Origin of the sequence: Streptomyces lancefieldiae, assembly GCF_031845825.1 — a bacterium.
GTDB classification, from domain to species: Bacteria; Actinomycetota; Actinomycetes; order Streptomycetales; family Streptomycetaceae; genus Streptomyces; species Streptomyces lancefieldiae.
Genome location: NZ_JAVRFH010000004.1, coordinates 228,615 through 285,679 on the forward strand (window position 1 = coordinate 228,615; position 57,065 = coordinate 285,679).

Below are 57,065 nucleotides of genomic sequence, written 5' to 3' on the forward strand. Positions count from 1 at the left end.
GGCTGGGGCTGCGGGCGCGTCCTCGGCTGCGTCGCGGGGGACGGCTGCTCGGCCGAGGGGTGCGGACGGGCCGTCTGCTCCGGGTGCGCGGAGGCCGGGTCGGGCGGCGTGCCGAGCTTGCGGCGCCGACCGGAGCCGCCCGGCTGGTGCGGGGCGGGGGTGGCCGACTGCTGAGGGGGCGGCGCGGGCAGGGTCGACGGCTGCTGCACCTGGAGCGCCTGCCGATTGAACGGCACGCCCTGGCCCAGCGTCCGCACGCTGATCGACCGGCCCTGCGTCGAGTTCGGGTCCCCCGGAGCGGAGGCCTCGGCGGGCAGGGGCTGCGCCGCGCGCGGCGCCGGGGCGTTCTCCGGCGGCAACGGGGTGCCGCGGCTCGGCGTGGCGGCGGGGACGTTGTGCGGGGGTGCCGGGGCGGGGGGCGCGGGCGGCACCTCACGGGCGACGACGCCCGGCGGCACGGGGGTGCCGGCACCCGTGGTGTCCGCGGCGGCGGGCCACGGCGTCGGGGCGGGGGCGGCCTGACCCGCGGTCGCGGGCCGCGCGGTGCCGGCGACGGGTCCGGCGGCCTCGGCGGTCTCGGCGGACCGGGGCGCCCCGTCGCGAGCGGGGTGCTGCGCGGGTGCGGCTTCCGGGGCGGGTGCGCCCTGGTGGGCGGTGGGGTGCGCGGACAAGGGTGCGCTGTGGCCTGTGGGGGGCTGCGCGGGCATCGGTACGCCGTGGCCGGCGGTGCTCTGCGCAGGCACAGGCGCGCCCGGCGTCGGAGCGCCCGGCATCGGGCCCCCCAGCACCGGAACCCCCTGTCCCGGTGCGGGCGCGGGGCCCGGCACCGTTTCGGCCGGCCGGGTCGACCCGGCCCGGCGGCGGCGTCCCGTGGGCGCCTCCACCGGGTGCGGCTGCGGCGGGGTGTGGTCGTCGGCCTGGTCGTGCGGCACGGCGTCGTGCCGGCCGTCGTCGAGCAGGGCGTCACCGGAAACCGTCGGTCCGGGCACCCGGGCCTGATCCGCGGGAGCCACGGGAGCGGTAGGAGCCGCGGGGGCCACGGCCCCGGCGGTCCCGTGCGGCGGCTGCGGCGCCCCGTCGGACGGCCGGTCCGCGTCGGCGGGCGGCAGCGCGAACACCTGACGCGGCGCCGCCTCCTGCGCCGCGGCACGCTCGTTCGCGGAGGCCAGGGCACGCCGGCGGCGCCCGGTGGGCAGGGACGCGTCGGACGGGTCCGCCTCGCCGGCCTGCGCGGGCAGCGCCGCGGGCAGCGCGTGCTGCTCGCCACCGTCCCGCCGGGCACGGCGCCCGGTCGGCGCGGGCACGCCCTGCGGCGGCACGGTCCCGCCCAGACCGGTGTTGGAGGCCGCGGCCCCGCCGGTGTTCTCGCCGGCCATGACGACGGCGCCCTCGGACACCCCGGCGGCCGTTCCCTGCGGCACACCCTCGACGGCGCCCTCCGCGGCCCCCGCGTCGTCCCCGGGCCGCCCGCGTCGGCGCCCGGTGCCGCCGGACCCCTCACCCGGTGCCGCCTGCGCGGGAACCGGAAGCGGGCCCGCCCCCTGCGTCTCTTCCCGGGCTGCCCCTGCCTGGCCCGGTGCGCCCTGCACCTGAGCCGTACGCCGCCTGCGCCGGCCGGTCGGTACGGCGTCGTCGCCCTCGGGACCGACGGCCCCGTCGGCACCCGTACCCGCCGCGCCGGACGCGCCCGCGACCTCGCTCTCCAGGAACGCGTCGACCGACGCCCGCCGGGCACGCCGCCGTCCGCCACCGGGGGGCGACTCCTGAACGGCGAGCGCGTTGCCCACGCCTGCCACGGCCTCCGTGCCCGCGCCGTCGTCGGCCTCGGCGGCCGGAGCGAGGGCGGCAGCCGGGACCGGCGCTTGGGCCGCGACGGCCCCCGCCCCACCGCCGATCGGCACCTCCAGCACGTACGCGCTGCCACTCATGCCCGGCACCTCGTGCGTCTGCAGCACGCCACCGTGCGCCCGCACGATCCCGCGCACGATCGGCTCGTGCACCGGGTCTCCCCCGGCGTACGGCCCGCGCACCTCGATGCGTACGACCTCGCCGCGCTGCGCCGCCGCCACCACGACGGTGTTGTCCAGGTACCCGCCCGTCGCCGACACGGGCGAGTTGCCGGTGGCGTCGACGCCCGCCACGTCCGCGACGAGGTGCGCGAGCGCGGTGGCCAGCAGCCGGGGATCCACCTCGGCCTCGATGGGCGGCGCGTGCACGGCGAACTGCACCCGTCCCGGCCCGATCAGCTCGACGGCCCCGTCGACACCGGCGGCGACGACGGCGTCGAGCATCACCTTCGTACGGGCGATGTTCTCGTTGCCGACGTCGAGGCGCTGGTAGCCGAGGACGTTGTCGATGAGCGTGGTGATGCGGGAGTAACCGGCCGAGAGATGGTGCAGCACCTGGTTGGCCTCGGGCCACAGCTGCCCGGCGTCGTCCGCGGCCAGCGCGGCCAGTTCCTGGCGCAGCTCCTCCAGGGGCCCGCGCAGGGAGTCGCCGAGGAGGGTGAGCAGCTGTTCGTGCCGGGCGGCGATCGCCTCGTACCGGTCCTTCTCCCGCTCACCGAGCGCGGCATAGCGGTCCGCGTCCGCGGCGGTCTCCTCCGCGTGCTTCTCCCGCAGCTCCTCCAGCTCGGTGACGTGCTGCTGGCGCAACGCCGTGAGCTCGGAGGCGTGTTCCTCGGCGAGCCGCTCCAATTCCTCGGCGTGCCGCTGCTCCGCGTCCTCCCGCTCCTTCACAAGTGCGTCGAACGGCCGCCGGTCGGTGAAGGTCAGCACGGCGCCGACGAGCTGGTCGCCGTCGCGCACGGGCGCGGTCGTCAGGTCGACCGGGACCTGGTCGCCGCTCTTGGTGAACACCACCTGCCCGCGCACCCGGTGCTTGCGGCCGGAGCGGAGCGTGTCGGCGAGCGGGGACTCGTCGTACGGGAAGGGCGAGCCGTCGGCCCGCGAGTGCAGGACGAGGGTGTGCAGCTCACGGCCGCCGAGGTCGCTGGCCCGGTAGCCCAGGATCTGGGCGGCGGCCGGGTTGACGAGGACGATCCGCCCGTCGGTGTCGGTGCCCACGACGCCCTCGGAGGCGGCCCGCAGGATCATCTCGGTCTGCCGCTGCGAACGGGCCAGTTCGGCCTCGGTGTCGACGGTGCCGGAGAGATCGCGGACGACGAGCATCAGCAGTTCGTCGCCGGTGTAGCCGTAGCTGTCGTAGGCCTGCTGGCCGTTCTCCAGGTTGGCGCTGGCGACCTCGACCGGGAACTCGGTGCCGTCGGTGCGCCGGGCGACCATCCGCGTCGGCTTGGTGCGCGCCCGCGGGTCGACGTGGTCCGGCCGCCGCATGGACCCGGGGATGAGCCGCGAGTCGAACTGCGGCAGCAGATCCAGCAGCCCGCGTCCGACCAGCGCGGTGCCCGGGGCCTCGAAGGCCTCCAGCGCGATGGTGTTCGCGTTGACGACGGTGCCGTTGGCGTTGACCAGGACCAACGCGTCGGGCAGGGCGTCCAGTATGGCTGCGAGGCGAGCAGCGCCTCGGGATGGCCTGCTGCTCACGAGACGCTTCCCTCCTGTTACCGCACTTGCCGACCGCCTGGGCCATCTTGCCAATCGGCCCGCAGCAGTGTCACGCGAGGGAGTCTAAGGGTTGGACCCCGGCCGGAGGTGAAGGATGGGACGGAGGTCGTCCGAGGAAGTGACGTAGAACATGTGACCGGGTGCTCGTGCGCCGCCCCCGGCAGGCGCACGAGACCCGCTACGACCGTCCCGGCGCCCCCAGCGCGGGCAGCAGCGGCACCATGCGGTCCCAGCGGGAGATGGCGCAGCCGTTACGGCGGTCGTACGTGGCGTCGACGGGGCGTCCGGCCCAGATGCCGGTGACGTGTGCGGTGGCGGGTCCGCCGTGCTGCATGGTGCAGAGGCTGCCCTCCGGGACCGGTGCGAAGGGGTCCTGTCCCCACCGCGTGTCGCGTTCGGCGGCGGCGCAGGCGCCGGCCGGGTCGGGATGGCTGCCGCCGGCGGGGTTGCAGTACAGCTCGTAGGTGCCGTCCGCGTCCGCGCCGGCGTCCCGGACGGTGACCGTGAGGTGGTCACCGTCCGGCACGGCTGCCGCGGGGTGTGCGGCGGACAGGGGGGCGAGGGCGGCGAGGGACAGGGCGGCGGCGCCGAGGAGGCGGGCGGCGCCGGGGAGACGGTTGATCTTCGACATGCCCTGACTAACGTTCCGGCCCGCCGGACGTTGCGCGACCGGCCGCGCCACAAGGTCTTTGCCCTGCGGCCCGCCTGCCTAGTACCGTAGGGGTCGATTGGTGACAGCGCGCTCGACTGTGTCATCATCGGCACGCGCCACTCGCGCTCGCACGCGAGGGGTGATGTTGTCTGGAGGCGTCGCCTAGTCCGGTCTATGGCGCCGCACTGCTAATGCGGTTTGGGTTTTAAAGCCCATCGAGGGTTCAAATCCCTCCGCCTCCGCACCGATCACCGAAGCCCCGGCCCCACGGCCGGGGCTTCGGTGTTGTCCGGGGTGGTGCTCCTGCGTGACCCTGAGCGCCCTGGGTGATGTTTCCGCAGGTCACAAGGGGTGTGGCCAATGGATTTCACATGACGGCGGCAGTCATGTAATGTTCTTCCTGTCGCCGCGAGCGGGCCGGAAGGGCCGGGAGCGGCGGGAAAACTGAAAAACACAAGCACTCGTAGCTTAACGGATAGAGCATCTGACTACGGATCAGAAGGTTGCAGGTTCGAATCCTGCCGAGTGCACAGCAGACCGGAAGCCCCGTGGATATCCACGGGGCTTCCGGCTTTTGCCTTGACGGCAGTCTTCGGCGGCAACCGTCCCGGAGAACGGGTAGGGAGTCGTTGTCGCTGAGTAGTCGTACTCATGCGCCGGCCTCGCCCGCGCGGGCAGGGTGGCGAGCATGAGCCTGCCCGCTGCCCCGCCGGCCTTCGACGCCACCCCTGGCCCCGGACGGCGGCGCCGTGCAGACCGTGGTGCCGACATCGGAGCCGGGTGCGGTCTCGTGTTCGTGGAGTCGAGCGTCCTGGTGGTGATCTTCGGGCTCTGGTTCCTGTCCGGGTTCCGCCTCGACCCGGCGAAGAGCGTCACGACCGATTCCTTGTGGAACTACCTGGCCGCCGCCGGTGGAGTCGGAGTCCTCGCCGTGGTGGCGGCCGCGACAGCCGCATGGGCCGGGGCTGTGGCGACGGTTGTCAGCCAAGCCGTCATGGCCGCTCTGATCTGCGGCCTCGTCTTCGGCGGCGTGGAAGTCCAGTCCCACCAGGACCAGCGGTGTCGTGACACTCCGTCAGCGGTGGGCTGCCGGCTGCCTCAGGACCGGACCACGCCGAGTGCACAGGGCCCGGATGCCCGTCGACTGATGGGCGGCGCCCGCGGCCTTCAGGCGCCGGGGTGATCGCCGTGGGCCACTGTGTCTAGGGTGTGCGCATGTTGGGACGACGCATCTCCATATCCATCCGGCCGAGCCTCGACGGAGGCATCCGGTGAACAAGCCACTGAGGGCCGTGGCGATCTTCTGCGGGCTGCTCGTGCTCGGCCTGTTGATCCGCGCGAACTGGCTGCAGTACGTCCGGGCCCCGGAGCTCGCCTCCGACACCAAGAACCGGCGCGTCCAGATCGAGCAGTTCGCCACCCCGCGCGGAGACATCGTCGTCGGTGGCCGGGCCATCACCGGCTCCACCGAGGTGAAGGGCACCGACCTCAAGTACAAGCGCACCTATGCCGACGGTCCGATGTACGCGCCGGTGACGGGATACGCGTCGCAGGCGCAGGGCATGACGCTGCTGGAGAAGACGTACGACGGCATCCTGACCGGCAAGGACGACCGGCTGGCCTTCCAGCGCTTCGCCGACGTCATCAGCGGTGAGGGCCGGCGGGCCGGCTCGGTCGTCACCACCATCGACCCGAAGGCGCAGAAGGCCGCCTGGGACGGGCTGACCGACCTGAAGGGCGCGCGGGGGGCCGTGGTCGCCCTGGATCCCCGGACGGGGAAGGTGCTGGCGCTGGTCTCGGCGCCCTCCTACGACCCGTCGACGTTCGCGGGGAGCACCTTCAAGGAGTCCGACCGGTTCGTGGCGCTCGACAAGGAGAAGAACAAGCCGCTGGCCAACCGCGCGCTGCGCGAGACCTACCCGCCGGGCTCCACCTTCAAGATCCTCACCGCGGCCGCCGCCCTGGAGAACGGGATCGTCACCGACATCGACGCCCGCACGGACGCCCCCTCTCCGTACAAGCTGCCGCAGGCCAGCAACAGGATCGGCAGCGAGGCCGGTGACGCGGTGTGCGGCAACGCCTCGATGAAGGTCGCGATGCAGCACTCGTGCAACAACGTCTTCCTCGACGCCGCGTCCAAGCTCGGCGCGGAGAAGATGCGCGAGACGGCCGAGAAGTTCGGCTTCAACGAGGACGTCTACTCCGAGGACTTCGGCGACCTGCTCGCCACCAAGAGCCTCTACCCCGAGAACCTCGACAAGCCGGGCACGGCGCTCACCGGCATGGGGCAGGGCAGCCTCACCAGCACGCCGATGCAGATGGCCATGGTCACCGCCGCCCTGGCCAACGACGGCAAGCTGATGCAGCCCTACATCGTCGACGAGGTCAAGGGCCCCGACCTCGGCACCCTGGAGAAGGCCGAACCCAAGGTGATGAGCGAGGCGGTCTCCGCGGAGACCGCGCAGAAGGTCCAGCAGATGATGGAGTTCACCGCCAAGGAGGGCAGCGCCCGCCGCGCGCAGATCGACGGCATCACGGTCGGCGGCAAGACCGGTACCGCGCAGCGCGGTGTCAACGTGGCCGACGAGGTGCCGTACGGCTGGTTCGTCTCCTACGGCAAGAAGGACGACGGGTCCTCCGTCGCCGTGGCCGTGTTCATCGACCCGACCGACATGGACATCTCCCGTGAGGACATCTCCGGTGGCGGTCTCGGCGCGCCGATCGCCAAGAGCGTCATGAAGGCGGTCCTGAAGCAGTGACGCCGCCGCGGATGGCGGTGCGTCACGCCCTCGTCGCGTCGTACGCCGCGCGGGCCCGCTCGACCGCCGCCATCCGCCGCTCCGTCCACCGCGCGAGGTCCCGGACCTGTTCCGCGGCCTCGCGGCCGAGGTCGGTCAGGGAGTAGTCCACGCGGGGCGGGATCACGGGCTTGGCGTCGCGGTGGACCAGGCCGTCGCGTTCCAGGGTCTGCAGGGTCTGGGCGAGCATCTTCTCGCTGACCCGGCCGATCTCCCGGCGCAGTTCGCTGAAGCGGTACGAGCGCTCCAGCAGCGCGATCAGGGCCAGGGTGCCCCAGCGGCTGGTGACGTGCTCCATGACCAGGCGCTCGGGGCACATCGGTTCACTTTCTGCCATGTTCATACCGTACTTCCGGGCGGGCACTGACTTCGGGTGAGTGCCCGCCCGGTCGTTGTCAGTGGTGCCCTCTACTCTCGACAGAGATGGCACAGGCATGGAAGTGCTCGGGGCTGCGGTGGGCGGCGGGCGGTCCCGTGCTGACATGGGTCGGGGGGCGGCGCAGTGCGCTGACCCGGGGGAAACGGGTGGCCTTCGGGGTCGCCGAGGGGGGTGTACGGACGTGCGGGGGAGCGCGGGGGCACGCGTGCCCGGCCGGGGCGGCCGTGCCGGGGCGGAGTACGGGGGCGCGGTGCGAGGAGTGCGCGCGGCTGGACCGGGCGCACTCCGTGGCCGCCGACACGCTGGCGGACGATCCCCGGCCGTACCGCGTGTACCTGGCCTGGTTCGGGCCGGGCCTCGTCAAGGTGGGGATCACCGCGTACGAACGGGGAGATGCCCGGCTGCTCGAGCAGGGGGCCGTCTGCTTCAGCTGGCTGGGCCGGGGGCCGCTGATGGCCGCGCGGCGCACCGAGGAGCTGCTGCGGGCCGCGCTGCGGGTGCCCGACCGGATTCCGTACAGCCACAAGCGCGCGGTGCGGGCGGGGCTGCCGGGGACGGAGGCGGAGCGGGCGGCCGAGATCGCGGAGCTGCACGCGCGGGCGGTGGGGCTCGGCGGCTGGCCGGAGTCGCTGACGCCGGAGCCGTTCCGGGGAGTGGATCACGCGCGCGTCTTCGGGATCGAGCAGTCGGATCGTGGGCCGGCCGCCGTGGGCGAGGTGGTCCAGTTGGTGGCGGGCGGGGCGATCGGTGGTGAGCTGGTGGCGGTCGCCGGGCCGGATCTGCATCTGGCGACGGAGCGCGGCGTCGTCGTCCTCGACACGCGGCTGATGACGGGGTGGGAGCTGGTGCCCACCGCGGGTGAGCCGTGTGCCGTGCCCGTGCGGGAGCTCAAAGGAGCGGCCGGAGTACAGGACGGGCTGTTCTGACCTCGCCTGTCCTGCCCACTCGCCTGTCCTGCCCACCCGCCCGTCCTGCCCGGCCTCGGCCGCCCTGCCCGAGCCCGCCTCTTGTCCGTGCACCGGCCGAGGTCCTGGGCGGAGAACCGAGTGCTGGAGGGCTGCCCAGGGGGTTCCTGAGAGGCCCCTGTGGGTTTCTCAGAGAAATCACAGCTCGGGGAAAGGGTGCTCTCAGAGCGTCCCGACATGGTGTCCGGTATGACCACGACCTCGCCCCAGGGGCGCACCGAACTGCTGAGGCCGGACGGGAGCCCCGTCCGGGTGCTTGTAGTGGACGACGAGCTGTCCATCACCGAGTTGCTGTCCATGGCCCTGCGCTACGAGGGCTGGCAGATCCGCAGCGCGGGGGACGGGCACGGTGCCGTCCAGGCCGCGAGGGAGTTCCGGCCCGACGCCGTCGTACTGGACATGATGCTCCCCGACATGGACGGGCTGAGCGTGCTCGGGCGGCTGCGCCGTGACCTGCCCGACGTGCCGGTGCTGTTCCTGACCGCCAAGGACGCGGTCGAGGACCGGATCGCCGGGCTGACCGCCGGCGGGGACGACTACGTCACCAAGCCGTTCAGCCTGGAGGAGGTCGTGGCCCGGCTGCGCGGACTGATCCGGCGCTCGGGGGCCGCCGACCGGCGGTCCGACTCCGTACTCGTCGTCGGCGACCTCACCCTCGACGAGGACAGCCACGAGGTCACCCGGGGCGGCGACGGCATCCACCTCACCGCCACGGAGTTCGAGCTGCTGCGCTTCCTCATGCGCAACCCGCGGCGCGTGCTGAGCAAGGCGCAGATCCTGGACCGCGTGTGGTCCTACGACTTCGGCGGGCAGGCCAACGTCGTCGAGCTGTACATCTCCTATCTGCGCCGGAAGATCGACGCCGGTCGCGAGCCGATGATCCACACCCGGCGTGGCGCCGGATACCTGATCAAGCCCGCGACCTCGTGAGCGGGCGGCGACGACCGCGGCCGCGGACCCTGCGGACGCGGCTCGTCGTCGCGTCGGTGGCGCTGATCGCCGTGGTGTGCGCGGTGATCGGGACGGTGACGACGGTGGCGTTGCGGTCGCATCTGTACGAGCAGTTGGACGGGCAGGTGCACGAGGTCGCGATGCGGGTGTCCGGCTTCGGGCCGCCGGGCGACTTCAAGGCGGGCGGCGGAGGACCGCAGCAGCGGATGGACCTGGACGAGTTCGTCAGGCACGGACCGCAGCCGCGCGACACGATCGTCGCCGAGGTGCGGGGCGGCGAGGTCGTCGACGCCAAGTACGGCAAGGAGGACGACGAGAGCACCGACCTCAGCCGTACGACGGCGGTCTCCCTCGACGAGGCGGGACGCGCCGCGCTGGCCTCCGTCCCCCGGGACGACGGCGCGCACAGCGTCGGGATCCCCGGCCTCGGCGACTACCGCGTGCAGTACCAGGACGGCTACTACGCCGCCCTCCCCACCTCGGACGTCACCGGCACCATCAACACCCTGATCCTCGTGGAGGCCAGCGTCACCGCCGCCGGTCTCATCGCGGCCTCCCTCGCCGGGACCGTCATCGTCGGTGTCGCCACCCGCCCCCTGCGCAGGGTCGCCGCCACCGCCACGCGGGTCTCCGAACTGCCCCTGCACGCGGGCGAGGTGAACCTCGACGAACGCGTCCCGGAGTCCGAGTGCGACCCGCACACCGAGGTCGGCCGGGTCGGAGCCGCGCTCAACCGGATGCTCAACCACGTGCACGGAGCGCTGCACGCCCGGCAGGAGAGCGAGACCCGGGTACGGCAGTTCGTCGCGGACGCCAGCCACGAGCTGCGCACGCCGCTCGCCTCCATCCGCGGGTACGCCGAACTCACCCGCAGGGGAAGGGAACGGATCGGCCCCGACACCCGGCACGCGCTGGGCCGGATCGAGTCCGAGGCCGGGCGGATGACCCTGCTGGTCGAGGACCTGCTCCTGCTCGCCCGCCTGGACGCGGGGCGGCCGTTGCAGTTCGAAAAGACCGACCTCGTACCGCTCGTCGTGGACACCGTCAGCGACGCCCGAGCGGCCGGCCTCGACCACGTCTGGCGGCTCGACCTGCCCGACGAACCGGCGCTGGTGTCGGCGGACGCCGCCCGGCTCCAGCAGGTGCTGGTCAACCTGCTGGGCAACGCCCGCAACCACACCCCGCCCGGTACGACCGTCACCGCGCGCGTGCGGTCCGGCGGTGCGTGGCTGTGCGTGGACGTCGAGGACAACGGGCCCGGCATCCCGGCCGGGTTGCTGCCGCACGTCTTCGAGCGTTTCGCGCGCGGCGACTCCGCGCGCTCCCGGGCGACCGGCTCGACGGGCCTCGGGCTCGCCATCGTGCAGGCCGTGACGGCCGCGCACGGCGGTGGAGTGACGGTCGACAGCGTGCCGGGGCGGACGGTCTTCACCGTGTACCTGCCCGCGCGACCCGCCCGGGGGAGCGCCGGCACGCACTCACAGGCACACCACAGCGTCACCACACGGGTGCGACAGGGGACGTGAGAAGAGTCGGTCCCATGCGAACCGACTCTTCTCCCGGCTCCCTGCCGGCGCGGGAGCACCTCCCGGCCGCAGGAGCCGGTGCGCCCGTCCTGGACGTAGTGATCCCCGTCTACAACGAGGAGAAGGACCTGAGGCCGTGCGTCCTGAGGCTGCACGAGCACCTCACCCGCACGTTCCCGTACGCGTTCCGCATCACGGTCGCGGACAACGCCTCCACGGACGCCACCCCGCACGTGGCGGCGCGCTTGGCGGCGGAGCTCGCCGAGGTCAGGTCCTCCCGGCTGGAGCAGAAGGGACGGGGCCGGGCCCTCAGGACCGTCTGGTCGGCCTCCGACGCCCCGGTCCTCGCCTACATGGACGTCGACCTGTCGACCGACCTGAACGCGCTGCTGCCGCTGGTGGCCCCGCTGATATCCGGTCACTCGGACCTCGCGATCGGCTCCCGGCTCGCCCGCAGCTCGCGGGTGGTGCGCGGCGCCAAGCGGGAGTTCATCTCCCGCTCCTACAACCTCATCCTGCGCGGCTCCCTCCAGGCCCGCTTCTCCGACGCGCAGTGCGGTTTCAAGGCGATCCGCCGGGACGTGGCGCGGGTGCTGCTGCCGTTGGTGGAGGACACCGGCTGGTTCTTCGACACCGAGATGCTGGTGCTCGCCGAGCGCGCGGGGCTGCGCATCCACGAGGTGCCGGTCGACTGGGTCGACGACCCGGACTCCACCGTGCACATCGTGAAGACCGCGACCGAGGACCTCAAGGGCGTGTGGCGGGTCGGCAAGGCCCTGGCCACCGGTTCGCTGCCGCTGGACCGGCTGGCCCGGCCGTTCGGTGACGATCCGCGCGACCGGGACCTGAAGGACGTACCGCAGGGGCTGGCCCGGCAGCTCGTCGGCTTCTGTGTCGTCGGCGCCCTGTCCACCCTCTTCTACCTGCTGCTCTACAGCGGCTTCCGCCTCTTCGCCGGCTCCCAGCCCGCCAACGCGCTCGCCCTGCTGGTCTCGGCGGTCGCCAACACGGCCGCCAACCGGCGGCTGACGTTCGGGGTGCGGGGCCGGGGCGGAGCCGTGCGGCACCAGGCGCAGGGGCTGGTCGTCTTCGGCATCGGCCTCGTCCTGACCAGCGGATCGCTTGCGGCGCTGAACGCGGCGACGGCCGACCCGGACCACTCCACCGAGCTGGCGGTGCTGATCGCCGCCAACCTCGCGGCCACCGTGCTGCGCTTCCTGCTCTTCCGCGCCTGGGTGTTCCCGGACACGCCGCCCACCCCCGACACGCCCCGCACGCCGGACGCGCCCCGCTCGCCGGACGCGCCTCAACAGCTGCGGCCGCACGGGGCGGCCCCGCACGAGACGGCCCCGTTCCGCGCCGATGACGTCGCGGACCGCGCCTGGGGGGACGCGACCGCACGGCTGCGCCCGGTGCGCCCCGCCGACACCGACCCGAGGGACGGACGATGACGACGCACGACGACCGGACGACGTACGCGGGGGACACACGCCCCTCGGACGGCCAGGAGTGGGGGCCGCCGTCGGCGGCGCCGCCCGCGTCCGGGCAGCCCCGGCCGCGCAGACCGTGGCGGGGCCGCCCCGAGGACCCCGGCTGGGTGCGCCCCGCCCTCCTCGGCCTGCTGCTGGCCACCGCCCTGCTCTACCTCTGCAACCTGAGCGCCTCCGGCTACGCCAACTCCTTCTACTCGGCGGCCGTGCAGGCGGGCAGCCAGTCCTGGAAGGCGTTCTTCTTCGGCTCGCTCGACGCGGGCAACGCCATCACCGTCGACAAGCCTCCGGCCGCCCTGTGGCCGATGGCGCTGGCGGTCAGGGTCTTCGGGCTGAGCTCGTGGTCGATCCTGGCCCCCGAGGTGCTGATGGGCGTCGCGACGGTCGCCGTCGTGTACGCGGCCGTGCGCCGCCGGTTCAGTCCGGCGGCCGGGCTGATCGCCGGTGCCGTGCTGGCGCTCACGCCCGTCGCGGCGCTGATGTTCCGGTTCAACAACCCGGACGCGCTGCTGGCGCTGCTGATGTCCGTCGCCTGCTACCTCGTCGTCCGGGCACTGGAGGACGGGCGGACCAGGTGGCTGGTGTGGGCGGGCGTCGCGATCGGCTTCGCGTTCCTGGCGAAGACCCTCCAGGCCTTCCTGATCCTGCCTCCCCTGGCACTCGTCCACGGCTTCTGCGCGCCGGTGCGGCTGAAGAAGCGGCTGGGACAGCTCGCGCTGGCGACCCTCGCGATCGTCGTCGCCGGCGGCTGGTGGGTCGCGGTCGTGGAGCTGTGGCCGGCGTCGTCCCGCCCGTACATCGGCGGCTCGCAGAACAACAGCTTCCTGGAGCTGACCTTCGGCTACAACGGCCTCGGCCGGCTCAACGGCGAAGAGACCGGCAGCGTCGGCGGCGGTGGCGGCGGCATGGGCGGCGCGGGCGGCGGGCAGTGGGGCGAGACCGGCTGGGACCGGATGTTCAACTCCGAGATCGGCGGCCAGATCTCCTGGCTGCTCCCGGCCGCCCTGATCCTGCTCGTCGGGGGACTGATCGCCACGCGCCGCGCCGGCCGTACCGATGTCGCCCGTGCGTCCTTCCTGGTCTGGGGCGGCTCGCTGCTGATGACCACGGCCGTCTTCAGCTACATGGCGGGCATCTTCCACCAGTACTACACGGTGGCCCTCGCGCCCTGTCTGGCGGCCGTGATCGGCATGGGCGCGGCGACGCTGTGGGAGCGGCGGGAGCGGGCCTGGGCGTCGCTCGCCCTCGCCGTCGCCGCCACGGCGACCGCGGCCTGGGGATACGTACTCCTCAACCGCACACCCGACTACCTGCCCTGGCTGAAGTGGCTGGTCCTGGTCGGCGGCCTGAGCGCCGCGCTCGGGCTCGTGTTCGTCGGGCGGCTGGGGCGGCGGAACGCGCTCGGGGTGGCGGGGCTGGCCGTGGTGGCGGCGCTGGCCGCGCCCACCGCGTACACGCTGAGCACCGTGCGGGAAGGGCACAGCGGCTCCATCGTCACGGCCGGACCGGCCGGTGCGAGCATGATGGGCGGCCCGGGCGGTGGCGGCGGCCGGGGCGGTGGCCGCGGAGGCGGCGGCTTCCCCGGCGGCGCAAACGCACCCGGCCAGGGCCAGGGCCGGGGCGGCCCCGGGGGCGGCGGCTTCCCCGGCGGCGCGCCCGGCGGGAACCAGCAGGGCAACGGCACCCCCGGAACCGGCCAGAACGGCCGGACGGCCCCGAACGGCGGGACCGGCGAGGGCGGCCCGATGGGTGGTGGCGGCGGTGGTGGCGGCATGGGCGGCCTGCTCAACGGCGCCCAGGTCGGCTCCGAGGCCAAGAAGCTGCTGGAGACCGACGCCGACCGGTACACCTGGGTCGCCGCGGCGATCGGCTCCCAGAACGCCGCGAGCTACCAGCTCGGCACCGGCGACCCGGTGATGGCGATCGGCGGCTTCAACGGCACGGACCCGTCGCCCACACTGGCCCAGTTCAAGGAGTACGTGGCGGACGGCAGGATCCACTACTTCATCGGCGGCGGGATGGGCGGCGGCATGGGCGGCGACTCCGGCGCCTCGTCGCAGATCACCTCGTGGGTCGAGGCCAACTTCAAGGAGGTCACGGCCGGTTCGGCCACCTTCTACGACCTCACACGACCGACCGACGGCAGCTGACGCCTCGGCAGCGAGAGACAGTACCGGGACAACGGGCGGTGGCTTCGGCCGCCGCCCTCCGCCCGTGGCACCGCGCTAGGCCGCGGCCCCGTTCTCCGGCCGCAGCGCCTCCGTGAGGTCGTCGTACACCGGCACGTCCCGGCGCAGGCCGGACAGTTCCAGGACGCGGCTCGGCACGCCCGTCGGCGCGGCCACCACCCGCAGCCGGACGCGGCCGGGCAGACGCCGGCGCACGTCCTCGAGGAGGCGGACGCCCTGGGAGTCCATGAAGCGGGTCCCGGCCAGGTCCAGGACGAGGAGGCGCAGCCCGTCGGACCGTTGGTCCACCGCGGCCATGATCAGGGGCAGCAGCCCCGCGGCGTTGCAGAAGTCGATCTCGCGGGGCAGGGCGAGCACGACGCGGCCGGGTGGGTCGCACGGCTCGCACGTCTCGCTGGGATGGGGAAGGAAGGTCACGGCACTCACCTGACAGACGTCCGTCCGGCTTCCGACAAGGCCGCTTCCTGACCCGGCCCCATTGCACCACGCGGGCGAGGGGCGCGGAAGGGCGCCCGCCCGGTCCGTCGGCCGGGCGTCACCGGCGCGCAACCAAGCGGCTAAAGTGCTGTTCGTCCTGTGCTCGCAGTCAGGAATGTGCTGCGGAGCTCTCCTGCGCACGGCCGTTGGGCCGCGCATGCCGAAGAGGTTCGTGGTGACTGCGTCCGAATTTACCGATGTGCCGCGTTTTCCGGCGGGTTTCGAGCTCGCCGAGGCCCTGACGGCGGCGGCCCGGCACCTGCACGGGACGGGCACCCCGGACCACACCCTGAGCACCGCCGTCGAGCTGGCGGTGCGGCTGCTGCCCGGCGCGGAGCACGCGGACATCTCGGAGATCCAGCGGGGCAGCCGCCCGCGCACGCTCGCCCGGACGGACGAGGCCGTGCGGTTCGCGGACGAGCCCCGGTACGGCGGCAGCCGCGGGCCGCATCCGGACTGGGAGAACCTGTGGACCACGTCCGTGGTGCGGATAGAGGACAGCGAGGCCGACGGCGGCGGCAACGCCCTGTCCGACCTCGGCCTCCGCTCGGCGCTGTCGCTGCGGCTGCGCGCCGACCGGCGCCGCCTGACCGTCCTGACGGCGTACGCCCGCAAGCCGCGCGCCTTCGACGAGGACGCCACCCGCATCGGCCGGCTGTTCACCGCGCACGTCAGCCTCGCCCTGGACTCGGCGACCGTGCGCGAGCAGCTCACCGAGGCCATGCGCACCCGGGACCTGATCGGCCAGGCCACCGGCATCCTCATGGAGCGGCTGGGCATCGACGCGGCGGGGGCCTTCGACTCCCTGGTGAAGGCCTCGCAGCGGGAGAACGTGAAGCTGCGCGACCTCGCCCGCCGCATCGTCGACGCGAACACCGGCGCCGGGGGGCGAGGCGTGGTCGAGCGGTGACGGGACATCCGTAGGGACATGACCTCGCAGACCCAAGACACGTTCGAGAAGGCCATCGCGCGCAGCCAGGGGCTCGACACCCTGCTGCGCGACCTGACCGACCGTGCGGTCGCGCAGGTGTCCTGGGCCGTCGCCTGCTCGGTCACGGTGCGCCGTGCCGACCGCCTGATGACCCTGGCGGGCAGCTCCGGCCTGCCCAGCGGCCTGGGCCTGCGGCAGTACGAGAACGGCTCGGGCCCCTGTGTGGACGCCGCGGAGACGGGGTGCACGCAGTACGCCCCCGACCTCGCCACGGAGACCCGCTGGCCCGCGTACACGCGGTACGCGCTGGCCACCGGCGTGCGCCGGGTGCTGGCGCTGCCGCTGCCCGTCGAGGGCGAGACGGGCGCCGCGCTCAATCTCTACGGGCGCGAACCCGGCTCGCCCGCCGACTCGCACCAAGCGGCCCGCACCTTCGTGGCGCGGGCCGCGGACGCCGTGAACGAGGCCCTGCGTGTCGAGCGGCAGCAGGCCTCGGCGGCCGACGTGCGCACCGCCCTGCTCTCCCGCAGCGTCATCGACCAGGCGGTCGGCATTCTCATGGCCCGGGAGCGGATCGACGCCCACCACGCCCTGGAGCGGCTGCGGCGGGCCTCGCAGCACACGAACGTCAAGCTCCGGGACCTGTGCGACGAACTGGTGGCCCGGGCGTCCCGCCGTGCCTCACGCGGCCGGCAGTGAGTCCCCCTGGACCGCCTGGATGTCCAGCTCGACGCGGAGCGTGGTGCCGATGGCGGCGATGCCGGCCTGGAGGACCTGGTTGTAGTTCATGGCGAAGTCCTCGCGGCGCAGCTCGGTGGTCGCGCGGAACGCCGCCCGGGTGCCGCCCCAGGGGTCGGCGCCGGTGCCGAGGTAGGCCAGGTCCAGGTCGACGGGGCGGACGACGCCGTGCAGGCCCAGTTCGCCCTGGACGGTCCAGCGGTCGGAACCGGCCTGGGACACACCGGTGGAGCGGTAGGTGATCTCCGGGTACCGCTCGACGTCCAGGAAGTCGGCGGAGCGCAGGTGGGTGTCGCGCATGCCGTTGCCGGTGTCGATGGACGCGGCCTTGATCACGGCCTCCACCCGGGACTTGGTGATGTCGTCCGGGGCGATCTCGACGGTGCCGGCGAAGTCCGTGAACCGGCCGTGCACGCTGGAGATGCCCAGGTGCTGGGCGACTGCGGCCACGCTGGAGTGCGCCGGGTCGACGGTCCAGGGCCCGGGCGGCGGCAGCTCGGTGCCGCCCTGGCGGGTCAGCGTCACGGTGCCCACCTCGGCGCGTCCGCTCGCGGTGACGATCGCGCTGGAGGCGGCGGGCGCGTAGCCGACGGCGGTGACGATGACGGTGTACGGCCCGGGCGCGAGCGGGGTCGTGTCCCGCACGGTGCCCTCGGTGTCCGCCTCGGCGCGCAGTACCTGCGTGCCGGTCATGTCGGTCACCGTGACGACCGCGTGCGACACGGCCCATCCGTCCCGCGTGCGAATCCTCGCGGTCAGTCCCATCCCGTTTTCTCCCTGCAAAGGCTCAGAAATTGGTCGTAGAGGTCGTAGATGTCGATGAGGTCGTTGAGAAGTCGTAAGAGAACCGGCCCGTGGCGGCGGGCGCGCCTCCGCTCAGAGCGCACACGCCGCCACGGGCCGGGGTTCGGCTACTCGCCGGGGTGGGCGAGTTCGATGTCGTGGCCGTCGGCACCCTGGCCGGTGACCGTCAGGGCCGTCGCCACCGGCGGGTAGCCGGTCGCGATGACGGTGTACTCACCGGCGTCCAGGTCGGTGAAGGCGTACGCCCCGTCAGCCCCGGTGGTCGCGGTGCCGACCACGTTGCCCGCCGCGTCGACCAGCGTGACGCGGGCGTCGGCCAGCGGGCCGTGCGGAGCCCGCACGACACCCTGGACCTCGGCGCCGGCCTGCAGGTCGACCTCGACGCGGGTGACCCCGGTGCCGCCCACCTCGACGGGCAGGGCGCGCGGCCGGTAGCCGGAGGCGTTGACGGCGACGGTCACCGTGCCCGGCACCAGCTCGGCGAAGGAGAAGTCGCCCTGGTCACCGGTGGCGGCGGTGGCCAGCAGGTCACCGCGCACATCGGTCACGATCACCATGGCGTCCTTGACCGGCAGCCCGTTCTCGGCGGCCCGGACCAGGCCGGTCAGTCCGCTGGTGCCGCTGAGCAGGACGTCGTAGGCGACCGGCTCGTCGTTCACCACGATCGTGGAGGCCTGCGGCTGGAAGCCGTCGGCGGAGGCGATCAGGACGTACGACCCCGCGCTCGGCGCGTCGACGGCGTAGGAGCCGTCGGCCTGGGCGACCGAGCGGCCCAGCTGTCGGCCCGCCAGGGATATCAGCGTGACGGCGGCCTGCGGGACCGGCGCGGACTCGGCGCCGCGGACGAAGCCGCGGACCGGGATGCCACCGGAGACAGGCGCCCCCGGCCCACCGGAGCCGGCCACCGTGGCGACCGCGGCGAGCGGCTGCGGGGCGGTCTGCGCGCCGGAGTCGGCGACGGACGTGGCCGCGAGAGCACCGGCCGGGACCGGCTCGGGGGCGGTCCGGGTGGCCTCGGCCGGAACCGGGGCCGCCGGGGAGGCGGTCTCGGCGGCGGACTCCGCAGCCTGGGCCAGGGCACCGGTGGTGCGCAGCGGGACCTCCTTGATGAACAGGGTCACCAGGAAGGCGAGCAGGGCGATCGGCGCGACGTACAGGAAGATGTCGGCGATGCCGTGCCCGTAGGCGCTCTCGAGCCAGTTGCGGATGCCCGGGGGCAGCAGGTCCATGTCGGGGATCGCACCGCTGCCGGAGGCCTTGGCGGCCGCCGCCTGCTCCTGCGGGCTGAGCGAGCCGATGGTGTCCGAGGCGTAGTGGCTGATCCGGGAGGACATCACGGAGCCGAGCACCGAGACGCCCACCGCACCACCGAGGGACCGGAAGAAGGTCACCGTGGAGGACGCGGCACCCAGGTCGCTCGGGGCCACCTGGTTCTGCGTGCAGAGCACCAGGTTCTGCATCATCATGCCGACGCCGAGACCCATCAGCGCCATGAAGATGGCGATGTGCCAGTACGCGGTGTCGTAGCGCATGGTGCCGAGCAGGCCCAGGCCCGCGGTCAGCAGCACGCCGCCGGCCAGCAGCCAGCCCTTCCACTTACCGGTCTTGGTGATGATCTGACCGGAGACCGTGGACGAGACGAACAGACCGCCGATCATCGGGATGGTCATGACGCCCGACATGGTCGGGGACTTGTCCCGGGCCAGCTGGAAGTACTGGCTGAAGTAGACGGTGCCCGCGAACATCGCGATACCGACGAACAGCGAGGCCAGCGAGGCCAGGGTGATGGTGCGGTTCTTGAACAGGCGCAGCGGGATGATCGGCTCGCTGGCCTTGGTCTCGACGAAGCAGAAGATCAGCGTCAGGACGATCGCGCCGCCGACCATGACGCCCGTCTGCCACGACATCCAGGAGTACTTGTCGTCGGCGAAGGTGACCCAGATCAGGAGCAGGCAGACGGCCGCGGTGACGAAGAAGGCACCGGCCCAGTCGACCTTGACCTTGCGCTTGACCACCGGCAGGTGGAGCGTCTTCTGGAGCACGATCAGCGCGATGATCGCGAAGGGCACACCGACGTAGAGGCACCAGCGCCAGCCGAGCCAGCTGGTGTCGGTGATGACGCCGCCGAGGAGCGGGCCGCCGACGGTGGCGACGGCGAAGGTCGCGCCGAGGTAGCCGGAGTACCGGCCGCGCTCGCGCGGGGAGATCATCGCGGCCATGATGATCTGGGCCAGGGCGGACAGACCGCCGGCGCCCAGACCCTGGATGACACGCGCGCCGATCAGCATCGCCGGGTTCTGCGCCAGGCCGGCCACGACGGAGCCGAGGACGTAGACGCAGAGGGCTATCTGGACCAGGGCCTTCTTGCTGACCAGGTCCGCGAGCTTGCCCCACAGGGGGGTGGAGGCGGTCATCGCCAGCAGCGAGGCGGTGACGACCCAGGTGTAGGCGCTCTGGCCGCCGCCGAGGTCACCGATGATCTCGGGCAGGGCGTTGGTGACGATGGTCGAGGACAGGATGGCGGCGAACATGCCGAGCAGCAGCCCGGACAGCGCCTCCATGATCTGCCGGTGCGTCATCGGAGCGTCTCCGGAGGAGCCTCCCCCGTGCTTGGCATGAGCCCGCACACCGGCTGGTGTGGTCGTTGCCATGGACTTCCTTTACTTACGTGGTGATCGCGGGTGTACGGGGTGTACGAGTGGACTGTTCGTCCCCGGTCGGTGCGGGGGGCCGGGCCGCGGGGGCCCGGCAGTCGTCGAAGCTGGCCCTGAGGCGGGCCATGAGCCGGGAGAGCTGGCCGACCTCGTCGTCGGACCAGTCGCTCAGCCGGTGGGCGAGCATGTGGGTGGTCCGCTCGGCGATCTCGTCGAGCTGGTCCTGGCCCAGCGGCGTCAGGCGCAGGATGCGCGAGCGCTTGTCCGCGGGGTCGGGGGAGCGTTCGATCCACCCTCGCTCGGCGACGTGGGCGACATGGCGGCTGGTCACCGACATGTCCACGGCGAGGAGCTCCGCGAGCTTGCTGATGCGCATGTCCCCATGGCGGCCGAGCAGCGTCAGTACGGCGGCGGACCCGCCGGGACAGTCGGACGGCAGCAGCCGTCCCATCTCACGCTTCACGGCACCGAAGGCGCTGAACTGACGGATCAGCTCCTCGTACTGCGCCCTCTCGGCCATGCGCACCTCCCGTTTTCGTTGCTTAGGGCAACGATAGGATCGGTTGGTTGCTACAGGCAAATAAAGACGGCCATCGGGGGATAAAAAGTTGGCAAAGGCAAGTATTGCAAAAGTAAACGCACAGGTGGCGGGTGGCGGGTGGGGGCAAAGGGGCTCGGGAGCCCCGCACTTGGGCCGCACCCGCGGATTCGCTAGTGTCTCGGCCCATGGCTAACAACCAGGGCCCCCAGGGCAATTACGACCCCGCAGGCAGCACCCAGATGTTCCGCGCGTTCGTCGACGAGGGCGCCCCCCAGTCCCGGCAGGCGGCCCCCGCGGCCTCCTCCGGACCCCGTATCGGCCTGATCGTCGGCGTCGTGGCCGCCGTGGTGATCGTCGCCGCCGTGGCCTGGCTGGCGCTGAAGTAGGACCGGCGCCGGCCCGGAGCGGCCGGCACCGGCACGAACCCCGTACGACGGCGACCGCCGCGGCACCCCCGGAGGGGCCGCGGCGGTCGCAGGGCTGTCCTGGGCGCGGGGCTCAGTCGGAGATGAGGCCCTCGCGCAGCTGCGACAGGGTACGGGTCAGCAGCCGGGAGACGTGCATCTGCGAGATGCCGACCTCCTCGCCGATCTGCGACTGGGTCATGTTGGCGAAGAAGCGCAGCATGATGATCCGCCGCTCCCTGGGCGGCAGCTTGGCCAGCAGCGGCTTGAGGGACTCGCGGTACTCCACGCCCTCCAGCGCCGTGTCCTCATATCCCAGGCGGTCCGCGAGCGAACCCTCGCCGCCGTCGTCCTCCGGGGCCGGGGAGTCCAGCGAGGAGGCGGTGTAGGCGTTGCCGACCGCGAGGCCGTCGACGACGTCCTCCTCGGACACGCCCAGCACGGCGGCCAGCTCGCCGACCGTCGGGGAGCGGTCCAGCTTCTGGGAGAGCTCGTCGCTGGCCTTCGTCAGGGCCAGGCGCAGCTCCTGGAGCCGGCGCGGGACGCGCACCGACCACGAGGTGTCCCGGAAGAACCGCTTGATCTCGCCGACGACGGTCGGCATGGCGAACGTCGGGAACTCCACGCCCCGTTCGCAGTCGAAGCGGTCGATCGCCTTGATCAGGCCGATGGTGCCGACCTGGACGATGTCCTCCATCGGCTCGTTGCGCGAGCGGAAGCGGGCGGCGGCGTAGCGCACCAGCGGGAGGTTGAGCTCGATCAGGGTGTCCCGGACGTAGGCACGCTCCGGGCTGTCCTCGTCGAGGGCGGCGAGCCGCAGGAACAGGGAGCGGGACAGGGTGCGGGTGTCGATGGCCTCCGTTGCCGGAAGGGCCGGGGCCGGCACGGCGTCGAGGGTCGGAACGGCGTCGAGGGCCGGAACGGCTTCGGCGGCCGGGACGTCGTCGATGGGGCCGAGTGCCTCGAGCGTGTCGGGCGCGGTCTCGCTCTCCGCGAGCGCGAGCACCTTCGAGCTGCCCTGGTCTGCGGACATGCCACCCCCTTTGGGTCGCGGGACGGTCGCGGCGCGCTCCCACGGCGGGAACGCAGCCTTCACCTGAATACCGGAGCCGGGGCTCCGGCAAACGCGCTTCCGGCAGAATGTCACATGTCGGCAACGCGCTGTAGTGACATGTCGACATGCGAGATGCGAATACCCCCTGGAAACAGGGGGTCTGACGCCCTTTCGGCCCCATTCCGCCCGCAACGGCCCTGGTGAGCGATTCGCTCGTCCCGGTGACATCTCGATCGCGCTTTCGGGTCTGCGTCGAGTCGGTTTCGAGGTTACGCGTCGATCCGGTTGGCGGACCTCAAACGCTGGAAGCTACGCGCCAGCAGCCGCGAGACGTGCATCTGGGAGACGCCGAGTTCCGCGCTGATCTGCGACTGGGTGAGGTTGCTGTAGTAGCGCAGCAGCAGAATGCGCTGCTCCCGTTCCGGGAGCTGGACGAGCAGGTGCCGGACCAGGTCGCGGTGCTCGACCCCGTCGAGGGCGGGGTCCTCGTAGCCGAGCCGGTCGAGTAGCCCGGGCAGCCCGTCGCCCTCCTGGGCGGCCTCCAGCGAGGTGGCGTGGTACGACCGTCCCGCCTCGATGCAGGACAGCACCTCGTCCTCGGTGATGCGCAGTCGCTCGGCGATCTCGGCGGTCGTGGGGGAGCGACCGAAGGCGGTCGTCAGGTCCTCGGTCGCGCTGTTGACCTGCACCCACAGCTCGTGCAGCCGACGCGGTACGTGCACCGTGCGGACGTTGTCCCGGAAGTACCGCTTGATCTCGCCGACGACGGTCGGCATCGCGAAGGTCGGGAACTGCACGCCCCGCTCCGGGTCGAAGCGGTCGATGGCGTTGATGAGTCCGATGGTGCCGACCTGGACGACGTCCTCCATCGGCTCGTTGCGGGAGCGGAAGCGGGCGGCGGCGTAGCGCACCAGGGGGAGGTTGGCCTCGATGAGGGTCGCGCGTACCCGGTCGTGCTCCGGTGTGCCCGGCGTCAGTCCCTTCAGTTCACCGAAGAGCACCTGGGTCAGGGCCCGGGTGTCGGCGCCCCGGCTGCGCTGCGGCGCGGGTTCCGAGGCGGGCACCGAGGCGGGTACCGAAGCGGGTTCCGGCGCGGGTGACTCCTTGGCCTGGGCGGGCGGTGCGGGCGGTGCTTGAGGCGCAGTACTGGCCGGCACGGTCAACTCCACCTCGTGATCCGTCACTCTTCTGTCAACTCATCCGTCAAAAGCGGTCATAGCATCACAAGACATGTGCACTGTGTGCAAGCACCGCATAACGTCGTGTTGAGTGAACGCAGAGCGGCCCCGCACCGGGTGGGTGCGGGGCCGGAAGGCGTGGCCGGGCTAGAACTCGTAGTCGGCGATCACCCAGGTGGCGAACTCGCGCCAGAGCGCGACGCCCGCCTGGTGCGCCGGGTGCTCGAGGTAGCGCTTGAGGGCGTCGGCGTCGTCCACGGCCGAGTTGATGGCGAAGTCGTAGGCGATGGGCCGGTCGCTGATGTTCCAGGCGCACTCCCAGAAGCGCAGCTCGTCGATCTGCCCGCCGAGCGCCCGGAAGGCCTCGACGCCCTCCACGACGCGCGGGTCGTCGCGCTCGACGCCCTCGTTCAGCCGGAACAGCACCAGGTGGCGGATCATCACTTTCCTCCGTTGGCGGCCCAGGTCATGAAGTCGCCGACGGCTCCCGCCGCGTCGGAGATGCCCTGGAAACCTATCTGCACGTAGTCGGCGGCCTTCGCCGGATCCGTGATGATCACATACAGCACGAAGACCACGACTACGTAGACGGCGATCTTCTTCGAGTTCACCGCCACCGCGGCCTCCCCTGTCCCTTCGGTGCACGCTTTCGGTCGCTCATGATCGCACGAAGGGCCCCGTCTTTCGACGGGGCCCTTCAAGAGCGGTAGCGGAGGGATTTGAACCCTCGGTGACTTGCGCCACACTCGCTTTCGAGGCGAGCTCCTTCGGCCGCTCGGACACGCTACCGAGACAGACCTTACAGCACAGTGCGGCATGGTTTGAAATCGATAACGCGTGCCGGGGCGACGACTGTCAGCGGTCGCGGAAGAAGTCCGTGAGCAGCCGCGAGCAGTCCTCGGCGAGCACGCCCTCGATCACCTCGGGACGGTGGTTGAGCCGTCGGTCGCGCAGCACGTCCCACAGGGACCCGGCCGCGCCCGCCTTGTCGTCGCGGGCGCCGTAGACGACGCGGTCCACGCGGGACTGCACGAGCGCGCCCGCGCACATCGTGCACGGCTCCAGGGTGACGACGAGCGTGCAGCCGGCCAGCCGCCACGCGCCCACCCGTCTCCCGCCACCGCCCTTGTCGGAGGCGCTTCGCGCCGCTGAATCCCTCAAAACCGCGGCGGCCCGCCGGATCGCGAGGACCTCGGCGTGCGCCGTGGGATCCCCGGTGGCCTCGCGTTCGTTGTGCCCGGCCGCCAGCACGGTCCGGCCGTCCGGGGCCAGGACCACGGCACCGACGGGGACGTCCCCGCCCCGCCCGGCCCGCCCGGCCTCGGCCAGGGCGAGCCGCATCGCGGCCCGCCACCGGTCGCGCACCGGGTCGGGCGGTACGGAGTGGTCCACGGGGGCCCCGGGGTCGGCGGGCTCGGCGAGGGCTACGGGGTCGGCGGGCTCGGCGGGGGCCACGGGGTCGGCGGGGACGGCGGGGTCCTTCCCCCGGCCCCGCCCGGTCGCCGCGGTCAGCGGACCGTCTCCAGGACGTCGGAGGCGCCCAGGGCCTCGGCGATCTCGCCGACCGCGTCCCCGGACATCGAGCGCAGCTCCTTCTCGCTCAGACCGAGGTCGTCGAGGATCCCGGGGTCACCGACCGGGCCGCGCGGCACGGCGGACTCGCCGGCAACCGGGGCCGCTTCGCCGCCGTCGGCACCGTCGTCGTCGGACTCGCCGTCCTCCGTGCCGTCGAGGTCGAGGGCGTCGAGGTCGGGGCCGTCGTCACCGGGCTCCCGGCCGAGCAGTTCGTCGGTGAGCAGGATCTCGCCGTAGCTGCTGCGGGCGGCCGCGGCGGCGTCCGAGACGTAGATACGGGGGTCCTCCTCGCCGTCCACCCGGACGACTCCGAACCACGCGTCCTCCTGCTCGATCAGCACGAGCACCGTGTCCTCGTCGGGAGAGGCTTCCCGGGCGAGGTCGGCCAGATCCGACAGGGTCTCCACATCGTCGAGCTCCGTGTCGCTCGCTTCCCACCCGTCTTCGGTGCGCGCGAGCAGTGCGGCGAAGTACACCGTGACTCTCCCACTGGTCGTAGGCGTGCCGGTTGGGGATCCCCCCGGCGGAGGTTTCGGGCGGGGAGAGCGGTGCTCCGAGCCCCACCCACTCGGAATCGTGGCAGAAACAAGGCACGCAGGGGACGTCTTCGGCGCCCTGTGTCCGGCAGTTTCGATCGCGGTCCGGGAGTCGTACCCGGACAGCCATCCAACAGCGCACTTGTTGCGGCCACTCGCGGATCGTACGCGGATTCCCGCGGCGCCCGCGCACGCCCGCGCCCCACGGCGTCGGCGCGGCGCGCGATCACCCCCGGTCGGGCCAGGGACGAACCACCATCGGGCGCACCGCCGGACCAGGGGCGGGCCTACCAGCGGAAGGTGCGCATGCGCATCGCGCGGCGCAGCCGGGCGGCCTTGGCGCGGCGCGGCTGGACGCGGTCCCGCAGCTCCCGGGCCTCCGCCAGGTCACGCAGGAACTGGGCCCGGCGCCGGCGGCGTTCGGCCTCCCTGTCCCGCTCCGTGCTCCGCTTCGCCCCGCGCACCGTCCCCGGCTCCTCGCCGGGGGACGGCGCGTCGTGGAAGTCCCGGTCAGGCACAGTCTCACCACCCCGCGTCGGTCCCTCCCACCTTCCCCCGGCCGGGCGGTTTGACGCCCATGAGCGAGTGGAGCGTTGGCCTTGGCGCCCGGTTACTGTGGTGGACATGCGTCTCCACGTCGTCGACCACCCCTTGGTCGCCCACAAACTCACCACCCTGCGCGACCGGCGCACCGACTCCGCGACCTTCCGCCGCCTCGCCGACGAGCTGGTCACCCTGCTCGCCTACGAGGCCACGCGCGACGTGCGTACCGAACAGGTCGACATCCACACGCCGGTCTCCCGGACCGCCGGCGTCAAGCTCTCCCACCCGCGCCCGCTGGTGGTGCCGATCCTGCGGGCCGGCCTCGGCATGCTCGACGGCATGGTCCGGCTGCTGCCGACCGCCGAGGTGGGCTTCCTCGGCATGATCCGCAACGAGGAGACGCTGCAGGCCTCCACGTACGCGACCCGCATGCCCGAGGACCTCTCCGGGCGCCAGGTGTACGTCCTGGACCCGATGCTGGCCACCGGCGGCACCCTGGTCGCTTCCATCCAGGAGCTGATCAAGCGCGGTGCCGACGACGTGACGGCCGTCGTGCTGCTCGCCGCCCCCGAGGGCGTCGAACTCATGGAGCGCGAGCTGGCCGGCACGCCGGTGACGGTCGTGACGGCCTCGGTCGACGAGCGTCTCAACGAGCAGGGCTACATCGTGCCGGGCCTCGGCGACGCGGGGGACCGGATGTACGGAGCGGCCGAGTAGCACGCTCCGGGGCTGCCGGAAACCGTGGCCCCGTACCGCTGCCGCTCAGCAGGTCTGCTGCCTGGTGGGCGCCGGCCGCGGTGCGGTCAGCTCGGCCAGCGCCGCGTCGGCGACCGCCGGCTGCGCCAGTCCCTTGAAGCCGTCGCCGATGATCAGGTCGACGGCGGTGCCCTTGCGGGCCGCGTCGGTACGGCGTTCGGCGGCGGGGAGCTGGGTGCCGAGGACGGGCAGCGAGGTCTTCAGGGAGGCGGCCGGGCCGAGCAGGACGCCCGTGCCGCCGACCCTCTTGTCGAACTCCTCGGGCGCGTTGCTCACGTCGCCGATGCGGAAGCCGCGCTTCTTCAGCTCGTCGGCGGTCTTCTGGGCGAGGCCGCCCTGGGTCGTGGCGTTGAGCACGTTGACGGTGACCTGCGCCGGCCTGGGCACGGCCACGGCGGCGGGCGAGGCGTTCGCCTGGGCGGCGGTGGTCCGGCAGCGCGCCGCGGCCTTGGCCGAGGAGGTCTCGTCGTCGCCGGCGAAGACGTCGACGAGCTGGAGCGTGCCCCAGCCGGCCACCCCGAGGACGGTGGCGCAGGCGACGGCGAGGAACGCGAGCCGACCGACGCGTCGGGCCGGTCGCATCCGCGGGTACTTGTCCCCCGTGATCTTGTACTGGCCGCCCATGCCAGGGGGAGTGAGCATGCTCATGGGCGCAGCGTAGTGCGCGTCGAGGGCGATGCCTATTAGATGATCAATCGGCGTCCCGCGGGCCGGTGCAATCCCACCCGAACGGACCAACCGGGGCCGTCGTGGGGCGTGTCAGCCCAGATCGAGGACCCGGGCGTGCAGTACCTGACGCTGCTGCAGCGCCGCGCGCACCGCGCGGTGCAGGCCGTCCTCCAGATACAGGTCGCCCTGCCACTTCACGACGTGCGCGAAGAGGTCGCCGTAGAACGTGGAGTCCTCGGCGAGGAGCGTCTCCAGGTCGAGCTGGCCCTTGGTCGTCACGAGCTGATCGAGGCGGACCGGGCGCGGCGCGACGTCCGCCCACTGCCGGGTGCTCTCCCGGCCGTGGTCGGGGTACGGCCGGCCGTTTCCGATGCGCTTGAAGATCACACGGAAAGCCTACCGGCCCGGACGTCGCGGGCGCAGCCATGGCGCCGGAGTGCGGCGCCGGGAAGATGCCGTAAACGGGGGCAAAGGGGGAGCCGGTACGGCGGAGGTGGGGGACCGGCTCCGCCGTACGGGTCGTCCCGTCAGTCCCGCCTCCCCTCCCGCGCGGGCGACTGCCGTTCGCGCGGGGCCTGCGGCCGGGTGTCGGTCTTGGGGGTGCGGCGGACGGCCTCGGCGCGCAGGAGGGCGCGCAGAACGGCGTAGGGGTCGTTGAGCATGACGGTTCCTCGTTCCGTGTCCTGTGCTGTCGCGTTGCGCGGCGGACCGGTGGGGAGGGCCGGTCCGGGTCCCGTCAGCAGCGCAGGACCACGGAGCGCGGGGAGGGCGGCGGTCCGGTCGGAACGGGGGGCGTGAGGGCCCGGGAGCCGTGGGCGCGGCGGGCGGCCGCCGGGAACGGCGGGAGTGGCGGGGGCACGAGGACGCGCCGGGCGACGCGGGCCGGTGCGCGCGCCACGGTCTCGAGGTGGTCGTACTCACCTGCCGCGCCGCCGGCTCCCCCGCTGCCCACCGCCGCGGCCGACGGGGCCTGGGCGGTCACGTGCGTGCAGGGCACGAGCAGGGCGAGCAGCAGGACGAGGGCCCGCAGCCACGCGCCGCGGCGTCCGGTGCGCGCGGCGCGGACGGTGGCGGCGGGCGGTACGGGGCTCATGCCGGGACGGGTCCCCGCCGGGTGCACGTCGGCCGGCGCACCCGGGACGAGAACCGCTCGCCCGGCGTAGCGGCGGCTCGGCGGGAGCGGGCGCCGTTCACAGGGCCCGCGGGACCTGACGGGCACGCCCGCGCAGGCGCACGGACGTGACGACCTCGACGACACCGACGACGACGAGCCACCAGCCGCCGACCAGCATGAGGACGGCGGCCGACTCGACCGGGGAGTCGATCAGGACGATGCCGGCGACGACGGTGACGGCACCGAGGAAGACGTGCCAGCCGCGCGCGGGCATCGCCGGGTCGTGGACGGCGGCCACGATCTCCGTGATGCCGCGGAACAGCCAGCCGATGCCGATCCACAGCGCGAGCAGCAGGACCGACTGCAGCGGGCCGCGGAAGCAGAACAGGCCCAGCAGGATCGACACGGCACCGCTGACGAAGGCGAGGACCCGCAGCGAGGTCGTCCGGTGCGTGCCGAAGGCGGCGGCCAGTTGGAGTACGCCGCTGACGACGAGGTAGAGGCCGAAGAGCACACCGGCGACGCGCAGGGAGGCACCCGGCCAGACCAGGACCAGCACGCCAAGGACCAGCGAGGCGACGCCGGTGAGCAGCACGGTCTGCCACGCGGCGCGGGACAGCAGGTGCAGCGGTCCCTCGAAGGGCGGTTCGGGCTCGTGCGATCCGGCGGTCGGGGTGCGCGTCCCGTGCCGGGCGTGGACTCCGCGGTCGTCGTACGGCTGCCCGCCGGGGGAGCCGCTCGGTGGCTCGGTCATGCTCCATGCTGGGAGCGACACCGTCGGACCCGCCACCTGGGACGGTCCACTGGGCTGACGGTGAGGCGGCGCGGGTCGCTGCGCGGCGGGGTGTGGGCCTGGCGCCCGGCGTGGGTGCGGGCGCCGGGGTGGGGTGCGCGGCCCGGCGTTACGGGGTGCCGCTGCGCCCACCCGTGCCGCCCCAGCGGCACGACTGCCCGCAGCTCGGCGGAACCGGCTGTCCGCAGCTGGGCAGCTACGGCGGGAGAGCCGGGTACGGCGGGAAGGGGGCGGGTCGGGGGGTGTCCGCCCGCAGGGGTTGGCGCGTCAACACGAGCACTTCTGTGGCCGACCGATTCCGCGCCGTTGCGAGGACGGACACCCCCGGCCCGCGCCCGACCCACCGCGCCACCGAGCCCGCCCTCGGCCTACGTGCCGGAGGCCTTCGCCGCTTTCGCCGCCGCCTTCATCTCCTGTTTGTGGGCGCGGACCTTGGTCAGGGACTCGGGACCGGTGATGTCGGCGACGGAGCGGAAGGACTCGGGCTCGCCGTAGGCGCCGGCGGCCTCGCGCCAGCCCTCCGGCCGGACGCCGAGTTGCTTGCCGAGCAGGGCGAGGAAGATCTGTGCCTTCTGCTTGCCGAAGCCCGGCAGCTCCTGGAGCCGTTTCAGCAGCTCCTTGCCGGTCGTGACGCCCCGCCAGACGGCCTCGGCGTCACCGTCGTAGGTCTCGACGAGGTACCGGCACAACTGCTGGACGCGGCCGGCCATCGAGCCGGGATAGCGGTGCACGGCCGGCTTCTCGGAGAGCAGCGCGGCGAACGCGTCGGGGTCGTACGCGGCGATGTCGTGCGCGTCCAGATCCTCCGCGCCCATGCGCCGGGCGATGGTCGACGGGCCCTTGAACGCCCACTCCATGGGAACTTGCTGGTCCAGCAGCATGCCGACCAGCGCGGCGAGCGGACTGCGGCCGAGGAGTTCGTCGGCCTCGGGGTCCTGGGCGAGGTGAAGTGTGACGTCCATGCCCCGATGATCGCGCGTGCGGGCTCAGGTCGCGCGCCAGTACCCCAGCGCGTTCACCCGCTGCTTCGGCACGCCCAGCTCCTTGCGGACGTACGCGCCCAGCGCCCGCGTCGTCGCGGTGTCGCACGCGATCCAGACGTACGGCTCGGGGGTGGACCGCAGCAGCTCCGGCAGGTCCTCCTTCACCCGCGCCACCAGGTGGGCGCCCGCGTCGCGTCGCGGGACCGGACGGACCTCGTGGCGGCCGGGGTCCGTGCGCAGGGGCAGACCGTCGGTCTCGCCCTCGAACCAGATCGTCGCCGGCACCGTGTCCAGCGCGTCGAGGAGGGAGTTGAGGGCGGGCAGCGACGCCGGGTCGGCCACGGCGAAGACACGGGTGGGGGCGGGCACGGGAGCCTCGAAGCCGGTGCCCTGGACCGTCGCCTCGACGGTGTCACCCGGCTTCGCCGCCCGGGCCCAGTCGCTCGCGCAGCCCTCGTGCAGGGCGAACTCCAGGCCGAAGGTGCCGGCCGCCGGGTCGGGGTCGACCAGTGTGTACGCCCGCTGGTGCGGCTTGCCCGCGTTCTCGAACCACAGCCGCACCCACATCGTGGGGTGGACCCCGGTCGCGGCCAGCATGCCGCCGTCGGTCAGGCGCAGTCGCCGGTAGTCATCCGTGACGTCCTCCGCGTCCGTCACGGTGAACTCGAAGTCCTTCCCGCGCATCAGCCTGAGGACCGCGCCTTCCCAACCCCGCCCCTGCCCCATCGTTTCTTCACCCTTCACGTACTATTCGGCCACCACGTTTAACTTAGGTGAGCCTAACCTAAAGGAAAGTAGAGGCACAGGGGTGAGCGCCGAGACATACCGGGACGCCTGGGGAATCCCTCACCTGCGCGCGGACGACGCGAACGAACTCGCCCGCGCCCAGGGCCGGGTGACCGCCCGGGACCGCGCCTGGCAACTGGAGGTCGAGCGGCACCGCGCGCAGGGCACCTCCGCGTCCTTCCTCGGCCCCGACGCCCTGCCCTGGGACCGCCTCGCCCGACGGGCCCGGCTCGCGGACACCGCCCGCCGCTGCTTCACCGCCCTGGAGGAGAAGGACCCGGAGACGGCCGCCTGGGTACGGGCGTACGTCGACGGTGTGAACGAGGGGCTGGCGCGGGGCGGGGGACCCGCCCCCGAGTTCGCGCGCACCGGCCTCGCCCCCGGCCGCTGGGAACCCTGGACCCCGCTCGGGGTCTGGCTCTCCACGCACCTCCTCTTCGCGGGCTTCCCCGCCAAACTCTGGCGCGAGCACATCACCGCGCACCTCGGCCCGGACGCCGTCGCCCTGTTCGCCACCGACGGCCCCGGCACCGCCGGCAGCAACGGCTGGCTGGTCAGCGGCGAGCGGACCGTGACCGGGCACGCCGTCATCGCCGGCGACCCGCACCGCTTCGTCGAGGACCCCGGCGTCTACCAGCAGATCCACCTCTCCTGCCCGGAGTTCGACGTCGTCGGCCTCGCCGTGCCCGGCGTCCCGGGCATCGCCCACTTCGGCCACACCGGCACGGTCGCCTGGGCCATCACCAACGCCATGGCCGACTACCAGGACCTGTACCGCGAGCGACTGCGCCGCACCGGCGCCGGCGTCGAGGCGCTCGGCCCGGACGGCGTCTGGCACCGCGCCGCCCGGCACACCGAACTGATCCGGGTCGCGGGCGAGGAGAGCGTCGAGGTCGAGGTCATCGAGACCGACCGGGGCCCGGTGATCGCCGGCGGTCCCGAGGGCCTCGACGACGGCACCCCGGCCGCCCTCAGCCTGCGCCACCCGCCCCGCGTCACCGCCGACCTCGGCTTCGGCACCCTGCTGCCCCTGCTGCGGGCCCGCCGGGTCGCCGACGTGGACCGGGCCCTGGACACGTGGGTCGAGCCGGTCAACGTCGTACAGGCCGCCGACACCGAGGGCGGGCTGCTGCACCGGGTCGCGGGCCGGGTGCCGGTGCGGTCCACCGAGGCCCGCCTGCGTCCGGTGCCCGCCTGGGAGCCCGGCCACGCGTGGGACGGCTGGCACACCCCGCCCCGCGCCGGCCTCACCGACGGCGTCGCCGTGATGGCCAACCAGCGCGGCCCGGCCACCCCGCTCGGCGTCGAGTTCGCCCCGCCGCACCGCGCCGACCGCATCGCCGCCCTGCTCGCCGGCAAGGAGCGCTGGTCGGCCGCCGGCATGCCCGCGATCCACACGGACACCCACCTCGGCTCGGCCGGCCCGCTGCTGGACCACCTGGCCTCCCTCGACGGCCTGGGCCGCGAGGCCGGCGCCCTCCGCGACCGCCTCCTCGCCTGGGACCGGCGGATGGACGCCGACAGCACGGACGCGGCGGCCTACGCGGCCGTGCGCACGGCGGTCGTGCGGCGGCTGGCGGCGCACCCCGCGTTCGCGGCGGCGGCCGTCCCGCCCGCGTACCCCGACGAGTTCCTGCCCTGGCTCGCGCTCGTCCCGCGCATCGGTCACGCCCTCGAGCACCTGCTGCGTGCGGAGGACCTGTACGGCATCGACCGCGCCGGGGCCGTCCGCGCGGCGCTGGAGGAGGTGGCCGCGGCACCGCCCGCCGGCACCTGGGGCGACACGCACCGCCTCGCCCCCTGGCGGGCGCTGCCGGACACCTCCGGGTCGGAGGAACCCGGCCTGTCCGGCGACCACGACTGCGTGCTGTGCACCTCCGCCGTGCCCGGCCTCACCGACCGGGCCGCGCGCGGCCCCGCCGCCAGGTACGTCTGGGACCTGGCCGACCGGCAGGACAGCCGCTGGGTGGTGCCCCTCGGCGCCTGCGGCGTCCCCGGCTCGCCCCACCACCGCGACCAGCTCCCCCTGTGGCTCGCGGGCGAACTCGCCCCGGTGGTCACCGACTTCGCCCGGCTCACGAAGGAAACCGAAACCGATGTCTGACCCGTACACGACCCCGCACCCGACCTCGTACGCCTCCCGCGTCCCCGTCCACGAGCAGGAACTCGACGGCTTCGGCACCGTCCGCGTCCTCCCCCTCGACGCCGACGTGGACGCCGACGTGATCCACCGCTGGGTGAGCGAGGAACGGGCCGCGTTCTGGGGCATGAACGGCCTCACCCGGGACCAGGTCGCCGGGATCTACGCCCACATGGACACGCTCGACACCCACCACGCCTTCCTGGTGGTCAAGGACGGCGAGCCGGTCGCGCTGCTCCAGACCTACGACCCCGAGGCCGACCGGGTGAGCGAGTGCTACGCCGTCGAGCCCGGCGACATCGGCGTCCACCTGCTGCTCGCCCCCGCCGACCCGGGCGGCGCGCGGCCCGGCTGGACCGCCGCGCTGTCGGCGACGCTGGTGGCGTACGTCCTGCTGGGCCTGGACCGGACACGGATCGTGGTCGACCCGGACGTGCGCAACGACAAGGCGATCGCCCGCTTCCTCAAGCAGGGCTTCACCGCCGGCCCGGTGGTCGTCCTGCCCGAGGTCGACCTGCCGGACGTGTACCTGCCGGAGAAGAAGGCGCAACTCGCCTTCCTCCGCCGGGAGGTAGCGTTTCCTGGATGACGTCCCCGCTGACCGCCGAGGGCCTGATCGCCCACTACCGACTGGAGCCGATCCCGCGCGAGGGCGGCCTGTTCCGGCGCACCTGGGCCGGCCCCGAGCGCCCGGACGGACGCCCGGCGGGCTCGGCCATCGTGGCCCTGCTGACCGCCCGCCCGGGTGACTTCTCGGCGCTGCACCGCCTGCCCGTCGACGAGGTCTGGCACTTCTACCTCGGCGATCCGCTGGAACTGCTGCTCCTCGCGCCGGACGGCGGCTCCCGCACGGCCGTGCTGGGTCCGGACGTGCCGGCCGGGCAGCACGTGCAGTTCACCGTCCCCGCAGGGACCTGGATGGGCGGCCGGGTGGCGGCGGGCGGCGCGTGGTCGTTCTTCGGCTGCACGATGGCGCCCGGATTCACCTACGGGGACTACGAGCACGGCGACGCGGCCGACCTGACGGCGCGCTATCCGGACCGGGCCGCGCGGATCGTGGAACTGTGCCGCCCATGAGCCCGCACTCCGGTCCGCCCACGCGACTCCTCGACGGCCAGGTGGCGCTCGTCACGGGCGCGGGCGGCGGCATCGGCCGGGGGATCGCACTGCGGTTCGCCGAGGAGGGCGCGGCGGTCGCGGTGCACTGCCGTACGGCGGTTCGGCCGGCGCGGGAGGTGGCCGCGCGCATCGGGGAGCGCGGCGGACGGGCGGTGGTGCTGCGGGCCGACCTCACCGACGAGGACGCCTGCCGGCGCGTGGTCGAGGAGGCCGCCGACTGGGGCGGGGGACGGCTGACGGCCCTGGTCAACAACGCGGGTGTGCAGCCGTCGCGGGAGCTGGCCGGTATGACGGCCGCCGAGTGGCGGGCGGTGGTGGACACCAACCTGACCGGCGTCTTCGCGTGCACGCAGGCCGCGGCCGGGATCATGCGGACCCAGGAGGACGGCGGCACGGTCACCCACATCGCCTCCATCGAGGCGGGCGCCCCCGCTCCCGCGCACGCGCACTACAGCGCCTCCAAGGCGGCGGTCGTGATGCACGCCCGGTCGGCGGCGCTGGAGTACGGCCCGTGGGGTGTCCGGGTCAACACCGTCTCGCCCGGCCTCATCGACCGGGAGGGGCTCGCCCAGGCCTGGCCGGACGGCGTACGGCGGTGGCGGCGGGCCGCGCCGACCGGGCGGCTGGGACGCCCCGAGGACGTGGGCGACGCGTGCGTGTTCCTGGCGTCGCGGCTGGCGTCCTGGGTCACCGGGCACGACCTCGTGGTGGACGGCGGGGTGACGGCACGCCCGTCGTGGTGAGGACCCGCCGGGCGCGCGGTCGAGCGGGACGAGGCGGATGCGGATCGTGAGGTGGGACGAGGCGAGTCGGGGGGACGGTCAGGTGGTGCTGAGGATCAGGACGACGGTGAGGAGTACGACGATCACCCCCACTCCGGTCCCCATGAGACAACCGGGCTTGTTCAGCTGCTCGCTGAGCCGGGCCGTGAAGTCGGGCCGCTCCGGCGCCGGTTCGTCCGGCGCCCGCAGGGTCGGCGTCGACGTCGCCGCGGACGGTGGCGGGGGAGCGGCGGAGGGACCGGCGTTGCGGTGCAGCGCGTCGCGCACGATCTGCTGCCACAGTTCGGGCGGCAGGTCCGGGGCCTGGCCGTTCGCGGGCGCGACGATGGCCTTGTGCAGCCAGTTGCCCGCGGTGACGCTGGGGTCCCGGAGCATGCGGTGCAGCAGCTCGCGCAGGTCGGTCAGATAGCGCGTGTCGCGGGCCAGAGGGGCGACGGCCCAGGTGAAGAGGAGGGCCGCGCGGTCGGCCATGGCCGTCCTCGACACGGTGCCCCCGGGCTGTCCGTGCGGTGAGAAGTACAGGTTCTTGCGGAGCACGTGCTCGCACAGCGCGTGCTGCGTCGCCTCCTGGCGCGTCCCGAGGCGGTGGGGGTCGCCCAGCTCGTCGAGCAGGAGGTCCGCGGATTCCGGTGGCAGGTCCTCGGAGCGCAGCTCCCGCACCAGTGCCTCGTCGGGCAGCGCGCGCAGCCGCGTCCTCACCACCTCGCGGTGCATGGGGTCTCTGCGCTGGGGGTCCCGCAGGTCCTGGTGCAGTGCGTGCAGGTCGCGTGCGTGATCGCGACGGGGGCCGCCGGGGCCGGGCTCGCGGGCGGGTGTCACCGGGTACGGGTCCGCGTACCGCGGCGGGTTCGGGCCCTCGTGGGGGTCGGCGTACGAGGCCGGGCGCGTCACCGTGTACGGGGGGCCGGAGTACGGGTCGGGGGTGCGTGCCGCCGGGTTGCTCTCCCGGTCCGGTTCGGGGGCTGGGGCCGGTTCTCGGGCCGGGGTCGGCTCAGGGGCGGGGGGTGGTTCCGGGGCCGGAGGCGAGGCCGGGGCCGGTCCCTGCGCCGGAACAGTCGGCCGACCCGTGGCCGGTGCCGGTCGCCCCGTGGACGAAACCGGGCGATGCGCGCCGGCTCGGCCGGTGCCGTGCCGGTCGGTGCCGTGCCGGTCTGTGACGTGCTGGTCGGCGCCGTGTACGCCGGTGCCGTGTCGGTCCACGCCGGCCTGGTCCGGGCCGTGGCGGTTCATGTCGGCTCGGTCCGGGCCGTTTCGGTCCACGCCGGCCTGGTCCGGGCCGTGTCGGTCCATGCCGTACTGGTCCGGGCCGTACTGGTCCGGGCCGTGTCGGTCCATGCCGTACTGGTCCGGGCCGAGGATCTCCCGGAGCCGTTCGCGTCGCCGCGTCCGGTCCCACGTCGCCCCGTCGGGGAACTCGTCGACCAGCTGCGGCACCCCGGAACGTGCCTCCCGGTGCGCGAGGAGGTGGTCCACCAGCCGGTCCGCCGCCCAGTGCTCGAAACCGGGGTCGGACACGGGACGCCCGGTCACCCGGGCCAGCGGGCCGGACCCGCCGGTGTCCTCCTCCCAGCGCGGTACGTACATCAGCCGCAGCGGATGGGTGTCCACCGCGTCGTAGGTGGCGAAGGTCCACTCCTGCTGCAGCCAGGTTCCGAAGACCAGGAACAGCCCCAGGTAGACCAGCGGGGCCTCGTCCTGCTCCGGGTGGCCGGACCGCCGCTCCCCGGGCTCGGTCAGCAAGGACACCCGCTGGGTGGGGTCGCGCAGCCACTCCGCGGTGACCACGGTCAGCGTGTCCCTGACCGTCGGCAGCCGATCCAGCATCTCCGGCAGCCGTCGGCGCGCCAGCCGGTCGAGGTGCGCGCAGTCCACCGTGTGCTGCAGGCCGGACGCCGTCTCGGCGATCTCCTGCCGGCTCCAGCCGCCGTACGCGAGTCCGAGGCACTGACGTGTCTTCAGCGTGCCCCGGCCGCCGACCAGGACATGGCTGACCGTACTGGGCCGCCCGCCCCGGTCGGTCGTGGGCCAGCGGCGGACCAGCATGACGCCCCCGTCGTGGGACAGGACGCGCACGGTGCTCGGCCGCGAGGCGGCGGTGCCGGACACCCACAGCAACGGGCCCAGCTCCCGGCCCACTTCCTCGGCGCGCTCGGCCGTGCAGGAACGGGCGACGGCGTTCATGCCGGTGCCCTGGCGGCCGTGGTTGCCGTCCCACCGGAAGACGACCTGGTGCACCGAGTCCGTGCCACCGCCCGGCCCGCGCGGACCGACCGCCTCCCCGCGGCCCGGGTTTCCGCTCTGTACGTCGCTCATGTCCGCTCCCCTCCTCGGGAGTCCTCCACCGGCACCGCCTCGAACGCGGGCGTCTCACCCAGGGCGAACGTCTCGGCGCCGCCCGGTACCTCGATGAGCCCGTGCATCGCGAGCAGCGACAACAGCGGCTCCAGCACCCGTCGGGGACCCGCCCCGGCCGGGTAGCGGCCGTGGTCCTCCTGGCCGCCGGTGGCGGAGGCGACGTGCAGGGTGCAGCGGCGGATCGCGTCGAAGGGCCGCAGCCACGCCGGGCCGGCGTACCGGTGCAGCAGCCGGTGGACGTCCCGGCTCTCCTCCCGCATCAGCGCGGCGTCCAAAGAGGTCGTCGGCGGCCGGTCCAGCCACCGGTCGACGGGCGGCTGGAACCGGAGCAGGTCCGCCTTGCCCAGCACCATCGCGGCCGCCACGTCCAGGTACGGGCCGGTCTTCGGCAGCCGGTCCAGGACGGTGCCGAAGGCGAGGTCGCCGTCCCGGTTCACCTCCACCCCCAGACGTTCCCTCGCGTGGTCCAGGTGCGGCAGCGGAAGGGCCAGCGCCGGGTCGACGACGAAGACCAGGGCGTCGATGCCGAGCAGGAACCGCAGCGCCGCGTCGGTCCGCACCAGGTCCTCGCCGCCGAGGTCGAAGAAGGCGACCGGCCGTACCCGCCCGTGGGCGTCGGTGATCAGCAGGGACTCCACGAAGCGGGCGAAGCCCTCCAGACCGACGCCCGCGGTGTGGTCCAGGACCTTGCCGTTGCGCAACGGCTGCACCCGCTCCCGTACGAAGCGGGCGTGCTGCTCGGGGTTGACCGACTGCCACTTGAGGCCGAACGGCTCCAGACCGCCGTCGGTGATCGCCGCGATCATCTGGGTCAGCAGATGGCTCTTGCCGGTGGAGGACTGGCCGACCATCGCGACGGTCAGCGGTCGCCCGTAGGTGAGGTACGGCACCGGGATGAAGTGCTCGGGGAAGCCCGGGTCGGCCGTGCACTTCTGGACGGCGCCGCGCATGACGTCCTGCCGACGCAGGGGGTTGCCGATGCCGGCGGGGTCCAGGGGCTGGTACTGCATCCTGCTGTCGGTGACGTACAGCGCCGTGAGGTCGAGCCGGATGGTCTCCAGGCAGTACGGGCAGAGCACCCCGCCGTCACCGTTCCCGGCCGTCGCTCCCGGCGCGGACTCCGCGGCGGGAGCGGGCGTCCGGCGCTTGAGCCGCAGCGCCTGCTCGAAGCCGTCCTCCTGGTGGGTGGGCGGCTCCGCCTCGGGGGCGGCGAGCGCGACGCGGCGGGTGGCACCCGGCGCCAGCAGGTCGAGCAGTTCGGCGGGTGTGGGCCGGTCGGCGGCCCGCGGGGCGAACGCGTCGCGCAGCGTCCGGGCGAGCAGCCGGTGCTCGTCGAGGTCGGCGGGCGCCCGGTCGGCGTGGCCGGGCCTGCCGGTCACGAGCTGGTAGAGCACCTGGGCCGCGCTCCACACCGCGTCCCGGGAGTCGGTGAGCCCCTCGCCCCGGCGCTGTTCGGGCGAGCAGTAGGGCGACCGGCCCCAGGGCCGCCTCGGCCGCCCGGCACGGGCCACCCCCTCCAACCCCCAGAGCTGGGCCGAGGCGCCGTCCCACAGCACGGTGCCGGGCGAGACGCCGCACGGCACCAGCCCCTGGCGGTCCAGCACGTACAGGGCCAGCAGCAGGTCCCGGGTGAAACCCCGCTGGTCGGTCGCGGACATCACATGGGTCCGCGCGGCGGCGGTGCCGCGCGGTGCCGCGTACAGCAGGAACGGCTCCGTCGCGTCCAGGTCGTAGCCGATGATCCGCGGGAAGAGCCCCGCGTACTCGGTGTCGTCGAGCGTCCGGTGCAGGGACAGGGCGGTGCCCGCCTCCGTGTCCAGCAGCTCACGCGCCCCCGGGTTCGCGGCGTCGGCGGCGGTCAGGCGTACCTGCACGCACTGCTGTCCCTCGTCGTCGAGCAGGCCGTTGCGGACCAGTTGGGGCAGCAGGGGATCACGACGGGACTCGCGCCCCAGGCGCACCGGGGCGACGCGGCGCCGCCCCGAGGGCGTGGTGAACGCGAGCGTCGCCGCCCGCGGACCGCCGGGTCCCGTCGTGTGCCGGTGTGTGGTGCTGGTCACCGGAGATCGCCGTCCCCTCGTTCGTACGGGTCGGCCGGGTCGGCCGGGTCGTATGGGCCGGCACGGTCGTACGGGTCCGTGCGGTCGTGGGTGTCCGTCCGGTCGTACGCCGGGTCGTGGCCGTCCGGGCGCCCGTACGGGTCCGTGTCGCCGTACGGGCCGGTCCGGTCGTAGGAGGCCGTCTCGTCGTACGTGCTGCCGGTGCGGTCGTACGCGTCCGTCCCGTCGTACGCGTCCGTCCCGTCGTACGGGAGGGCCCGGTCGTAGGAGGGGGCCCGGTCGTAGGAGGCGGGCCGCTCGTACGGGTTCCGTGCGCCGTACGCGTCGGGCCGTCCGTACGTGTCCGAACCGCCCGGGCCGGGGCTCTGGCGGGGGCGGACGGTGTCCACCACGCCCATCCGCAGGGGGGTGAGCCGCAGCAGGCCGGCGTACCGACCGGACGACGTCCACAGCACCGCGGCCGGCGGCGTCGCACCGCCCGCCTGCCACGCCTTCTCGATCTCGTCCCGCACGGCCTGCGGGGCGAACCTGATCCACACCGCGGCGGCCGGGTCGCGGCTGAGCAGCGTGCCCTGCTCGGGTGAGGACAGCTGCACCACGGCCTGCCGGTCGGCCTCCGTGCCGACGAGTTCGGCGAGGCCCCGCGGGTCGGTGCCCAGCAGGCTCGCCGAGGTGGCGCGGACCCGGCGGGCGGCTGCGAACGGGGGCGGCGCCAGTACGCCGTTGTGCCGCAGGTGCCGGCGGGCGGCCGACAGCAGTTCCCGCACCCGTTCCTCGGTGCGGCGGACGGCCAGGGCGCCGGCCTGTCCGCGCTCCACGGCCCCCCAGTAGGGCCCCATCGCCACCAGCGCGGCGTCCGTCAGGTCGGCGGCCAGCGTGGCGACCAGCTCCGGACCGCCCTCGCCGTTCTCCCGGTCCAGCCAGCGCGGCGCGCTCGCGGCGCGGTCCTCCCACGGGGCCCCGGCAGCCGGCCTGTCCCCGGCGGGTTCGTCCCACGAGGGCTGTTCGTCGCGCCGGGTGTACGGACTCGCCCAGTCGGCGTCGGCGCCGTCGTCCCCGGCGAAGGCGTCCGTCTCCAGGACCGAGGTACTGGAGAGCCAGTCGTCCTCGGCGAGCGTCCCGGCGTCGTCCCCGCCGCCGGACACGGGCCGCTCCGTCTCGGGCGCCGCCTCGGCCTCCGCGGCGGCGGCCGTGGCCCGCAGCATGCCGGCGACGGACCGGGCCGCGTCGGCGCAGTACAGGCGCTCCTCCACGGCCCAGTGCTCCCGGACCGCCTCGGCGAGCAGCGCGTCGAGTTCGTCCAGGGCGCGGCGGAGTGCGGCGGTGGCGTGGCCCGGGGCCCAGGCGCCGGCCGCCGCGCGCCAGAGCCGGCGTACCGTCTCGGCCGCGACGCCGAGGGCCACCAGCAGGGCCACGGTGCTCACCCAGCGCGCGGGATCGGCCGCGTACGCCAGGGCCGCTCCGGCCGCGGCGCCGACGACGGCCGCGACGCGGGGGGCCACGGCCCAGCGGCCGGGACGTCCGGTCCCCCGCAGCCGGGCCGTGCCGAGCACCGCCATGCCGACGAACAGCAGCGGGACGGCGAGCGCCAGTGCGAGGAAGGGCCCCTGCCACAGCGCGCCGAGCAGGCCCGCCACGGCCGCCGCCACCGGACCGGCGACCTCCGCGCCGGCCGCCCGGCCCCCCGGCCCGCCCTGGGCACCGGCATGGCCCGTCGCGTCACCGGCCGAGCACGCGGCGAGCTTCGGCAGCAGTGCCGTACCCGGCACCGGCTCCACCCGGCCGGCCAGGCCGGTGAAGCGCTGGGCCACCGACCGCAGGGTCAGGCCCTGGCCCAGCAGTTTCCCGGCGAACTCCTTCAGTCCCTCGCCGATCCGCTCGCCCGTGCCCTCCGCCGAGGGCACCCGCAGCCCGAGGGCCGTGAGCCGGGCCGCGGCCTCGGCGGCGGACGCCGTCGCGCCGCCGCCGCGCAGCGCGGCGCCCACGAGCTCCCGGTAGGAGTCGAGGTCGTGCCGTGCGTGGTCCACGTCCGCCTCGAACGCCTCCCGGCGGGAGGGCCGCAGCAGCCCCGGCAGGGCGCCCAGCCCGGCCAGCGCGTCCTCGGCCCGGTCGAGGGAGTCCGCGCACGCGCGGTACGCGTCGTCCGCCACCCCGCCGGGGTCGCGGTGCCGCTGGTCCCGGGCGCCCCGGCCGGTCACCAGGCTCCGCAGCGGCTCCGGCAGGTCGGCTCCCGACGAGGCGGTCGCCAGTACGTCCGGCGCGAGTTCGGCGTCCTCGCCGGCGAACCGGGCGAGCGCGTCCCGCCAGGCCCGGTCGCGCACCTCCGGCGGCAGGTCCTGCTCCAGCAGCCGGACCCCGGGCGCGGCGACGGCGTCGGGCAGCGCCTCCAGGCGCTCGAGCACCGTCAGATAGACGTCCGGGACCGACAGCACGTCCACCAGGACCGCGAGCGCGCCGGGGTCGTCGGGTGTGGGCCGCTCCAGCGCCGTACGGGCGGAGCGCAGATCGCCCGCCCACAGCAGCGCGCAGCCCGAGGCGCGCAGCACCGCGGGCCGCACCAGCCGGCGGTCGGGCTGGAACGCCTCGCCCTCACCCGCGTACGAGCCCGGCGCGCTGCCCACCAGGAGGACCAGGATCCTGACCTCGCCCACCGCCCGGTAGCTGGTGAGCAGTTCGTACTGCGGCTGGTGGTCGGTGAGGCCGGCCGGGGTGTCGACGACCAGGAACAGGGGGTCGTCGGGCTCCGGCAGGCCGGCCTGGCCCAACTGCCGGGCGACTCGGTCGCGCAGGGCCGGCGGCGTGTCGAGCTCCGCCGCGCCGGAGCGCAGGTCGAGGTGGATGACGGCGCCGAACTCCTCGGGAGTACTCACTGCGCGTCACCGTCCCACGGGTTGCGGCGGCCACGGTCGCGGGCGGCGGTGTCCTCCGGCTCGTCCCACGGCGTCCGCGGGCGTTCGGCGTCGTCTCCGGCGACGGCCCGGTCGCCGCCGTCGCGGTCCGTGCCGAAGGGGTGACGGTCGTCCGCCCGGGAGCCGTTCGCACCGGCCCGGCGCGTGCCCCAGCCGTCCCGGTCCTCCTCCGTGTCCGCCCCGAACCGCTCACCCCGAGGGCTGCCGCCGTACGGCTCGTGGCGCGACGACTCGTCGTACCGCTCACCGCGCCCGGTGCCGTAGGGCTCGTCGTGGCCGGCGGGGGCGGTGGTGCGGCGGGGTTCGGTGCCGTAGTCGTCGGCGGGCGTGCGGCGGGGTCCGGTGCCGTGTTCGTCCGCGGGGGTGCGGCGCGGGTGCTCGCCGCGTCCGGTGCCGTAGGGCTCGGCGTAGTCGTCGGCGGGGGTGCGGCGGGTGGCCGTGCCGTAGTCGTCGGCCGGGGTGCGGCGGGGACCGGGGTCGTGGTCGTCGGCCGGCGTGCGGCGCGGGTGCTCGGCGCGTCCGGTGCCGTAGGGCTCGGCGTAGCCGTCGGTGGACGCGCGACGGGGGCGTTCGCCACGCCCGGTGCCGTAGGGATCACCGCGGTCGCCTGCGGATGTGCGGCGCGGTGGTTCGTCGTACCGGTCGCCACGTCCGGTGCCGTAGGGCTCGTCGTGGCCGGCGGGGGCGGTGGTGCGGCGGGGTTCGGTGCCGTAGTCGTCGGCAGGCGCACGGCGGGACCCGGTGCCGTAGTCGTCTTCTGGTGTGCGGCGCGGGCGTTCGTCGTAGTCGTCCGCCGCCGCGCCGCGCGGGCGCTCGTCGTCGTCGGTCCGGCCGAGTGCCTCGTCGCTCCTCGTGCGGTACCCGGCGAACGTCTCGGCCGGTGCCGTGCCCCAGTCGTCGTCATCGTGGACGGCCCGCCGGGGCGCGGGCAGGTCCTCGGGAACGCGGGGCCGTACCGTGCCGAAGCGGACGTGCTCCAGCAACGTGCGCAGGGTCGGCTGGACGGCGCGCTGGTCACCGAACTCGGTGTCCAGGGCGGCCGGCAGCGTCTCCGCCCAGAACTCCCACAGCGGCCGGACCCAGCCCTCGACCCGCTCGCCGCCGCGCTGCCGACGCTCCGCCAGCAGCTCCAGCTGACGCGGGGCGATCTTCTCGACCAGCTCGACGAAGAGCGGGTGCGGGTCGCTGCCCGCCCGCGCGAGTCCGGCCGGCTGCGCCCCCATCAGTTTGCGGCAGTAGTCCTCCACGATCCGCTCGTCGTCGAGGACCGTCCAGCGTTCGTACGAGCGCAGCAGCTCCGCCCAGCTCGACACGCCGCCGGGGAAGTCCCCCAGCCGCAGCCGGACGCCCGGCACGTCGGCGCCCTCCTCGGGGAAGAGCCGCAGCCGGATGCGGCCCGGCGAGGCCGGGTCGCCGTCCACCACGTCCACCTGGCCGTTCCACATGCAGCACAGCAGCCGGTGCAGGATGGTGCGGCGGTCCTCCTCGCTGCTCACCATCCAGCTGTCCCGGAAGCCGAGCCGCTGGCGCCAGCGCAGCACGTCGTGGGCCTGCTCGGAGTCCTTCGCCCGGGCCCACTGGCGCAGCACCTTGCGGGCCTCGGGCACCTGGGTGAGGCTCATCTCGCTGCGGAAGAGGACCACGGTGACCGATTCGCTCTCCACCCCGCGGTACTCCACGGAGTTCTTGGCGTCCGACGGCAGCCGCAGCGTCTTGCCGAGGTACTCCTGCACCTCCTCCACCGCCTGCACCCGCGGATAGGTCACCAGCGCCCGCAGCGGCCCGGTCCCCTCCGGGGTGAAGCCCACCGGCAGCAGCCCGGTCAGCTTCCGGCCGAACAGGTCGAGCGCCTCCTTGCTGACCTGGTCGGTGGCGCCCGCGTCGCCCGCCGCGGCGGCCAGCAGCGTGCCCATGGCCGGCAGCAGCGGGCGCTCCTCCAGACGTTCGCCGCTCTCCGCGAACAGCCGGGTGATGCGCGCCTCCAGCACCGCCTTGACGGTCGCCACCGCCCCCTCGGGGTTGCGGCGGCTGAGCGCGTGGACCGTGCGCCAGGTGTCCCCGCCGACCAGCCGGAGCAGCAGCGCGGCCTCGTCGTCGGTCTCCCGCAGGCCCTCCCGGCGGATCAGCCGGGTGACGACGTCCTCGTAGAAGTGGTTGAGGGTGCGCTGCGGCGGCAGCAGGTACGAGATGCCGGTGCGGTCCTCGTACAGTTCGAGGCCCTTCTGCGCGGAGACCTTGCGCTCCTGGTCGCTGTGCCTGCGGAAGGCGTTCACCAGGCGCCCGAGGTCGGCCCCGGCGGTGTCCGCCTGCGGCTGCCAGTGCTGCTGCTGCTCGCGCCACGCCTCGTGCCACACCGTGCGGCAGCGCCACCGGTACCACTCGTCCTGCTCCTGGACGGCCGCCTGGACGTCCTCGTCGCCCCAGCGGGCCGGGGACATGCCGGCCAGCCGTCCCTTGATCCGCGGGGCCTTCGGCGGCTGGTCGGTCACGCCGGGCGGACGCTGGGGGGCGCGGGACCGGTTGTCCAGCATGCCGAGGAAGCCGAGCCGGGCGATCGGCTCGTCGCTGTCCGGGACGCCCCGGACGACGCGCTCGGCGAGGAAGGGGTCCACGCTCTGCAGCAGCTTGTCGATGGCGGGGCGCGGGGCGAACCGGTCGGCCATCACGGCGGCCTGGCGGGCGACGTCGGCCCGCAGGTCGGACAGCAGCCGCTGCATGTCCGTGATCCGTTCGCCCAGCGCCTGCTCGATGTTCCTGCCGCCGCGCGGCAGCGGGTCCGGCTCGGGCACGTCCAACTGCCTGCGTTCCCACAGCTCCTCCAGGTGGGAGTCGGCGAACAGCTGGCGGATCATCGGCACGGTGCTGTCCCGCAGTACGGTGCGCGGCCGTTCCACGAGGTCCGTGACCGCCTCCCGCAGCAGCCGGCCGGCCACCAGGTCGGCCAACTGGTCCATCGGCGCGGTCATGGAGGCGACCAGGCTGGTGGAGACGCCCTGCCGTCCGATGCCGGTGGGGGACAGGGCGCTGCGGTGCACGCCGCGGTTGATGAAGCTCGCGGCGAAGGTCTGGTAGTCGTCGTCGGCCGCCATCGTCCGGCCCTGGGAGCGGCCGTCGCCGAGTTCGGTGCCGATCAGCGACATCACCAGGGAGACGATGGAGCGGCGCAGGTCGTCCGCGCGGATGCCGGCCGTCGGGCTGAACAGGAACGCCGTGGGCAGGATGCCGGTGCGCAGCCGGATGGGCTGGACGCCCGGGTAGCGGATGCCCTGCCCCGAGTCGTGGTCGAGGTCGCCGATCTCCGCGCCCTCGGTCGGCGCGTTCTGCCCGTCGACCAGGCGGAACAGGTCGACCAGCGCACGGGCGGCGTTGAGTTCCGCCTCGCGCCCGCCGCCGGAGGCCGCGGAGAACGACGACGGCATCACGACCAGCGGGTAGATCTTCACCCCGTCGAAGCGGCGCAGCTGGAAGGCGTAGTTGATCAGGTGCAGGTAGTCCAGGAAGATGCCGGCCCCGGTGCCGCCCGCGACCGAGAACGCGACGAACACGTCACAGCCGTTGGTCTTGCCGCCGCCGAACTCGCTCAGTCCGCCCGCCGACTTGGCGATCAGGTCGATCGCCTGGAGCAGTGGTTCGAGGACCGGGCCGAGGCCGTGCCTCAGCGTGGCGAACAGGGCCGCGCGCCCGACGGTGGGCAGCTGGCCCGCGCCGTTGTGCAGCGGGGTGACCTTCGGCTCGTCGATGCGCGGCGGCAGCCAGTCGGCCACCTCCTCGCGCAGGCTCGCCCGGAGCATCTTGGTGACTTCCGGCGAGGCGTCGAAGTTCGGCAGCAGGTTGTGGGTGGCCCGGGAGGTGCGGGCGTACGCGGCCCGCAGGGACGGGTCCACGTTGAACTGCGGCAGCCGCTGGAGGTCGCTCTCGCTGTAGTCCGCGTACACGAACTGGAGGCCGTCGGGCAGTTGGTAGGGCGCGTAGCCGTTCAGCCCGGTGAGCGCCAGGCCGTCCGGGCCGCACAGTTCGGCGCGCAGCCTGCGTTCCAGCTCGGCGCCGACCAGGCCGCCGGTGCCGCCCAGGCCGACGAAGAGCATCGGCTGGAAGATCTTCATGGTTTCCTCCCCGCTGACGGCCGTCGCGGCCGCAGGTTCGTGCTCGGTACGTCCGTGGAGTGCGCGCGGTGCGCGAGGGGGGGGCGCGGAGGTGAGGCGCCCGCCCCGCGCGTCACATGTACGAGTCGTAGGCGCCGCCCGTGCTTCCGCTCTCGCCGGTCCCGGTCCCGGTCCCGCTTCCGGAGCCGGGGCCGGTCCCGGAGCGGGGGCCGGTGGCCGCCCCGCTGCGTGCCGTGGCCGCCGGTCTGCGGTTGCGGGGGGCGCGGGTGTCCTCGCCGAGGGTCAGGCTCACGGTGTCGGTGAGCGGGACCTGCCCCCGCACGGACAGCGGCGTCCGGCCGCCGCCGCGCCTGCGCAGCACCGCGCCGCCCTCGGGGTTGCGCTGGACGGCGTACTCGCCGTGGGGCCGGCGTTCGATGCGCGGGGCGCGGTGCGGCTCGACGAGGGCGAACTCGTACCACTGCTTGTGTCCGTGTCCGGCCACGTGATCGGTGCCGACGACCTCGCCGTCCGCGGAGACCAGGCGCAGCACCAGTCCGTGCGGGTCCCGGCGGGTGCGGCGCTGCCGTACCCAGGCGAGCACCGCGGCGGCGGCCAGCACGAGCACCGCGGCGGCGGCCACCACCGCCCACCAGTACTTGTCCCAGAACCCGGGCTCCGGGGTGACCCGCACCGAGAGCGGAGTGCGGACCAGCGTCCGGTCGCCGTCGGTGGTGTCGACGGCCGTGACGGTGCCCGACAGGCGCAGACCGTCGTCGCCGAGGCGGTCGCCGAAGACGTCGGCGGGGGCGACGGTGACCGTCACCTTCCGGGTGCCGGAGTCGCCGGGCTCCAGCCGGATCTCGGCCGGGCCGATCGTCAGCAGCCCGGAACGCAGGTCGGCCACGGACAGCCGCAGCGTGTGCCGGGCGTCGCTGTTGTTGCGGACGGTGAGGGTGCCGGTGACCTTGCCGCCGGGGTGGGTGTCCCCCGGGGGCAGCTCCAGCGCGGTGGTGACGGGGAGCTCGGCGGGCGCGACCTGGCCGAGCTCGCTGCGGGTGTCCGCGCGCAGCCCCGAGGCGGTCAGCGTGCCGTCCACCTTCAACGCGCCGTCGGCGCCCGCGGGGATGCGTACCGAACCGCTGAAGGAGCCGTCGTTCGCGTCCGGGTCGGCCCCCTTGCCGTCGTCGGTGAGGGACAGGGCCTGCGGGGCGAAACCGTCCCCGGTCAGCTCGCTGCTCACCCGCAGCCCCGCGTAGTCCTCAGGGTCCTTGATCTGGTAGCCCTCGCGGGTCTGGAGCCGCATCGTCACCGTGACCTTCTCGCCGGGCCTCGGTGAGGGCGGGTCCATGGTGATGGCGCCGCGCAGCTCCCCCTGCCACAGCACGCTGACCGCGACGGGCAGCGAGCGGTGGCCCTCCGGCGCCTCGGCCTTCACCCGCCAGGTGCCGGGCAGCGGGTCGACGATCTTCAGCGCCTCGACGGTGCCGCCGCCGCCCGCCAGTTCGAAGCGGGACTTGCGGTAGGTGCCGGACGTGGGGACCTCGTGGCCGCTGGGGTCGAGGTAGGTGATCCGGACCTCGGGGTCACCCTTGTCGACCACGATGCTGCCCACGGTCGCCAGCGGCGAGATGCCGATCTCCAGGGTGGCCGGCGGCTTCTTGCTGGGCCCCTCCTCGTAGCGCTGGCAGTGCGCGGCGGCGAAGATCTTCCCCAGCGCGGCGCCGACGTCCTTCGCGTCGGCGACCTTGTACGCCTTCGGGGTGTGGGAGGGCTGGGTCAGGCAGCCCTTCTGGTAGCCGCCGGCGGCCATCCGGTCGAGCTGCTTCTTGTCCGGTTCGGGCCCGAAGCCGAGCGGCCAGATCTGCACGTTCTGCGCACGGGCGTTCTCCAGCTCCTTGGTCAGCTGGCGCTCGCCCTCGGCCTCGCGGTGCGCGGGGTCGCCGTACTTCTCGCTGTCGGTGACGTCCATCTTGCCGTCGGTGAGGACGAACAGCACGCGGGGCTCCGACGGGTCGGTGCCGGTGGTGAGTTCGTGGACCCCCTGACGTATCGCGGTCGGGAAGTCGGTGCCGGTGCCCTCGCTCTCCTTGCGGGTGCGCAGCTTGTCCACGCAGGCGCCGATCGTCCTGCGCCCCGCCGTGTCCAGGGTGGTGCGCGGGCACACCGGGTCCACCGCGCGCTGGTCGGCGGACTCGGCGGCGGCGAAACCGAAGACGGTGACGTGGGACGACGAGGACACGTCGCCGAGCGCGACGCGTGCGGCGGCGGCCTTCTCGGCCTTCATGTCCTCGGGCGCGAGGCTGGCGGACTCGTCCACGGCGACCGCGTAGTTGACCGACGGGAAGGCCGGTTCGGAGTCCGCCACCGGCACTTGGTCACGGCCGGTGTCACGGCCGGTATCGCGGCCGGCGGGTGTCAGCAGGGACACGAGCACCGCGGCGCCGCCCAGCACCACGACCGTGGCGCGCCGCGCCCGGCCCCTTCCCGTCCGCCGTCTTCCCCAGGCTCTCTGCACGGCCGTCCCCTTGGTTCTCGGTTCGTCTCTGCGTGGTGGTGTGTGCGGGTCGTCTCCGCGTCGTGCGCGTGGGCCCACCGGGCGGTCAGCGCGCGGTCAGCGCGCGGTCAGCCCCCAGACCAGGGCCAGCGCCGCCGAGGGGGCGAGGGCCCCCATTCCCCAGCGGATGGCCCGGTACTTGGCGGTCAGGATCGAGCTGACGTCCACGGCCTGGACGAGCAGCCACCCGGCGGGATCCCGCCCGGCCTCGGCGATCCGGGCGGACAGCCACGCGAGATCGCGGGAGGCCACCAGATCACCGAAGTACGTCACCCCGTCCTCGCCGCGGACCGTGCCGGTGCGCGGCATGAGCGCCCCGACCAGCGCGGCCACCGCGACCGCCCAGAGCAGTCCGGCGAGCAGCAGCGGCACGTCGACCAGCCCGTGCCAGCCGGGCGCGCCGTGCCAGCCGAGCAGGAACGCGGGCAGCGCCAGCGTTCCCGACAGCAGCACGGACGCCTTGGAATCGGCCCGGCCGAGGTCCTCGCGGACCGTGTTCAGCAGCAGTTCCGCGATGCGCTCCCCCGCCCGGTCCGGGCAGTGCCGACCCCCGTGCGGCACAGGCCCGGCCGGGTCGGGGGAGGCACGCCCCCCGCCCTCGGTGGTCAGTTCGCCGTCGTCGGCGGTCACCGGTCCTCCTCCGCCCAGGACCAGCCGTCGTCCCGCGGGCGTCTGCGGCGGCGCGGTGTCCCGTCCTCGACGTCGTCCCCCGGACCTGACCCGGTCCCGGACCCGGCACGGTACGGCGGCTCCTCGGCCACCCAGTCCGGGGTGAACGGCTCGGCGGGGGCCGGATCCAGCTGCGCGGGCTCCCGGCGGGCGGGGACCGCGCCGATGGGCCCCTGGACGGGCCGCCCCCGGCCCTGGTTGAGGAGGTTCAGGGCCTGCGTCTCCACGTCGTTGGACTGGATCTGGCCGCTGGCGACCATGTCGAAGAGCCGGTCCACCCGCTCCCGCTCGTCCTGCCGCCCCTCCTGGCGGATCTTCTCCAGGAAGTCCTTGGCGTTGTCGGGTTCGGCCGCCAGCATGTAGCTGAGCTGCTCCAGGTCACCGCCGCGCAGCATGGCGCGGAACGCGTCCTGACGGACCCCGGTCAGCTCGGCCGAGGCGCGCGCGTTGCGGATCTCGTCCATGTGCTCGATGGTCCGGTCGTCCACCCGAAGCCGTACGTACAGCCGTACCCGCAGCCCGAGTTCGGCGCCCAGGCTGTCCCAGCGACCACCCGCGCACTCCCGGGTGAGCGCGCGGTCGGCCTGCTCGGCCTCGGTCACCCGGTAGGTCGAGGTGACCTCGCGCAGCCGCTCCAGCACCGGGGCGGTGAGCCGCTGGGCGACGTCCGTCACGACCTCGACGGCAGCCAGGTGGGGGTCGGTCACCGCCCAGTGGATGTCCACCTCGGCCTTGAAGAAGGTGGTGCCGCCGGCGGCCGGGAGGTCCATCTGGAGCGGTGTCTGATAGGTCCCGAGCGCGATCTCGCAGACGTTGTACGGCCGGGCCCACGTCCGTTTGTCGACGTGCCGGGTGCCGGAGACGGTGACCACGCTGTACCCGCCGTTGCGGTAGAACAGCACCGAGGCCCGCCGGGCGCGTACCTGCGGGAACCCACCGGTCGGCGCGTACTCCCGCAGGAAAGGGCCCGCGGGAGCCGCGCCCGCCTCCCCGGCCTCCGCCCCGTCCACGTCCTCAGCCATGCCTGACCTCCTCGCGCGTCCGGTCCCGCGTCGCGACGGCGAGCCACCACAGGGAGCGCGCCTGCGCGTCGGGGAGCGGATCCTCCGGATCGTTCATCATGCGGCGCAGCAGCCAGTCCAGCCGCCGTCGGTCGTGCTCCTCGGTGGTCACCGCGGGCAGCAGTGCCGCCAGCCCCGGCCGGGTCCACTCGTCGCCGTCGCCGCGCACGGCCGAACGCAGCAGGGACTCCAGCGCGTCCGTCGCCACCTCCTTGGAGCGCGGCGTGTTGAGCGCCGTCCACAGCAGGTCGGCCATGGGGCGGACGAGTTCGGGCCGGGCCGCGGCGAGGGCGAGCGGCAGCGGCCAGTCACCGCGGTCGCCCAGCGGGGAGCCGGCGTCGTCGACCAGCACCTCGTCCACCGTCGTGAGCGCGAGCCGGACGGTGGTCACCAGCCCCAGGTCCTGGTAGATCTCGCGCTTGTGGTGGGTCCAGTCGGCCACCCGCCGCAGTACGGCCGCCGCGTCCGGGAGCGCCAGCAGCCGTACGACGTTGAAGGAGGCGACCGCCAGTTGGTCCCCCTCGTCGCGGACCCCGATCCGGGCCAGCGCGTCCAGGGTGTCGCCGGTCGTGGCCGCGGAGTTGCCGTAGCCCAGCGCCATGGCCGCGGTCCAGCGCAGCGGCTCGGTGCCGTACCGGCTCCAGTCGCCGACCACCTTGTGCACGATGCGGCGGTGCGAGTCGTGACCGGCCGCCTGGTCCAGCGCGGTGGCCGCGAAGACCCGGCGCCGGGGCGTGGCCGCGTCGGCGAGCGGACGGATCAGTTCCGCGTAGCCGTGGTCGAAGTCCCGTACGCACAGCTCGCCCGCGGCGACCGCGGCCCGCATCCACACCTGGGAGCGCGGGTCGTCGGCCAGCAGCCGCAGCCAGCGCACCACCGGGGTCCGGACGGCGAAGTGCCGGTCCCACAGCTCGCTCAGCACCGCGGCGGGCAGGGCCGCCCCCCGGTACCAGATCAGCCGCGACGGGACCTCGGCACCGGCCACCTCGACCCGGCCGTCCCTGAGTTCGGCCCGGGACAGCGCCAGGTCGGAGCGGGGATCATCGCAGAACAGCGGCCGGGCGGGGGTTCGGTCCGGGTCGGACTGCACGGACAGTTCCCAGGTCAGCAGGTGTGCGGCGGCGGCCACGGCACTGTGCGAGGCCCCGCCCAGCACGGCGAGCGCGATCCGGAAGGCCACCGGGTGGAACAGCCCGGCCGCGCCCGGCCGTTCGCGGTCGGGCTCCTCCCCGGCCGGTGCCGCCAGCGCCCGGTCCACACCGGCGAACCACTCCTGCGCCTGACGGGCGGCGAGGCTGCGGCAGCCGGCCAGCAACTGCTCGTAGGTGAGGTCCCCCAGGAGGTGTCCGGCCAGCAGGGAGGCCAGCACCTCGGCCTCGACGGGGCGCAGGTCCTTCAGCCCGACCGCGTCCGTGACCTCCGGCCGGTTCCAGAGCGCCTCCGCGTCGGTCAGCAGGCGGTCGGCGCGGGCACCGTCCGCCCCGGTCGCGGTGCCGTGTTCCTCCAGCCGCTCCCGCAGCCGGGTGGTGAGCAGCTCCCCGGTGGGCGCGGGCGGGCAGAGGGCGCCGTACCGACCGGCCAGCAGGGGATCGGCCGCCGAGCCGACCGGGACGACGACGACGGCGAAGGCGTCGCGGCGGGCCAGGGCGGCGGCGAGCCCGTCCAGGTCCATCTCGTCGGGGACCGACGCGCCGGGCCGGGTGAGCGAGAACTCCAGCAGGTACCCGGAGCGGGGCCCCGTCCCGTCGTCCCCGGCACCGCCCTCGCCACCACCGACGCCGTCGTGGCCGCCACCGTTGCCACCACTGCCGCCGTGGCCGCCGTCTCCGTCGCCGGCGTCCAGGGAATCGGCCAGTTGCCGGACCCCGCCGGCCGGGTCGACCCGCTGTACCCGGGCCGTGGCCCGCGGCTGCGTGCCGTTCGCCGCGGGGCCGGTGACCTCGTCCAGGAGCGAGAGCGCGGTGCTGGTGCGACCGGTGCCCGGCGCGGCCCCCAGCACCAGCAGCCGGCGCGCCAGCAGCGCCTCGCGCAGCCGCACGTACCCCTCGGGCTCCACGTGGACCCGGCGGAGCCTGCGCAGCTCCTCGTCGGGCACCGGCCCGCTGCGCAGCGCCGAGCCGGACCGCCGGGCGTCCATCCGCAGGTGGATGTCGCCGATGTGGGCGCTGTGGAAGTACGAGCGGTCGAAGGTGTGCAGGTCCCGGCCCGCGTCGAACAGCATGCGGGTCGCGCGGCGCGCCCGTGCGGCGGCGGCGAGGTCGGTGGACGCGTCCTCGCCCTGCTCCTCGGCCAGCGGGTCACGGGTGTGCTCCTTGAACCGCCCGGCGGCGCGTTCCCGTTCCCGTTCCCGCTCCTCCCGCTCCCGCTCGGCGTCGTCGTCCCCGCCGCCTCCCTCGCCGCCCTCGGCCTTGCCGCCGTCGGCCCCGGGCGCGTCGTCGCGGTCCTTGTCCCGGTCCCTGTCCCGGTCCCTGTCCCGGCCCTTTTCCCGGTCCCGGTCCTCCCGGTCCTTGTCCCGCCCCTGGTCCCGGTCCTTGTTCCGCGCCCTCTCGTCGGCCCCGGGTGCGCGGGCGTCGTCCGCCTTGCGGGGCGTGTCCTGGCCGGCGCCGCCGTCCGCCCGCTGCTCGTCGCTCACTCGCTCCGGCCCTTCCGGGAACGGTCACCGTCGGTGACCCGGCCGATGTGCACGGACTGCTGGTAGACGTTGTCCCGGTGCTGCGACATGTCGCCGTGCACGGTGTAGCGGGTCCCCGGGGTACCGGCGTCGTCCGTGTCCTCGTCCGTGTCGCCGTACGTGTCGTCGTCCCCGGCCCCGTCCTCGCCGCCTGCACCGACGGACGTACCGGCTCCGGAGGACGCACCCCCCGTGGACGGCGGACCGGCGACGGGCGCCGGCGGCTCGTCCGGAATCCTGGGCGCGGGCCGCCCGGGAAGGTGGAACCAGGCGGTGACCTCACCCTCCTTCAGCTCCAGGCGGGCCGACGAGTAGCGCGCGGCCTCGATGAACTTGCCGCCGCCGCTCACCACGTCCTCGTACAGGGAGTTCGAGGCGGCCAGCACCAGGTCGGCCTTCTCGGCGTCCAGCAGGCGCCGCGCGACGGGGGAGTCGGCCAGCCGGCAGGCGAGGTCGACCGCCCGGCCGCTGATACCCCGGGTGTCATGCCGGACCGGGCCGACGTGCATGCCGATCCGCAGTCCCAGGGGCACCCGCAGGCCGCGGTTCTCGTCCCGCAGGTTCTCGTGCACCTCGACCAGCCACAGGCCGAGCAGCCGGGTCACGGCGATCCGGCCGGCCACCGCCAGCAGCACGCCGTCGCCGCGGTCCTCCATGTGCACGGCGTCCCGCGCCACCTTGGCGTGCGTGAACGCCGTCTCCAGCACACGGTAGATCCGGGCGCGCATGCGCGGCTTGTCGACGTCGTCGTACTCGCCGGAACGTCTGGCGTCGACGCTGATCACCAACTCGTAGCGCGCCTCGGCGAGATCCATGGCCTCGTCGTTCACCCGTGCCCCCTGCCGCCTGCCGGTCCGTCTGCTTGCCGTCCCCCCAGATTCGGGCCCGGGGACGAGGGCCGTCTGTGGCCGTTTACACACGGCGGGGCGCGGCTCTACTCCTGATGGCCGTCCGCGAGGAGGGCGAGCAGCGCGGGGTCGAGGATCTGCACCATCCGGTTTCCGGTCCGCACGATGTTCTGGGTACGCAGCAGCCGCAGCGCCTTGGCGACGGCTTCCCGGGTCGCTCCCACGGTGGCGGCCAGTTCGTCCTGCGCCAGCTGGACGACGGACCCGGCGGTGGAAGGGGCCGCCGAGGCGTAAGGCCCCGCCGAGGCCGCGGAGTAGGGGCCGGTGACGTCGGGCTTCGACAGTTCGATGAGCCGGTGGGCCAGGCGCTGCAGCACGGTGAGCGAGGCGAGGGCGGAACGTTCCTGGTCGGCGCTGCGCAGCCGGAAGGTGAGCTGACGCATCACCAGGCCGCTGACGCGGGGGTGCAGCGCGAGGAAGCGGCGGAACGCGTCCCCGCCTATCACCTGGGCCTCGGTCGGTCCCAGCGCGCGCACGGTGGCGCTGCGGGGATGCCGGTCCAGCGCGGCCATCTCGCCGAGCAGTTCACCGGGGCCGCGCAATCCGAGTATCAGCCGGGTGGCGCCCCGGTCCGTCGCGACGGAAACGGTCACCCATCCTTCCAGGACGATCAGGACGTGACTGGACCGGTCGCCCTCGGTCAGGAGGTGGGTGTCGGCCGGGTAGTGCTTCCGGTTTCCGAGAGCCATCACGCCCTCGTGCTCCTGGGCGGTCAGCGCCTGCGCGAAAGCGAGCTCGTCGCCGAGCAGCCCCATGGCTACGCCCCCCGCCGCAGTCCGGACGCCTGGTTCTTGGATGGACGATGGTGACAGAGTGACGAACCAGGGAGAGTGAATTGCGCCACATTCGCGCCACTGTCCGGTCGCCACGGAACGGCCAGGCAGCCGCCCTCCAGGGCTCGCTCGCCCCGCCCCGGCCGTCCCCTCCGGCGACGGTGCGCGACCTTCCCCTCACCCCTCGCGACCAGGCAGGACCCCGAGGTCGACGCCGGCCGCCGACGCTCGGGACCCATCAGCGTCGGAAACCGGCCGCCGAAGCGAATTTGGCCAAAACTCGGGTTCGCCCGCGACGGCTCGGCGGCATGGCCGGTAACGCACCCTTGCGCCGGCGCGCGCGGGACGAAGCGGCGCAATCGGCTCGAACGGCGCACACGGCATGCCGAGGTGAGCGCCGCCGTCAGCCCGCTGGGTGGTTTACCCGTCACCGTGGGTGATCGGGCGCCGTCTCTCCCTAGCATCCCTCTCGGTGGTCATGTGACTACCGAGAGCGAAAGGGAGAGGGATGCGTTTCAACTCCACGGGACGACTGGCGGCCGCTGCCGCGGCCGCGCTTCTGCTGCTCGGCGGGGCTGCCACCGCCGCACAGGCGTCGGCACCCGGACCCGTCCTGTATTCGATCGACTTCTCCAACCCCCAGGAGAACGACGACAACGACCTGCCGGAGCCCTACGGCAGGGTCTTCCTGCAGGCGCCCTGGGGCCAGCAGACCGCGCTGTGGGAGCACCCGGACGTCGACATCAACACGCCCACCCTCCCGCGGTACCCGGACGACGGCCCGTTCGCGCGGAGGTACGTCGACCACCCCGTCACCCAGGTGTGCGCCTTCGTGGGCGAGGACGACACCGGCATCAACGACGACGACGTCCTCGCCGCCGGCTGCGTGCCGGTCGACGGCCCCGGTGACTACACCATCACGGGCGACGACGGGTCGGTCACCGTCCACCTGTACGACGTCTGACGACCCACCGCGGCCGGGCCACAACCCGGCACAGCGAAGACCCCGACCGCCGAGCGGTCGGGGTTCATCCCTGGTGGCCGGCCGGCGCGAGGGCGCCGTCGACGAGGTCGCGCAGCTGGGAGCGGGCGGTGATGCCCAGCTTGGGGAAGCTGCGGTAGAGGTGCGAGCCGACGGTGCGGGGGGAGAGGAAGAGTTTCTCGCCTATCTCGCGGTTGGTCAGCCCGCGGGCGGCGAGCCTGACGATCTGCTGCTGTTGCGGGGAGAGTTCGGCGAGCGCGTCGGGGACCACGTCCGTGACGTCGAGGCCGGCGGCGCGCGATTCGGCCCGCGCCCGCTCGATCCACGGGCGGGCGCCCAGGCGGCGGAAGATCTCCAGGGCGTCGGTGAGCGGCGCCCGCGCCTCCGCGATGCGCCGACGGCGCCGCAGCCACTCGGCGAGGTCGAGCAGGGTCTGGGCGCGTTCGAAGGGCCAGTGCTCGAGGGCCGGGTCCGCCAGGGCGGCCCGGAAGTGCGGCTCGGCGTCCTCGGGGTCGGCCAGCAGCCCACGGGCGCGGCTGATCAGGGCGCGCAGCCGGGGTGAGGCGTTGTCCGCGAGCGCGCGGGCGCAGCGCTCGACGATCGCGGCGGCGTCCTCGCGGCGGCCGCTGCGCACGGCGGCGGCGGCCAGCTCCGCGAGGGCCGGGAAGGAGGCGTGGTAGTGCACGGGCGTGCCGTCCGCCGTGAAGGCCAGGCGGAGTTGGTCGTAGGCGGTCTCGTACGCGCCGTCCGCGGCCGCCGCGGCGCCGAGCGCACGACGGGCGTAGACCGAGACCGAGCGGCTTTCCAGCGGGTCGATCAGGGCGAGCGCCTCGTCTGCCCGGGCGCGGGCCGCCGTCGTGTCCCCCTGGTAGGCCAGCACGGTGGCGTCCACGGTGGCCGCGCAGGCCGCGGCGTGGTCGAGGCCGGCCGCCCGGCCGAGCGCGA

General features: G+C 74.0%; 48 protein-coding genes and 3 tRNA genes (2 of these 51 cut by a window edge). 18 read left to right on the forward strand and 33 right to left on the reverse strand.

The window, feature by feature from the left end; all coding sequences use genetic code 11:
- Nucleotides 1-3,545 carry the 5' portion of a hybrid sensor histidine kinase/response regulator gene (locus RM812_RS06105; RefSeq protein ID WP_311571354.1) on the reverse strand. It extends 940 nt beyond the left edge of the window, so only the first 3,545 of its 4,485 coding nucleotides appear in the window; it begins with the start codon at nucleotides 3,543-3,545; its stop codon lies beyond the left edge, outside the window.
- Nucleotides 3,546-3,744: 199 nt separating this feature from the next.
- Nucleotides 3,745-4,197 carry an SSI family serine proteinase inhibitor gene (locus RM812_RS06110; protein WP_311571355.1) on the reverse strand — a complete coding sequence of 151 codons (453 nt, stop codon included), beginning with the start codon at nucleotides 4,195-4,197 and terminating at the stop codon, nucleotides 3,745-3,747.
- A 172-nt stretch (nucleotides 4,198-4,369) separates the two neighbouring features.
- On the opposite strand from RM812_RS06110, the gene RM812_RS06115 reads away from it, so the two are divergent.
- From RM812_RS06115 to RM812_RS06130, 4 genes are all read left to right on the forward strand, one after another.
- A tRNA-Ser gene (locus tag RM812_RS06115) sits at nucleotides 4,370-4,460 on the forward strand.
- 215 nt (nucleotides 4,461-4,675) lie between these two features.
- Nucleotides 4,676-4,748, forward strand: a tRNA-Arg gene (locus RM812_RS06120).
- A gap of 158 nt (nucleotides 4,749-4,906) precedes the next feature.
- The gene (locus RM812_RS06125; protein WP_311571356.1) at nucleotides 4,907-5,401 is read left to right on the forward strand and encodes a DUF6234 family protein; all 495 of its coding nucleotides are present in this window, start codon (nucleotides 4,907-4,909) and stop codon (nucleotides 5,399-5,401) included.
- A gap of 88 nt (nucleotides 5,402-5,489) precedes the next feature.
- Nucleotides 5,490-6,977, forward strand: a complete 1,488-nt coding sequence (locus RM812_RS06130; protein WP_311571357.1) for a peptidoglycan D,D-transpeptidase FtsI family protein — start codon at nucleotides 5,490-5,492, stop codon at nucleotides 6,975-6,977.
- A 22-nt stretch (nucleotides 6,978-6,999) separates the two neighbouring features.
- On the opposite strand, the gene RM812_RS06135 is transcribed toward RM812_RS06130, so the two are convergent.
- Entirely contained in the window at nucleotides 7,000-7,359 is a 360-nt protein-coding gene (locus tag RM812_RS06135; RefSeq protein ID WP_311571358.1) for a winged helix-turn-helix transcriptional regulator, read from the reverse strand.
- Nucleotides 7,360-7,439: 80 nt separating this feature from the next.
- On the opposite strand from RM812_RS06135, the gene RM812_RS06140 reads away from it, so the two are divergent.
- From RM812_RS06140 to RM812_RS06160, 5 genes are all read left to right on the forward strand, one after another.
- Entirely contained in the window at nucleotides 7,440-8,321 is an 882-nt protein-coding gene (locus RM812_RS06140) for a DUF2797 domain-containing protein (RefSeq protein WP_311571359.1), read from the forward strand.
- 228 nt (nucleotides 8,322-8,549) lie between these two features.
- The gene (locus RM812_RS06145; protein WP_311571360.1) at nucleotides 8,550-9,290 is read left to right on the forward strand and encodes a response regulator transcription factor; all 741 of its coding nucleotides are present in this window, start codon (nucleotides 8,550-8,552) and stop codon (nucleotides 9,288-9,290) included.
- Nucleotides 9,287-10,837: a sensor histidine kinase gene (locus RM812_RS06150; protein ID WP_311571361.1), complete on the forward strand. Its 1,551-nt coding sequence runs from the start codon at nucleotides 9,287-9,289 to the stop codon at nucleotides 10,835-10,837. Before RM812_RS06145 ends, RM812_RS06150 begins: the two co-directional genes overlap by 4 nt.
- Nucleotides 10,838-10,851: 14 nt before the next feature.
- Complete coding sequence (locus RM812_RS06155) at nucleotides 10,852-12,288, forward strand: bifunctional glycosyltransferase family 2/GtrA family protein (protein WP_311571362.1); 1,437 nt, start codon at nucleotides 10,852-10,854, stop codon at nucleotides 12,286-12,288.
- Nucleotides 12,285-14,477 (forward strand): ArnT family glycosyltransferase, encoded by a 2,193-nt coding sequence (locus RM812_RS06160; protein ID WP_311571363.1) that lies wholly within the window; start codon nucleotides 12,285-12,287, stop codon nucleotides 14,475-14,477. The genes RM812_RS06155 and RM812_RS06160 overlap by 4 nt, the downstream gene beginning before the upstream one ends.
- A gap of 75 nt (nucleotides 14,478-14,552) precedes the next feature.
- On the opposite strand, the gene RM812_RS06165 is transcribed toward RM812_RS06160, so the two are convergent.
- A complete protein-coding gene (locus RM812_RS06165; RefSeq protein ID WP_311571364.1) occupies nucleotides 14,553-14,933 on the reverse strand; it encodes an STAS domain-containing protein in 381 nt (126 codons plus the stop codon).
- 217 nt (nucleotides 14,934-15,150) lie between these two features.
- On the opposite strand from RM812_RS06165, the gene RM812_RS06170 reads away from it, so the two are divergent.
- Together RM812_RS06170 and RM812_RS06175 are read left to right on the forward strand one after the other, a co-directional pair.
- Nucleotides 15,151-15,903 carry an ANTAR domain-containing protein gene (locus tag RM812_RS06170; RefSeq protein ID WP_311571365.1) on the forward strand — a complete coding sequence of 251 codons (753 nt, stop codon included), beginning with the start codon at nucleotides 15,151-15,153 and terminating at the stop codon, nucleotides 15,901-15,903.
- Nucleotides 15,904-15,921: 18 nt separating this feature from the next.
- Nucleotides 15,922-16,623 (forward strand): GAF and ANTAR domain-containing protein, encoded by a 702-nt coding sequence (locus tag RM812_RS06175; RefSeq protein WP_311571366.1) that lies wholly within the window; start codon nucleotides 15,922-15,924, stop codon nucleotides 16,621-16,623.
- On the opposite strand, the gene RM812_RS06180 is transcribed toward RM812_RS06175, so the two are convergent.
- The 3 genes from RM812_RS06180 to RM812_RS06190 all read right to left on the reverse strand — a co-directional run bounded on the left by RM812_RS06180 (nucleotide 16,606) and on the right by RM812_RS06190 (nucleotide 20,640).
- The gene (locus RM812_RS06180) at nucleotides 16,606-17,427 is read right to left on the reverse strand and encodes a YceI family protein (RefSeq protein WP_311571367.1); all 822 of its coding nucleotides are present in this window, start codon (nucleotides 17,425-17,427) and stop codon (nucleotides 16,606-16,608) included. The two genes, RM812_RS06175 and RM812_RS06180, sit on opposite strands and share 18 nt — an antisense overlap.
- A 146-nt stretch (nucleotides 17,428-17,573) precedes the next feature.
- The gene (locus RM812_RS06185; RefSeq protein WP_311571368.1) at nucleotides 17,574-20,117 is read right to left on the reverse strand and encodes an MFS transporter; all 2,544 of its coding nucleotides are present in this window, start codon (nucleotides 20,115-20,117) and stop codon (nucleotides 17,574-17,576) included.
- 13 nt (nucleotides 20,118-20,130) lie between these two features.
- A complete protein-coding gene (locus tag RM812_RS06190) occupies nucleotides 20,131-20,640 on the reverse strand; it encodes a MarR family winged helix-turn-helix transcriptional regulator (RefSeq protein WP_311571369.1) in 510 nt (169 codons plus the stop codon).
- Between the two features lie 206 nt (nucleotides 20,641-20,846).
- Here RM812_RS06190 and RM812_RS06195 point away from each other — a divergent pair, with 206 nt between their 5' ends.
- A complete protein-coding gene (locus tag RM812_RS06195; RefSeq protein WP_188184393.1) occupies nucleotides 20,847-21,047 on the forward strand; it encodes a hypothetical protein in 201 nt (66 codons plus the stop codon).
- A 112-nt stretch (nucleotides 21,048-21,159) separates the two neighbouring features.
- Here RM812_RS06195 and RM812_RS06200 read toward each other — a convergent pair whose 3' ends face one another.
- From RM812_RS06200 to RM812_RS06235, 8 genes are all read right to left on the reverse strand, one after another.
- Nucleotides 21,160-22,098 (reverse strand): RNA polymerase sigma factor SigF, encoded by a 939-nt coding sequence (locus RM812_RS06200; RefSeq protein WP_311571370.1) that lies wholly within the window; start codon nucleotides 22,096-22,098, stop codon nucleotides 21,160-21,162.
- Between the two features lie 290 nt (nucleotides 22,099-22,388).
- Entirely contained in the window at nucleotides 22,389-23,276 is an 888-nt protein-coding gene (locus tag RM812_RS06205) for an RNA polymerase sigma factor SigF (RefSeq protein WP_311571408.1), read from the reverse strand.
- 168 nt (nucleotides 23,277-23,444) lie between these two features.
- Nucleotides 23,445-23,738, reverse strand: coding sequence for a Dabb family protein (locus tag RM812_RS06210; RefSeq protein WP_311571371.1), 294 nt, complete (start codon nucleotides 23,736-23,738; stop codon nucleotides 23,445-23,447).
- On the reverse strand, nucleotides 23,738-23,914 hold the full coding sequence (locus RM812_RS06215) for a hypothetical protein (RefSeq protein WP_030403190.1): 177 nt from the start codon (nucleotides 23,912-23,914) through the stop codon (nucleotides 23,738-23,740). Before RM812_RS06215 ends, RM812_RS06210 begins: the two co-directional genes overlap by 1 nt.
- A gap of 87 nt (nucleotides 23,915-24,001) precedes the next feature.
- Nucleotides 24,002-24,086 (reverse strand) — tRNA-Ser (locus RM812_RS06220).
- A 66-nt stretch (nucleotides 24,087-24,152) separates the two neighbouring features.
- Complete coding sequence (locus tag RM812_RS06225; RefSeq protein ID WP_311571409.1) at nucleotides 24,153-24,638, reverse strand: nucleoside deaminase; 486 nt, start codon at nucleotides 24,636-24,638, stop codon at nucleotides 24,153-24,155.
- A gap of 167 nt (nucleotides 24,639-24,805) precedes the next feature.
- Entirely contained in the window at nucleotides 24,806-25,348 is a 543-nt protein-coding gene (locus RM812_RS06230) for a tRNA adenosine deaminase-associated protein (RefSeq protein WP_311571372.1), read from the reverse strand.
- Between the two features lie 347 nt (nucleotides 25,349-25,695).
- Nucleotides 25,696-25,926, reverse strand: coding sequence for a hypothetical protein (locus RM812_RS06235; protein WP_311571411.1), 231 nt, complete (start codon nucleotides 25,924-25,926; stop codon nucleotides 25,696-25,698).
- A 106-nt stretch (nucleotides 25,927-26,032) separates the two neighbouring features.
- On the opposite strand from RM812_RS06235, the gene upp reads away from it, so the two are divergent.
- The gene (gene upp / locus RM812_RS06240; protein ID WP_311571373.1) at nucleotides 26,033-26,668 is read left to right on the forward strand and encodes a uracil phosphoribosyltransferase; all 636 of its coding nucleotides are present in this window, start codon (nucleotides 26,033-26,035) and stop codon (nucleotides 26,666-26,668) included.
- Nucleotides 26,669-26,713: 45 nt separating this feature from the next.
- Here upp and RM812_RS06245 read toward each other — a convergent pair whose 3' ends face one another.
- From RM812_RS06245 to RM812_RS06275, 7 genes are all read right to left on the reverse strand, one after another.
- On the reverse strand, nucleotides 26,714-27,331 hold the full coding sequence (locus RM812_RS06245; protein ID WP_311571410.1) for a LytR C-terminal domain-containing protein: 618 nt from the start codon (nucleotides 27,329-27,331) through the stop codon (nucleotides 26,714-26,716).
- Nucleotides 27,332-27,466: 135 nt separating this feature from the next.
- Entirely contained in the window at nucleotides 27,467-27,763 is a 297-nt protein-coding gene (locus RM812_RS06250) for a type II toxin-antitoxin system VapB family antitoxin (protein WP_096626547.1), read from the reverse strand.
- A gap of 140 nt (nucleotides 27,764-27,903) precedes the next feature.
- Entirely contained in the window at nucleotides 27,904-28,038 is a 135-nt protein-coding gene (locus RM812_RS06255) for a hypothetical protein (RefSeq protein ID WP_311571374.1), read from the reverse strand.
- Between the two features lie 74 nt (nucleotides 28,039-28,112).
- Nucleotides 28,113-28,469 (reverse strand): hypothetical protein, encoded by a 357-nt coding sequence (locus RM812_RS06260; protein WP_311571375.1) that lies wholly within the window; start codon nucleotides 28,467-28,469, stop codon nucleotides 28,113-28,115.
- 97 nt (nucleotides 28,470-28,566) lie between these two features.
- Complete coding sequence (locus tag RM812_RS06265; protein WP_311571376.1) at nucleotides 28,567-29,244, reverse strand: HdeD family acid-resistance protein; 678 nt, start codon at nucleotides 29,242-29,244, stop codon at nucleotides 28,567-28,569.
- Nucleotides 29,245-29,651: 407 nt separating this feature from the next.
- Nucleotides 29,652-30,245, reverse strand: a complete 594-nt coding sequence (locus tag RM812_RS06270) for an HhH-GPD-type base excision DNA repair protein (protein ID WP_311571377.1) — start codon at nucleotides 30,243-30,245, stop codon at nucleotides 29,652-29,654.
- Between the two features lie 24 nt (nucleotides 30,246-30,269).
- Nucleotides 30,270-30,992, reverse strand: a complete 723-nt coding sequence (locus RM812_RS06275; RefSeq protein ID WP_311571378.1) for a siderophore-interacting protein — start codon at nucleotides 30,990-30,992, stop codon at nucleotides 30,270-30,272.
- An 82-nt stretch (nucleotides 30,993-31,074) separates the two neighbouring features.
- Between RM812_RS06275 and RM812_RS06280 the strand changes: the two genes are divergently transcribed.
- Genes RM812_RS06280 through RM812_RS06295 form a run of 4 tightly spaced genes read left to right on the forward strand, consistent with a single transcriptional unit; the run spans nucleotide 31,075 to nucleotide 35,054 of the window.
- Nucleotides 31,075-33,156, forward strand: a complete 2,082-nt coding sequence (locus RM812_RS06280; protein ID WP_311571379.1) for a penicillin acylase family protein — start codon at nucleotides 31,075-31,077, stop codon at nucleotides 33,154-33,156.
- Complete coding sequence (locus tag RM812_RS06285) at nucleotides 33,149-33,781, forward strand: GNAT family N-acetyltransferase (protein ID WP_311571380.1); 633 nt, start codon at nucleotides 33,149-33,151, stop codon at nucleotides 33,779-33,781. Before RM812_RS06280 ends, RM812_RS06285 begins: the two co-directional genes overlap by 8 nt.
- Nucleotides 33,778-34,269: a cupin domain-containing protein gene (locus RM812_RS06290; RefSeq protein ID WP_311571381.1), complete on the forward strand. Its 492-nt coding sequence runs from the start codon at nucleotides 33,778-33,780 to the stop codon at nucleotides 34,267-34,269. The genes RM812_RS06285 and RM812_RS06290 overlap by 4 nt, the downstream gene beginning before the upstream one ends.
- Entirely contained in the window at nucleotides 34,266-35,054 is a 789-nt protein-coding gene (locus RM812_RS06295; RefSeq protein WP_311571382.1) for an SDR family NAD(P)-dependent oxidoreductase, read from the forward strand. Before RM812_RS06290 ends, RM812_RS06295 begins: the two co-directional genes overlap by 4 nt.
- 78 nt (nucleotides 35,055-35,132) lie before the next feature.
- Here RM812_RS06295 and RM812_RS06300 read toward each other — a convergent pair whose 3' ends face one another.
- From RM812_RS06300 to RM812_RS06345, 10 genes are all read right to left on the reverse strand, one after another.
- Nucleotides 35,133-37,406 carry a hypothetical protein gene (locus tag RM812_RS06300; RefSeq protein WP_311571383.1) on the reverse strand — a complete coding sequence of 758 codons (2,274 nt, stop codon included), beginning with the start codon at nucleotides 37,404-37,406 and terminating at the stop codon, nucleotides 35,133-35,135.
- On the reverse strand, nucleotides 37,403-39,508 hold the full coding sequence (locus RM812_RS06305) for a serine/threonine-protein kinase (RefSeq protein ID WP_311571384.1): 2,106 nt from the start codon (nucleotides 39,506-39,508) through the stop codon (nucleotides 37,403-37,405). The genes RM812_RS06300 and RM812_RS06305 overlap by 4 nt, the downstream gene beginning before the upstream one ends.
- Nucleotides 39,505-42,378, reverse strand: a complete 2,874-nt coding sequence (locus tag RM812_RS06310) for a hypothetical protein (protein ID WP_311571385.1) — start codon at nucleotides 42,376-42,378, stop codon at nucleotides 39,505-39,507. Before RM812_RS06310 ends, RM812_RS06305 begins: the two co-directional genes overlap by 4 nt.
- Nucleotides 42,375-46,520 carry a tubulin-like doman-containing protein gene (locus RM812_RS06315; protein WP_311571386.1) on the reverse strand — a complete coding sequence of 1,382 codons (4,146 nt, stop codon included), beginning with the start codon at nucleotides 46,518-46,520 and terminating at the stop codon, nucleotides 42,375-42,377. The genes RM812_RS06310 and RM812_RS06315 overlap by 4 nt, the downstream gene beginning before the upstream one ends.
- A 112-nt stretch (nucleotides 46,521-46,632) precedes the next feature.
- Nucleotides 46,633-49,017, reverse strand: coding sequence for a VWA domain-containing protein (locus RM812_RS06320; RefSeq protein ID WP_311571387.1), 2,385 nt, complete (start codon nucleotides 49,015-49,017; stop codon nucleotides 46,633-46,635).
- Between the two features lie 96 nt (nucleotides 49,018-49,113).
- Entirely contained in the window at nucleotides 49,114-49,686 is a 573-nt protein-coding gene (locus RM812_RS06325) for a Pycsar system effector family protein (protein WP_311571388.1), read from the reverse strand.
- Nucleotides 49,683-50,747: a hypothetical protein gene (locus RM812_RS06330; protein WP_311571389.1), complete on the reverse strand. Its 1,065-nt coding sequence runs from the start codon at nucleotides 50,745-50,747 to the stop codon at nucleotides 49,683-49,685. Before RM812_RS06330 ends, RM812_RS06325 begins: the two co-directional genes overlap by 4 nt.
- Nucleotides 50,740-53,418, reverse strand: coding sequence for a hypothetical protein (locus RM812_RS06335; RefSeq protein ID WP_311571390.1), 2,679 nt, complete (start codon nucleotides 53,416-53,418; stop codon nucleotides 50,740-50,742). Before RM812_RS06335 ends, RM812_RS06330 begins: the two co-directional genes overlap by 8 nt.
- Entirely contained in the window at nucleotides 53,415-54,287 is an 873-nt protein-coding gene (locus RM812_RS06340) for a hypothetical protein (protein ID WP_311571391.1), read from the reverse strand. Before RM812_RS06340 ends, RM812_RS06335 begins: the two co-directional genes overlap by 4 nt.
- 104 nt (nucleotides 54,288-54,391) lie before the next feature.
- Entirely contained in the window at nucleotides 54,392-55,120 is a 729-nt protein-coding gene (locus tag RM812_RS06345) for a Crp/Fnr family transcriptional regulator (RefSeq protein WP_311571392.1), read from the reverse strand.
- Between the two features lie 526 nt (nucleotides 55,121-55,646).
- Between RM812_RS06345 and RM812_RS06350 the strand changes: the two genes are divergently transcribed.
- Nucleotides 55,647-56,102: a hypothetical protein gene (locus RM812_RS06350; protein WP_311571393.1), complete on the forward strand. Its 456-nt coding sequence runs from the start codon at nucleotides 55,647-55,649 to the stop codon at nucleotides 56,100-56,102.
- Nucleotides 56,103-56,166: 64 nt separating this feature from the next.
- Here RM812_RS06350 and RM812_RS06355 read toward each other — a convergent pair whose 3' ends face one another.
- On the reverse strand, nucleotides 56,167-57,065 hold the end of the coding sequence (locus tag RM812_RS06355; RefSeq protein ID WP_311571394.1) for a helix-turn-helix transcriptional regulator. It continues 1,906 nt past the right edge of the window; 899 of the gene's 2,805 nt are visible here — the last part of the coding sequence; the start codon falls outside the window, past its right edge; it ends in the stop codon at nucleotides 56,167-56,169.

Coding starts and splice junctions, on each gene's coding strand:
- RM812_RS06110 (WP_311571355.1), bottom strand. CDS start 4,197: ATGTCGAAGATCAACCGTCTCCCCGGCGCCGCCCGCCTCCTCGGCGCC.
- RM812_RS06125 (WP_311571356.1), top strand. CDS start 4,907: ATGAGCCTGCCCGCTGCCCCGCCGGCCTTCGACGCCACCCCTGGCCCC.
- RM812_RS06135 (WP_311571358.1), bottom strand. CDS start 7,359: ATGAACATGGCAGAAAGTGAACCGATGTGCCCCGAGCGCCTGGTCATG.
- RM812_RS06140 (WP_311571359.1), top strand. CDS start 7,440: ATGGCACAGGCATGGAAGTGCTCGGGGCTGCGGTGGGCGGCGGGCGGT.
- RM812_RS06145 (WP_311571360.1), top strand. CDS start 8,550: ATGACCACGACCTCGCCCCAGGGGCGCACCGAACTGCTGAGGCCGGAC.
- RM812_RS06155 (WP_311571362.1), top strand. CDS start 10,852: ATGCGAACCGACTCTTCTCCCGGCTCCCTGCCGGCGCGGGAGCACCTC.
- RM812_RS06160 (WP_311571363.1), top strand. CDS start 12,285: ATGACGACGCACGACGACCGGACGACGTACGCGGGGGACACACGCCCC.
- RM812_RS06170 (WP_311571365.1), top strand. CDS start 15,151: ATGCCGAAGAGGTTCGTGGTGACTGCGTCCGAATTTACCGATGTGCCG.
- RM812_RS06175 (WP_311571366.1), top strand. CDS start 15,922: ATGACCTCGCAGACCCAAGACACGTTCGAGAAGGCCATCGCGCGCAGC.
- RM812_RS06180 (WP_311571367.1), bottom strand. CDS start 17,427: ATGGGACTGACCGCGAGGATTCGCACGCGGGACGGATGGGCCGTGTCG.
- RM812_RS06185 (WP_311571368.1), bottom strand. CDS start 20,117: ATGGCAACGACCACACCAGCCGGTGTGCGGGCTCATGCCAAGCACGGG.
- RM812_RS06190 (WP_311571369.1), bottom strand. CDS start 20,640: ATGGCCGAGAGGGCGCAGTACGAGGAGCTGATCCGTCAGTTCAGCGCC.
- RM812_RS06195 (WP_188184393.1), top strand. CDS start 20,847: ATGGCTAACAACCAGGGCCCCCAGGGCAATTACGACCCCGCAGGCAGC.
- RM812_RS06200 (WP_311571370.1), bottom strand. CDS start 22,098: ATGTCCGCAGACCAGGGCAGCTCGAAGGTGCTCGCGCTCGCGGAGAGC.
- RM812_RS06210 (WP_311571371.1), bottom strand. CDS start 23,738: ATGATCCGCCACCTGGTGCTGTTCCGGCTGAACGAGGGCGTCGAGCGC.
- RM812_RS06225 (WP_311571409.1), bottom strand. CDS start 24,638: ATGCGGCTCGCCCTGGCCGAGGCCGGGCGGGCCGGGCGGGGCGGGGAC.
- upp (WP_311571373.1), top strand. CDS start 26,033: ATGCGTCTCCACGTCGTCGACCACCCCTTGGTCGCCCACAAACTCACC.
- RM812_RS06245 (WP_311571410.1), bottom strand. CDS start 27,331: ATGGGCGGCCAGTACAAGATCACGGGGGACAAGTACCCGCGGATGCGA.
- RM812_RS06255 (WP_311571374.1), bottom strand. CDS start 28,038: ATGCTCAACGACCCCTACGCCGTTCTGCGCGCCCTCCTGCGCGCCGAG.
- RM812_RS06260 (WP_311571375.1), bottom strand. CDS start 28,469: ATGAGCCCCGTACCGCCCGCCGCCACCGTCCGCGCCGCGCGCACCGGA.
- RM812_RS06265 (WP_311571376.1), bottom strand. CDS start 29,244: ATGACCGAGCCACCGAGCGGCTCCCCCGGCGGGCAGCCGTACGACGAC.
- RM812_RS06270 (WP_311571377.1), bottom strand. CDS start 30,245: ATGGACGTCACACTTCACCTCGCCCAGGACCCCGAGGCCGACGAACTC.
- RM812_RS06275 (WP_311571378.1), bottom strand. CDS start 30,992: ATGGGGCAGGGGCGGGGTTGGGAAGGCGCGGTCCTCAGGCTGATGCGC.
- RM812_RS06285 (WP_311571380.1), top strand. CDS start 33,149: ATGTCTGACCCGTACACGACCCCGCACCCGACCTCGTACGCCTCCCGC.
- RM812_RS06290 (WP_311571381.1), top strand. CDS start 33,778: ATGACGTCCCCGCTGACCGCCGAGGGCCTGATCGCCCACTACCGACTG.
- RM812_RS06295 (WP_311571382.1), top strand. CDS start 34,266: ATGAGCCCGCACTCCGGTCCGCCCACGCGACTCCTCGACGGCCAGGTG.
- RM812_RS06300 (WP_311571383.1), bottom strand. CDS start 37,406: ATGAGCGACGTACAGAGCGGAAACCCGGGCCGCGGGGAGGCGGTCGGT.
- RM812_RS06315 (WP_311571386.1), bottom strand. CDS start 46,520: ATGAAGATCTTCCAGCCGATGCTCTTCGTCGGCCTGGGCGGCACCGGC.
- RM812_RS06330 (WP_311571389.1), bottom strand. CDS start 50,747: ATGGCTGAGGACGTGGACGGGGCGGAGGCCGGGGAGGCGGGCGCGGCT.
- RM812_RS06345 (WP_311571392.1), bottom strand. CDS start 55,120: ATGGGGCTGCTCGGCGACGAGCTCGCTTTCGCGCAGGCGCTGACCGCC.
- RM812_RS06350 (WP_311571393.1), top strand. CDS start 55,647: ATGCGTTTCAACTCCACGGGACGACTGGCGGCCGCTGCCGCGGCCGCG.